The following is a 56281-nucleotide window of genomic DNA, read 5'->3' on the forward strand; positions in this document are numbered from 1 at the left end:
CGACGTTTTGGTTCAGTGCGTTACGCCTTCTTGCCGCCGGCGCGGCGCACGGTCTTGCCATCGTCCATCGTGCCGAACAGCCAGTCGTAGAACAGCGAGATGGTGCCGAAGTTGCCGCCGGTGAACACCGCGTGGTGGTTGTGGTGCATCTTGGCGGCATAGTTGAGATAGCGGAAGGGGAAGCGATCCTCCTCCCACAGATCGTGGTTGTGCAGGTTGATCTGCTGGAAGGCGAAGAAGGTGATCAGCACCGTGACCAGGTGGAACGGCCCCATGAACACCGACAGCAGGGCCAGCGACCCGACATAGAGGCCGATGCCGATCGCGGTTTCCAGCGGGTTGAGGAAGGCCGAATCGTTGCGGCACGGGTTGTGCTGGCGGTGGTGCACGGCGTGGACCGCAAGCAGCGGGCCGCCGAGGAAGCCTTCATCGTGAAACAGGAAGCGATGGCACATATAGTAGAAGAAATCATAGACCATCAGGATGATGACCACGTCGACCAGCATCTTCCACCAGGGGGTGGGGGCCAGGCCGACGCAGAACGGGATCACCACCAGGAAGGTGATGACGTTGTAGATCAGCCCCCACTTGCGGCTGCGCTTGAGATTGGCCGCATAGGACGGCTTCGCCAGCTTCCGGCGATAATCGGCCATGTTGAGCTCGCCGGCGGCGCGGAAGGCGGGCACCAGGTTGGCCACGTGCTTGCCGAAGATGTTGATCGCCATCATCGTGGCGAAGACGATGAGCGACAGTTGCCACTGGTAGTGGACGTGCAGCCATTCGACGACGGGGCTCATGGGGGACCTCTCGAAACGGTGCCTTCGGGGCAGGGGGCCGGGAAGGGCTGCCCGCAGCGGCTTATTGGGAGCGCGCAGGCCAGGCCCGCGTTCGTGGCGGGGCTCATATAGATAGCCGGCTTACCAAGCAAGGACTCGGTGCGGCGGGCGCGCCGCACGAAAAAAGGCCCGGGACTGGCCCGGGCCTTGATTTTCGGCTGGCATTCCTGGCTGGTGGCCGCGCCGGGGGGCCGGCGCGGCGGCCGGTGCTTACCAGCGACCTTCCATCAGGTCCTTGAGGTTGTCGCACATCACCATCTTCTGCTCGGCGGGGGTCAGGTCGGCGATGTCGGCATAGTATTCGAGCGGTTCGCCCATGCCTTCGGGGTGCGGCCAGTCGCTGCCGAAGACGACCTTGTCCATGCCCAGCAGCTCGCCGAGGTGGCGCGCCGAATCTTCATAGAACGGCATGATGTAGACATGGTCGCGGATCGCCTGGACGGGATCCTTTTTGAATTCCTGCGGCAGCTTGTGATAGACGCGGCGCAGGCGATCGAGCATCGGGCCGACCCAGGCGGACCCTGCCTCGACGATCGCCACCTTGAGGCCGGGATGCCGGTCGAACACGCCCGAGCAGACCAGCGTGCAGAGGAAATCGGCGGCCGGACGGCCCATGTTGTCGAACGATTCCTTCATCGCGCCCTTGTTGAAGGGCTGGGCTTCGCGCGCGCCGCTGGCCAGCGTGCCGGCCCAGTCGCGGTAGAGCTTGTCGTAGCCGGCATCGCCGACGTGGCTGCAGACCAGCACCTTGGCTTCCGCGCAGCGCGCCCAGAACGGATCGAACACCGGATCGGCCGGCGAGATCGTGCCGAGCGGCAGGCGGATCGGCGCGGAGCGGACCTGGATGGCGTTGCAGCCGGCGCTGATCAGGAAGTTCAGTTCCTCGAGCGCGCGGACCGGATCGACCATGGCGATCGCGCCGACTGGATACTGGCGGCCGTTGCCGAAGCCGTATTCTTCCGCGACCCACTGGTTGAGCGAGTGGAACAGCGCGATCAGCAGTTCGGGATCGGTGTGGCCGAGGCGTTCTTCCAGGATCACCGCCATGGTCGGGAAGACCAGCGCGGCATGGAGGCCCAGCTCATCCATCAGTTCAAGGTGGGCCTTGCCGTTGTGGAAGGCGGCGACCGAGCGCATCGGCTTGCCGCCCATCTCGCGCAGGGTGAGGCCTTCGGGATTGTTGCCGCGGTAGAAATTCTCGTGGCTGCCGGGGCGGGCGACGACTTCGAACCCGGGATTCGGGATGAATTCCTGGATCAGGTTGTTGAGCGCCAGCTTGGTGCGGCCATCGATCGAGAGGTAGCGGTAGCCGTTCTTGAACTTCTCCGGCAGGTGGCGCAGGAATGCCTCGGCCGGCTCGTAATAGTGGTGATCGACGTCCCAGACCTGGTAATCGGGGCGGGCGGCCTTGTCGAACTTGGCGCGGTCGACGACTTCAGTGGTCATGATGGTTCTCCTTCATCGGGCTGGCCGCACTGTGCCAGCGCGCGGGCCGGGCGAAATTGATATCCGTCAAGATCGGGAGCGCCGGATGATCCGGGTGGGGCCGATGCGCTCCAGAGGCGCTGGCCGGCGCGGCGCGTCGAGGCCAGTTGGCGGATATCGGGCCGGGCCGTGGGGCCGGGAACGGCGGCCGGGGCCGCGATGGTGTTATGGGGGTGTTCGGGGGTGGGGCAGGGGTGGCTTCCCCCCGGGGCGGGCTTGCCGCTGGCCGGGGGGAACGCCGCTTGGGCTTACCAGGCGCCGGTCATCAGGCGCTTGGTGTTGTCGTGCATGATCTTCTTCTGGTCGGCTGCCGAGAAGTCCTTGATGTCGTTGTAGTAATCAAGGGGCACCCGGATGGCTTCGGCGTGCGGCCAGTCAGACCCGAACAGCACGTTGTCGACGCCGATGTGCTCGGCCAGATCGTAGGCCGATTCCTCGTAGAACGGCATGACCGTGAGGTGCTTGCGGACGGCATCGACCGGGTGCTGCCTGAACTCGTTCGGCATCCGGTTGTAGGTCAGGGCGAGGCGTTCGATCATCGGGCCGACCCAGCGCGAGCCGGCTTCGACCGCGGAAATCTGCAGGCCCGGATGCCGGTCGAACACGCCGTGGCAGACCATCATGCAGACGAAGTCGGAAGCGGCGCGGCCCATCATGTCGAGGCAGTCCTGCGCCGGATCCTTCTGGAAGGCCACGAATTCGGCGCTGTCGCCGCCCTTCCACCAGCGGTAGATCTTGTCGTAGCCCGAATCGCCCACATGGTTGGTGATCAGCACCTTGGCCTCGGCCGCGGTGGCCCAGAACCGGTCGAATTCCGCCGCGCCGGGCGAACGGCCGCCGAGCGGGCCGGGGACCGGGGCCGGGCGGACCTGGACGGCGTTGCAGCCGGCCTTGATCAGGAATTCCAGTTCCTTGACCGCGGCATCGGCATCGCCGAGCGTGACCGCGCCGACCGGGAACTGGCGGCCGTTGCCGAAGCCGTATTCCTCGGCCACCCACATATTGAGCGAGTGGTAGAGCGCGCCGACGAGATCAGGGCGGTGGCCCATGCGTTCCTCGATCACGGCGGCCAGCGTGGGGAAGATGATCGCGGCGTGGAGGCCGAGTTCGTCCATCATCTTGAGGTGGGCGGCGCCATTCCGCATGGCCGGGATGATCCGCATCGGCTCACCGGCCAGTTCCTTCTGGCTCTTGCCCTCGGGATTGTGGCCGCGGTGGTATTCCTCGTGGCTGCCCGGCTCGGAGATCACGCTGAACAGCGGATTGGGATACATATACGAAATCTTGCCTTCCAGGGCCAGCTTGGTGCGGCCGTTGGGCAGGGTGACGTACATGAAGTCGCTCTCGAACTTCTTGGGCAGGTGGCGCAGGAAGGCTTCCGGCGGCTCGTAATAGTGATGGTCGCAATCCCAGATCTCGTAGTCGGGCTTGTTGGGGTGCGAAGCGGCGGGCTTTTCCATCGTGTCGGTCGACATGGGTTTCTCCTTCATCCTTTGGTTGCGCCCTGCATACGCAAGCCGGCGGGGCCGCGATTTGATGGTTGTCAAAAAGCGAGAGTCCCTCGCGCCTGGCGAAGGATGCAGGCGGGTGGGGCGGGGGGGGCTTCAATCCTGTGGATGATTGAGGGGCGGCGGCGGCGCGAGGGGGCTGCCCGGCATCCCGCCTCTTGCCAGGACGGCCCGGCAGGACCACCATAAACCGATAGACAATTTGGCCAGGCGCGGGCGCCATGGCGAAGGAGGACGAGATGGCGGGACGGCTGGCGGACAAGGTGGTGATCGTGGCGGGGGCGGGCGGGATCGGCGACGGGCTGGTGCGCCGCTATGCCGCGGAAGGCGCGAAGCTGGTGATCGGCGACCTGCGCGGCGACCATGCCGCGGCGCTGGCGGCCGAGGTGGACCCGAGTGGCGCGCGCGCGGTCGGCACCGAGCTGGACGGGGCCGAGGATGCCTCGATCGCGGCCATGGTGGCCCTGGCCCTGGCCCGGTTCGGCCGGCTCGACGGCATCCACGTGAACTATGCCCATGTCACCGACGCCCATTTCCAGGGCGGGGTGGAGCTGCCGCTCGACCTGCTCGACGAAGGGCTGCGGACCAACCTGCGCGGCTATTTCCTGTGCGCGCGCCATGCCATTCCGGCGATGGTGAAGACCGGTGGCGGAGCGATCGTGTTCACCAGCTCGGTCGAGGCCTACAAGGGCACCGACGTGCGCTTCGCCTATGCCATGGCCAAGGCCGGGATGCTGGGCCTGATGCGGAACATCGCGGTGCGCTATGGCGTGGACGGCATCCGCGCCAATGCCATCTGCCCCGGCTACATCGGCCACGAGCGGATGAGCGGGATGCCGGACGAGGTGATCGACATGGTCAGGAGCCGCACCGCGATCAAGAGCCGGGTGGGCCGGCCCGACGACATCGCGGCGATGGGCGCCTTCCTGCTGTCCGACGATGCCGGCTACATTTCGGGCCAGACCATTGCGGTGGACGGCGGGGGGACGATGCGGCCGTGATGGGGCGGGGCTGCCCCCACCCCAACCCCTCCCCGCTGGGGAGGGGCCATGTCATGCGGTAAACCCGCCGATGCAAGGTGCGCCACCCCAACCCATCCCGCGGGGAGGGGCCATGTTCGCGGGCGCGGCTGTCCGGTTTTGGCGCCGGGGGCTGGAAGATTAGGCTCTTGAGCCGCGCGGGCGCGGGGGACATGACGGGGCACACAACAAGGCGCGGGCCGGCCATGGCGCGGGTCTGGCATGGCAATCGGGAGAGTGCATGACCGCGATCATGAAGGGTGTCCGCGTGCTGGAGGTGTCGGAGCACGGCTTTCTGCCGATGGCCGGCGCGCTGCTGGCCGACTGGGGCGCCGAGGTTATCAAGATCGAGCCGGTGGAGCGGGGCGATGCCGCGCGCGGGATCACCACCACCGGCGACGATGTGAACGTGCTGTTCGAGCACGCCAATCGCGGCAAGCAGAGCCTCGCGCTCGACCTTGCCCAGAGCGAGGCGCGCGAGATCCTCTACCGGCTGGCCGCCAGCGCCGACGTGTTCATGACCAACAAGCTGCCGCGCGTGCGGGCCAAGCTGAAGCTCGATGTCGAGGACCTGCGCGCGCACAATCCGCGCCTGATCTATGCGCGCGGCGGCGGCGCGGGGGAGAAGGGGCCGGAGCGCGATCGCGGCTCCTATGACCTGCTCTCGTTCTGGCACCGCACCGGGGTTTCCTCGATGGTGGCGCGGCCCGACGGCAGCCTGCCGTTCCTGCCCGCGCCCGGCTTTGGCGATTTCACCGGGGCCATGTTCATCGCCGGCGGCGTGATGGGCGCCCTGTTCCACCGCGAGCGCACCGGCGAGGCGACCGTGGTCGACAGTTCGCTGCTGGCGACGGGGATGTGGTCGATGGGCGCGGCGATCGCCTGCGCCGACCGCGATCCCGCCTGGCCCTGGCCGCCGCCGCAGGCCAACCCGCTTTCGGCCACCTATTACACCGCCGACGATCGGCGGATCGCGCTGTGCTGCCTCCAGGCCGCGCATTACTGGCCGATGATGTGCGAGGCGATCGGCCGGCCCGAGCTGGGCCGCGATCCGCGCTTTGCCACGCAGGACCGGCTGCTCGGCAATGCCGAGGCCGCCACGATCCTGCGCGAGGCCTTTGCCGCGCACAGCCTGGCCGAGTGGCGGGTGAAGCTGGAGACCTTTCCCGGCCAGTGGAACGTGGTGCAGACCGCCGCCGAAGTGCCGAGCGATCCGATGGTCGAACCCAACGGCTATTTGCAGCGGGTGGAGACGGCGGCGGGCGTGCCCTTCCGGCTGGTGGCCGCGCCCATCCAGTATGACGGGGTGCCGGCCAGGCCCGGCCGCGCGCCTGAATTCAACGAGCATGGCGACGCAATCCTCGAAGGGCTGGGGCTGGACTGGGATGCCGTGGTGGACCTGAAGGTGCGCGGGATCGTGGGCTGAGGGTGCGCGTGGCGCTGCCCGATATCGCAGCGGCGGTGATCAGGCGGGGCGGCTATGGCGCCGGGTGGGGGATCGGCTAGGAAGGGGCACCCGACCGAGCGGAGATCCCATGCCTGAAGCCGTGCCATCCCCTGTTGCCGATCCCGCCGAACAGGTGGCCGCGCTGGAGCGGCGGGCGGAGCGGTTCGCAATTCCCTGCGGTGAGGGCACGATGGTCTGGCGGCGCTGGGGGCCGGAGGGCGGGGCCGCTGCGCCGGTGCTGCTGCTGGTTCACGGCGCGCAGGGATCGTGGACCCACTGGTTCCGCAACATTCCCGATCTGGCCCGCACCCACACGGTCTGGGCGCCCGACATTCCCGGCTGCGGCGAGAGCGCGGCGGTGGCGGACGACGGCCCGGTGCGCGAGGCCATTGCCGAGGCTTTCGCGCGCGGCTTGCGCGAGCTGGTGGGCGAGGGGCTGCCGATCGACGCGGTGGGCTTTTCGTTCGGGGCGATCACGCTGGCCAGTCTCGACGTGCTGCACCCCGGCTTGCTGCGGCGGCTGGTGATCGTTGACGCCGGCGGGCTGCACACGCCGCATGGCCATTTCGAGCTGAAGCGGATCAAGGGGCTGGAAGGGGCCGAGCGGGTGGCCGTGCTGCGCGAGAACCTGCTGGCCTTCATGCTCCACGATCCGGCCACCGCCGATGCGCTGACCGTGCACATCCATGCCACCAACATCGCCCAGGCCGGGCGGCGGCTCAACGTGGGGCCGCTGGTCCTGCCCGACAAGCTGCTCACCGCCCTGCCGCACGTTTCCGCGCAGGTGGATGCGATCTGGGGCGACAGCGACGCCCCGCACCCCGATCCCGCCGTGCAGGAAGCGGCGCTGCGGACGGCGGTGCCCGACCTGGAGTTCCGGGTCCTGCCCGATGCCGGGCACTGGGCGATGTACGAACGGCCCGAGGCGTTTGACCGGGCCTTGCGCGAATTGCTGGCCCTGCCGCTCCGCAAGGGGTGTGGGGCGCGCAGGGGGTGAGTGGCGGCTCCTAGCCCGCGAAGAGATCGGCGGCGAGTTTGAGGGCTTCGTCGTCCATGTTGGTGAGGCGCAGGATGGTGAAGCCGGCGTCTGCCCAGATCGGGAAGCGTTCCTTGATGCGTTCGCGCGGGCCATAGAGCGCGGCTTCATCGAGGTATTCGTCGGGGACGGCGGCTTCGGCTTCCTGCTTGTGGCCGGCGAGGTACAGCTCCTGGATGCGCTCGGCCGCTTCGCCGTAGCCGCGTTCGATCATCGCGGCCTTGTGGAAGTTCTGCTCCTTGGCGCCCATCCCGCCGACGTAGAGCGCGGTGAAGGCGCGCGAGGCGGCCATGGCGCCGCGCACGTCGTCGGTGATGACAATCCGCAGGTTGCTGACGATCTCGAAGTCGGCCAGGGTCTTGCCGTCGGTCCGCCGGGCGATGCCTTCGCGCAAGGGGGCGAGCTTCCTGGGCAGGGTGCCCGGGGTCACGTGCATGGTGACCAGGCCATCGGCGATCTCGCCGGTGAGGCGCAGGTTCGCGGGCGTGCTGGTGCCAAGGTAGATCGGGATATGCGGGTTGCCGTGGAGGATCGACTTCAGCGGCTTGCCCAGCCCCGTGGCATCGGCGCCGGCATAGGGGACGGACAGCTGCGTGCCGGAATGGGTGAGCGGCGCCTCGCGCGCCCAGACCTTCCGCATGATCGCCACATAGTCGCGCAGGCGTTCGCCCGGCTTGCCCCAGGGCTGGCCATACCAGCCTTCGACGACCTGCGGGTTGGAGACGCCCAGGCCCACGATCATCCGGCCCTCGCCGGCCAGCGCATCGATGGTCTGCGCGGTCATCGCGGCCATGGTGGGGGTGCGCCCGGCCAGCTGGGCGATGCCGGTGCCAAGCCGGATGCGTTTGGTGAGCGCGGCGATATAGGCGAGCGGGCTGAAGGCGTCCGAGCCATAGGCCTCGGCCGACCAGACCGAATCGAAGCCCAGGCGTTCGGCCAGGAGGATCTTCTCCATCGGGATATCGACCCGGGCGCCGCTGTAGCCGATATCGAGCGCAAGTTTCATCTGTGTTCTCCGGAGACGCGCAGGGTCAGAACTGGGTGCCGCCGTCGCAGTTGATTTCGGCGCCGGTGGTATAGCCGGCGCGCGGCGAGAGGAGGAAGGCGAACAGTTCGGCGATTTCCTCGACATAGCCGACCCGGCCGAGGGCGACGTTCATCTTCCAGTCGTCGACCATGGCCTTGCTGATCGCCTCCAAGGGGGGAAGGCCATACTTGTCGGCCGCCATCTTCATCACGGTGTGCGCGGATTCGCTGGCGATGAAGCCGGGGCACACGGTGTTGGCGCGCACCTTCTGGGCGCCATAGGTGAGCGCGATGTTCTTGGTGATGGCGGCGATCGCGCTTTTCATCGTGGCATAGCCGAGCAGCGGCGGCTTCATCGCGCGGATCGAATAGGCCGCGGTGTTGACGATGGTGCCGCCGCCGCGCGCGATCAGGTGGGGCAGGGCCGCGCGGCAGGCGCGCACGGTGACCATCACGTGGGCCTGGAAATATTCTTCCCAGGTATCGTCATCGAGATCGAGCAGGGTCTTGCGGGTCTGCATGGTGCCGGCGGTGACGCACAGGCCATCCAGCCCGCCGAAAGCCTCGGCGGCGGCGTTGATCGCGGTGTCGAGCGAGCCTTTCACCGTGCCGTCGCCGGCGAACATCCGCACGTCGGCGCCGGTTTCCTCCGACATCTGGTGGGCGCGCGGCTCGCCGCGTTCGCGGTTGCGGCCGATCAGGGCGACGCTGGCGCCTTCGCCGGCGAGGAGCCGGGCGGTTTCGAGGCCCATGCCGGCGACCCCGCCGACGATCGCATAGGCCTTGCCCTTGACTCCCAGATCCATCCTGCCCTCCTTGCGGCGCTGCTGCCTGCGCGTCTTTCAGTCAGATATTCCCGGCGCGCGCAAGGGGGCACTTGCCGCCAGCGGCCCGGCGATGCCGGCCCGGGATCAGCCGGTGGTGGGGCGAGGGCGGACGGGTTCGGCCGGGTTGGTCGCCTCGGGATCGGGGGTATCGGCCTTCCACCGCACCGAGCCGAAGGGCCGTTCGAGCTTGCGCCGGATGCGGGCGGGACTGTCGCCCGAGAGGGTGGAGAAGGACTGGGTGAGATCCTGTAGTTCGCGGTCGGCCTCGGTGAAGCGTTCGCGGTGGCGCAGGTAGTCCTGCCAGGTGGGGAACTCGAACTTCTCGGTCCACAGTTCGGGATCGCCGATATCGCGCGAGAGCACCCAGCCAAAGGCGCCGTTGCGCTTGCGGGCGCGCTGGAGATCGAGCATCGCATCGTAGAATGAGCGGGCATTGGCCGGATCGACCCGATAGTCGATCTCGATGGTGATCGGCCCGCTGCGCCCGGTGAGGGCGAGGGCGACGTTGGGTTCGTTGGCGATCCGGGCCGGTTCGAGGTTGCTGGTGCTGTCGGTCGGCAGGGGGGCGAGCTTGCCCAGCAGCGGGATCACCAGCACCGCCGCGCCCGACAGGGCCATGGCCTCGCTGACCCCGAGCGAGGCCGCCGTATTGCCCCAGACCCACGAGCCGAAGGCGATCCCGCCGGTCAGCGTGGAGGTGAACCAGGCGAGCGCGCGGGCGGTGACCCAGCGCGGGACCGAGACCTGCATGGTCACGTTGAGCAGCGAAATGGCGATCATGTTGGCCGCGCCCGAGGCGCACAGCGCCAGGCAGGTGAGGACGATGTGGCGGCTGAAGCCGACCGCGATGATCATCAGCCCGGTCACGGTCATCGCCGCGGCCAGCGCGCGGTCGGAGGTCATCTTCTCGACCACCCGGCTGACGAAGACCGCGCCCATCACCGCGCCGACGCCGCCCGCGCCGAGCAGCACGCCATAGGTGGTGGCCGTGCCGTGGAGCAGGTCCTTGGCGACCAGCGGGGTGAGCGCGGCAAGGCCGGCGGTGGCCACGCCGAAGCTGGCGCAGCGGAACATCACCGCGCGCACCGGGCCGGCATGGAGCGCATAGCGCACGCCGGAAATGATCGCCCGGTCGAGCCGTTCTGGCGAGAGGCGCGGGGGCACGTGGCGGCGGCGCCAGGCGAGGAAGGCGAAAGCCAGCGGCAGGTAGAGCACCGCGGTGATCCCGAAGACCACGGTCGCGCCGAAGCCGACCACCAGCAGGCCGCCCAGCGCCGGGCCGAAGCTGCGGGCGATGTTGTAGCTGACCGAACCCAGCGCGACGGCGGCGGGGAGGTGTTCGGGCGGGACCTGTTCGGGGATCGAGGCCTGCCACGAGGGGCCATAGGTGGCAACGCCCGCGCCGATCAGGAAGCAGAACAGGAGGAGGATCCACGGGCTTTCATGGCCGGTGAGCAGCAGCGCGGTGAGCACGGCGGCGGCCGCCGAGGAGAAGCACAGGCCCGAGATCGCGATCTTGCGGCGATCGAACATATCCGCAAAGGCGCCGGCGGGGACCGCCACGAACATCAGCGGCAGCATCATCGCGCTCTGCACCAGGGCGACCATCTGCGGGGAATTGGTCAGCCGGGTCATTTCCCAGGCCGCCGCGACCCCGAGCACGAGCTGCGCCAGGTTCGACATCAGGCTGGCCGACCAGATCCGGCGGAATACCGGATCGCCCAGCGGCTCGAGAGCGCGCAACTTCACCACTGCCAAATCTACCCCGCATTCATGCTTTTGCCGAGTAGTGGCGGGAGCCGGGGGCATGGTCAAGCCGCTGGCCGGGGAAGGGGCGCGCGCGGGCATCGCCCGAGCGAAGCGACGGGGCTTTCCCGGCGCGGCGCGGCGCACTAGGGAGAGGCGCATGGCGGGGGCCGGCAGGCCGGACGAGGAGACGATTTCCATGGGCAAACTGATCATCACCGGCGCGGCCGGCGGCATGGGCCGGGCCTGCGCGCGGCTGCTGGGCGCGGCCCATTCGCTGATCCTGACCGACGTGGCCGCCGGCCCGCTCGACGCCTTCGCCGCCGAGCTGCGCCGCGAGGGGATCGATGTCGTGGGCACTTTCGCGGGCGACCTGGGCGATGCCGGCGTGCTGGCCGGGCTGACCGGCGCGCTGGATGATGGCGCGCCCTTCGCGCTGGTCCACACCGCCGGGCTTTCGCCCAGCATGGCCGATGCCCGAACGATCATGGACGTGAACCTGGTGGCGACGGCGAAATTGCTGGCCGCGCTGGAGCCGAGGCTGGCGCCGGGCAGTGCGGCGGTGCTGATCGCCTCGATGGCCGGCTATTCCGCGCCCGCGATCGAAGCGGTGGACGCGCTGATGGCCGATCCGCTGGCGCCCGGTTTCCTCGATGCGATCACCGGGGCGATGGAGGCCATGCTGGGCCAGGCCTCGCCCATGGCCAGCGGGATGAGCTATGCCTTCTCCAAGCGCGGCGTGCTGCGGATCGTGGAGCGGCTGGCGCCGGGCTGGGGCGCGCGCGGGGGCCGGATCACCTCGATCTCGCCGGGCACGATCGCAACGCCGATGGGCCAGCTCGAACTCGATTCCAACCCGCAGGTCGGCCAGATCCTTCGCAGCACCCCGGCCGGCCGCGAGGGGCGGGCGATGGACATTGCCTTTGCCGCGCGGTTCCTGCTGGGCGCGGAAGCCTCGTTCATCACCGGCTGCGATCTCAGGGTCGATGGCGGGGCCATGGCCCTGGCGCATAGTGCCTGAGTTTTTTTGCGGAACGGGCGTTTCGGATCACGCGGGCGGAATGCCCTGTCCTGGCCCAACAGCCACCTCGACAGCACCGGCTGCGAGGAGGAAAAGAGAAGCCCGAACTATTGCGACTCGCTTGCATTATTTAGCAAGCTAGCTACCTAGCTCGGTCAAGCCCTTTCCCGCGCGGGAAGGATGCTGTCGCCCGAGTTGTTACAGAAGGAATGCTGCGCCATGAAAATGGACGATCTGATCCTGGTGAGCGTCGATGACCACTTCGTCGAGCCGCCGGAAATGTACAAGAACCACCTGTCGGGCGCGATGCTGGAATCCGCCCCGCGCTTCACCTCCACCAATGGCGTCGATGCCTGGGTCTATGGCGAGCGCACCCTGCCCAACATCGCGATGAACGCGGTGGCCGGCCGTCCGCCCGAGGAATACGGCTTCGAGCCGACCTCGCTCCAGGGGATGCGTAAGGGCTGCTGGGATGTGCATGAGCGCATCAACGACATGGACGCCAACGGCATCCTTGGCTCGGTGAACTATCCCTCGCACGCCGGCCTCGATGGCTCGCTGTTCCTGGGCCACCCCGACAAGAAGCAGGCGCTGGCCCACCTCCAGGCCTACAACGACTGGCACGTGGACGAACTGTGCGGCGCCTATCCGGGCCGCCTGATCCCGCTGGGCCTGCTGCCGGTGTGGGACGTGGAGGAAACCGCCAAGGAAATCCATCGGCTGGCCAAGAAGGGCTGCCACGCGATCACCTTCAGCGACAATCCCGCGCGCAAGGGCCTGCCTTCGATCCACAACGCCCACTGGGAGCCGATGTGGAAGGCGATCGCCGATACCGATATGTTCATCAACCTGCACATCGGCAGCGGCAACGCCCCGGTTCATCCTTCGGATGAATCGCCGATCGAGGTGTGGACCACGGTGTTCCCGATGGCGATCGCCATCTCCGCCTCGGACTGGCTGCACCTGGAAGCCACCCGCAAGTACAATATGCGGATCTCGCTGACCGAAGGCGGGATCGGCTGGGTGCCCTACCTGCTGGAGCGATCCGACTTCACCCACTGGCGCCACAAGGCGTGGACCAACAGCAACTTCGGCGACAAGAAGCCGAGCGAAGTGTTCCGCGAGCACTTCTACGGCTGCTTCGTCGACGACCAGCATGGCCTGGCCAACATTGACGCCATCGGCGTGGACAACGTGTTCTACGAGTGTGACTATCCGCACTCGGACTCGGTCTGGCCGGAATCGCCGGAAATCCTGTGGCCGTCGATCAGCAAGATGCCCGAGGACGTGATCAACAAGATCACCCACCTCAACGCGATCAAGCAGTTCCGCTTCGATCCGTTCCACTATATGCCGCGCGAGGAATGCACGGTCGGCGCGCTGCGCGCCAAGGCCAAGGCCAATGGCGTGAGCACCGATCCGATCCGGGTCGGCGGCGCGGCCAAGCCGATCGAGGACGGCGAGAAGCGCGTCGTGACCTCGGGCGACGTGACCAAGCTGTTCACCCGCGCCGCCTGACGGCCTGGACCGGACACGGCAATTCAGGAAAAGGCCCGGCGGTGATCCGCCGGGCCTTTTTCGTTTCAGGGGCGGGGGAGCGGGCCGGGCATTCATGCCGGCGTTGCACACCCCCACCCGGCCTCCCCCTGGAGGGGGAGGGGATTTGCGCCGCTTGCCTTCGCGGGGTTATGCCTTGCTCGCGACCCTAGCGGCCCTTCCAGACAGGGGCGCGCTTTTCGACGAAGGCGCGCACGCCCTCGATCCGGTCCTCGCTGGCATAGACATCGGGGCCGACGTCGAGGTGGAGCGCGGCGTGGACCGGGAGTTCCCAGCCCTTCTGCGCGGTCTGCTTCATCCGCTGGAGGGTGAGCGGGGCATTGGCGGCGATCGTGGCGACGAAGGCGCGCACGTCCTGGGCGAAGGTGGCGCGGGGGAAGACGCGGTTGACGAGGCCGATGGCCCCGGCGCGCTCGGCGGTGATCGGTTCGGCGGTGAACAGCAGTTCGAGGGCGAGGGCGCGCGGGATCAGGCGCGGGAGGATCACCGAGCCGAAATTGGCGCCCATGCCGCGCCTGGCCTCGGGCATCCCGACCAGGGCGTGATCGGCGGCAAGACGCAGGTCGCAGGCGAAGGCCAGTTCCGCGCCGCCGCCCAGCGCCGCGCCATTGAGCGCGGCGACGGTGGGCTTGGGGCTTTCCAGGATCAGTTCCATGATCGTGCGGCGCAGGCCCGTGACGATCGGGATCCCGGCCTTCGCGCGCTCGTCCAGCTCCTTCAGATCGGCCCCGGCGCAGAAGGCGGCCTCGCCGGCGCCGGTGAGGACGATGACGCGAACCTCGGGATCGGCCCCGGCGCGCTCGAAGGCGGCGGCGAGTTCATCATTGGTGGCCGGCGCGATGGCGTTGCGGCGCTCGGGCCGGTCGATGGTCAGCCAGGCGACGTGATCGGCGGCATCGTAGCGGACATGGTTGGACGACATCGGCGGCCCCCTTCGTTTCGGCTGACCGGGGCTTACCGGCAAGGCGGCCGGGGGGGAAGTGGCGGGAGGGGGCTGGGCGGGGGCTGGGAGGGGGCCGGGGCGGGGATCGCCGGGCCGCTATGGGCGCGGCCCGCGTTGACAGGCCGCCGGCCCGCCATATCGTTTGCCCCCCGAGCGGGCGCGGCCCGCCGGTGAGGTTTGCGGGAGACGGTGAATGGAGATGCACGGCGCCTCGGCGGTGATCACGGGCGGGGCGGGCGGCTTTGGCGGCGCGACCGCGCGGCGGCTGGCCAGGCTGGGGGCGAAAGTGGTGATCGCCGACGTGATGGAGGAGCGCGGCCGGGCGCTGGTCGAGGAGCTGGGCAACGGTTCGGTCTTCGTGCGCTGCGACATCTTTGACGAGGCCACCATCGCCGAGGCGGTGGCGGCGGCGCAGGGGCTGGGGCCATTGCGCGCGGCGGTGGTGGTCCATGGCTCGCCGCCCTCGCCGGTGCCGGGCGGGCGCCTGATCGGGCGCGACGGGCGGCGGCTGCCGGTGGCCAATTTCGAGCACATGATCCGCGCCTACCTGACCGGCGCCTTTGCCGTGACCAGCCATGCCGCCGAGGCCATGGCGAGGACCGAGCCGGTGAAGGACGGGCAGCGCGGGGTGATCATCAACACCGCCTCGATCGCCGGGTTCGAGGGCGCGCCGGGGCTGGTGCCCTATTCGGCGGCCAAGGGCGGGGTGATCGCCATGACCCTGACCCTGGCGCGCGACCTGGCGCCGCTGGGCATCCGCGCCATGGCCATCGCGCCGGGCACGTTCCTCACCCACGGCTATGCCCACATGACGGCCGAGGAAGCCCAGGCGAAATATGGCCCGACGATCCCCAATCCGCAGCGGATGGGCGATCCGGAGGAATATGCGATGCTGGCCCAGCAGATCGTCGAGAACGACTTCCTCAACGGCACGGTGATCCGGCTGGACGGGGCACAGCGGTTTGGCGCCAAGCCGTTCTGAGCGGGGTGTTCTGGGCGGGATGGGGGCTGGGGGCGGCTGGACCTGGGTTGGCCCGAGGCTGGCGTTGCACACCCCCACCCGGCCTCCCCCTTGAGGGGGAGGAGATTGGGTTCCCCTCGACCGCGAGGGGACTGGCCTGGTTCAGGCGGCTTCGAACTTCAGCGGGATGTATTCCGGGCCGCTGATGAAGTTGACCGGGGCGAGGCGGGGCGTGTCCGTCAGGCTGACCGACTTGAGGTGCGGGAGCATCTCTTCCATCAGGATGCGGATTTCCATGCGCGCCAGGAACTGGCCGAGGCAGACATGGGCGCCGTGGCCGAAGCCGAGGTGCGGGTTGGGCTGGCGATCGGCCTTGAAGGTATAGGGATCCTCGAACACGGCCTCGTCGCGGTTGGCCGAGAGGAAGCTGAGCATCAGCAGATCGCCGGCGGCGATGTTGCGGCCGGCCAGCACCGTATCCTCGACCGCCGAGCGCATGAAGTGCTTGACCGGCGTGGTCCAGCGGATCGCCTCTTCGGCGAGGTGATGGAGCAGCGCGGGATCGGCCTTCACCTTGGCGAATTCTTCCGGGAACTGGGTGAGCGCCAGCATACAGCCGGCCGTGGCATTGGCCGTGGTATCGTGCCCGGCGGTGGAGACCAGGATATAGTAGCCGATGCGTTCGGCCAGCGGGATCGGTTCGCCGCCGATCTGGGCATTGGCGATCACCGTGGCGAGATCGTCGGTCGGGTTCTTCTGGCGATCGGCCGAGAGCTTGCCGAAATAGTCATGGAACTCGGCGACGGCGGCCTGGAGCTTGTCGCGCTTCTGTTCGGGGGTGAGCTGGCTGTTCTCGTCGCCGGCGTGGTTGGGCGAGAAGATCTCCTGGGTGAGCTTGAGCATCAGCGGCTCATCCTCCTGGGGGACGCCCAGGATGGTCATGATCACGTGCAGCGGATAGCCGTGGGCGATCTGGGTGACATATTCGCATTCGCCGCCGGTGGCGAGGAGCTTGGCCACGGTCTTGCGCGCGATCTCGCGGATCTGCGGCTCCAGCTTGCGGAGGTTGGAGGGCATGAACCATGACTGGGTCATCATCCGGTACTTGCCGTGCTGGGGCGGGTCCATCTGGATCAGGTTGCGCGAGGCATTGCCGCTTTCGCGCTGCGCGTACATCCGTTCGGCATCCTCGCGGGTGGTGAGGATGATCTGCTTGTCGCCATTGTGGAAGAGCTTGTTCTGGCCGCCGACCTCCGCGATGTCGGCGTGGCGGGTGACCACCCAGAACGGCTCGTAGCCATCGGGCCGGGCGAGGCCGAGCGGGTTGTTGGCGCGCAGCCAGCGCAGGGCTTCATCGGCCCGGCCATCGGCATAGGCGCGCGGGTCGACCAGGGTGTTGGCGATGTCCTGCGGGATCGTGGCGTCTTGGGTCTGCGTGGCCATGGTGGCGGCTCCTTGATCTATACCCCGCAAGCCATAGCGCACCGGCCCCGAAAAGGACAGAAACCCGCCGTTTTTCCCGCTTCCGCGATAAGATGGACCGGCGTTTGACAAACAATGTTTGGTAGCGCGTTATCCCGGCGGGAGATTGTGGATATAGACTTCGTTGTGGGCGATCAGCCCGTCTTCGAGCAGGACGAAATCGAACCCGCGCAGACGGCGCGGACCGGCTGGGGTTTCGATCGTCGCATACCAGCGGGCGCAATAGCCGCCCGGCACCGGCCAGCTTTCATCCTCGGCATAGGTGATCGGCGGCTGGCCGGCGAAGGACGTTTCCAGATAGCGGCGCAGGGCATCAAGCCCGGTCACCCCGGCGGGTTCGGCGGGGCCGAAGAACCGGGTGGAAGGCGTGTAGAAGGCCAGCAGGCCGTCGACGTCCTTGGCGGTCCATCCCGCCAGCCAGCGGCGGTTGAATTCGCCGATGTCGAATGTGTCGGGCAAGGGTTGTCTCCTCGGGCGCGCAAGCGGGCGCGGTGGGTTCAGGGCTGGGTATAGTCGTAGACGTGCAGGGTGTCCTGGTACTCCTTGAAGAGCACCAGCTGGCCGTCGCGGACCTTGAACAGGAAGTGGTAGAAATTGCCGTAGGCGCGGCCGGTGACCGGATTGGCGATGCCGGCCGACTTGGCCTCGATCGCCACCCGGTCGCCCTCGGCGGTAATGCCGAGGACGGTGATGGTCATGTGGCCCTGCGAGGTCGGCTCGGTGGTGGTCTTCATCACGTCCTTGAGCGCGCCGCCCGAATTCTCGCTGACCAGGCCGGTGAAGGCCTTGAGCGCCTCGGCGCGGTTGAGGCGCGGCTTGGGGTGGGGCAGGTTGGTGCCCTTGAGCCGTTCGGAATGGAGCGGGCGCAGCTCGTTCGGGCCATCATCGTCGGCGACGGCGGTGTTCCAGACGAATTCGGGGTGCAGCACCGCATCGATCGCGGCGGGATCGCGGCGGTTGATCGCGTCCAGGAAGCGGAGCGCGACCTGCTTGTTGGCTTCGAGCTGGGGGTCTGCGGACATGGAAAGCCTCGGTTCGGGGAAAGGGCAGGGGATCAGAGGGTGACGACGATCTTGCCGAAGTGCCGGCCGGACAACTGGTGGCGGAAGGCCTCGGCCAGATCGGCGAGCGGGAAGGCGCGATCGATCACCGGGCGGATGGCGGTGGTTTCCAGCGCGCGGACGAATTCGGCCTGGTGCGCGGGCGTGCCCACGAGCAGCCCCTGGACGCGCAGCTGGCGGGCAAGGATCAGCACGGTCGGCACTTCGCCGCCATAGCCCGACAGCCCGCCGATCACCGCGACATGGCCGCCGAAACCGCAGGCCATCAGCGAATGGGGGAGCGTGGCCGCGCCGCCGATCTCGACCACGTGATCGACCCCGTTGCCGGCCAGCGCGAAGGCGGTTTTCCCCCATTCGGGATCGGAGCGGTAATTGATCACGTGATCGGCGCCGAGCGCTTTCAGCCGTTCGGCCTTGGCATCGGACGAGGTGGTGGCGATGACCCGGGCGCCGGCGGCCCTGGCGATCTGGAGCGCGTAGATCGAAACCCCGCCGGTGCCCAGGACCAGCACGGTATCGCCCGGCTTGAGCGCGCCATCGACCACCAGCGCGCGCCAGGCGGTCAGCCCGGCGCAGGGGATCGTGGCGGCTTCCTCGGCCGACCAGCCGGCGGGCGCGCGGGTGAAGGTTTCGGCCGGGGCGTTGATCCGTTCGCGGGCATAGCCATCGGCGCCGTCGCCCGGCGTGAGGGCGAAGACCGAGCCGGGCACATGGCGGCCGATCGGGCGGGGAAAGAAGGTGCCGATGACCAGGTCGCCCAGGGCAAGGCCGCTGACGCCTTCGCCCAGCGCGACCACTTCGCCGGCGGCGTCCGAGAGGGGAATGCGCCCGTCGGCGGTGGGGATCAGCCCGGCGCAGACGCTGTAATCGTGATAGTTGAGCGAGGAGGCGCGCACGCGGACCTGGATCTCGCCCGGGCCGGGCGGCGGCGGGGGCGCCATGTCGACCAGTTCGAGGCTGTCGAGCGTGGCGGGGTGGCGGATGCGGATGGCTTTCATGGCGCCAAGGCTAGGCCAGCCCCATGTCCTCGGTCAATTGCGGTGCGGGCAAATCGCCCGGCCGTTCAAGGCGTCCGGGCGGGAGAGCGGGCTGGTGCCGCTCCATCCGAAGCGCGGTTCGGATCGGCAACTCAGGTTTTCTGGACCAGCACCCGGCGCAGGATCGGCTCGAAGTGGGCCAGCGGCAGGTTGTCATAGTCGGGATCGAAGCAGTTCTGGTCGTAGAGTTCGCAGAATTCGACCGTCTGCGCGAACCACGGGCTGTCGGCCAGCTTGTCGCGCGCGTTGCGGTCGCGGCCGAAGTGGTGGGCGTAGTAGTAGGTCTGGAACAGGCCGTGATGCTGCACCATCCAGTGGTTGCCTGGCGAGACATAGGGCTTGAGCACGGCGGCGGCGACTTCGGCGTGGTTGAAGGGGGCCAGCATATCGCCGATATCGTGGAGCAGGGCGCAGACGACATATTCCTCGTCGCGGCCATCGCGCAAGGCGCGGGTGGCCGATTGCAGCGAATGGTCGAGCCGGTCGATCCGGAAGCCGCCGGTGTCCTTCAGCCCGGCCAGCAGGTCCATCAGGCGGTCGGTGAGGCCGGCCGCTTCGGCCTGGGCGACATCGCGGACGATCACATAGTCGGCGGCGGTGCCTTCGCTCATGGCGGTGAAGGCGGCGCGACGGGCGGGGGGCTGGTCCACGGTGATTCTCTCTCGCATTTTCGTTGTTTTTCGGCGGTGATGATATCCTGCGGCGGCGGGGATGCAACCTGAAGTCCGGGCGCGATCCCTTACAATCGTCTAGACAATCGCGCGGGCGATGGCGTAGGCCGCGCGGCGACCTTGCCGTGCCGATGCGGTCCCGACTCCTGCTGCCCGAGCGAATCGCGTCGGCCGGGCGGGGCGGTCCCGCTGTCGCGCGGCTTCATCGAACACAAGACAAACGAGGGACAGGATGAACCTTTCGCATTGGGCGAGCGTGCAGCCGGACCAGCCGGCGGTGATCATGGCCGCCAGCGGCGAGACGGTGACCTTCGGGCAGGTGGAAGAAGCCGCCAACCAGGGCGCCCAGCTGCTGCGCCGACTGGGGCTGAAGCGCGGCGATACCTTCGCGCTGTGGTCGGGCAACAACCCGCGGTTCATCGAGATCGCCGCCGCCATGGCCCGCGCGGGCGTCTACATGGTGCCGATCGCCTCCAAGCTCCATGCCGAGGAAGCCGCCTACATCATCAACGACTGCGGGGCGAAGCTGCTGATCGTCGATGCCGGCCTCAAGCACGCGTCCGAGCTGGTTTCCCGGTTCGCCGAGCTGTGCCCCAAGGTGGCCGACCTGTTCACCATTCGCGGCGACCTGCCCGGGGTGGAGCGCTGGGAAGTGGCGAGCGCGGCCATGCCCGCGACCCTGATCGCCGATCCTTCGGCGGGTACGCAGATGATCTATTCCTCGGGCACCACCGGCAAGCCCAAGGGCGTGAAGCGGCCCCTGCCCGAGCAGGCCTGGGACGCGCCGGCCGCTCTTGGCCAGATGTTCGCGCAGTGGTTCAATTCGCGCGCGAAGACGACCTTCATCGTTTCGGCGCCGCTCTACCATTCCGGCTCGTTCGGCCTCGCCACGGCCGAGCTGAGCGTGGGCGCCACCGTGCTCCTGTTCGAGAAGTTCGATCCCGAGGCCATGCTCGCCGCGATCGAGCGCTGGCGGCCGGAACGCGGCCAGTTCGTGCCGACCATGTTCGTGCGGATGCTCAAGCTGCCGGAAGAGGTGCGCGCACGCTACGACGTTTCCTCGCTGGAATCGGTGATCCATTCGGCCGGGCCGTGTTCGGCCGAGGTCAAGCGCGCCATGATCGAGTGGTGGGGGCCGGTGCTCCAGGAGATCTACGGCGGGACCGAGAATGTCGGCTCGACCATGATCAGCTCCGAGGAATGGCTCCGCAAGCCCGGCTCGGTCGGCCGCGCCCAGGGCACCACGATCCGCATCTGCGACGAGGCCGGCGATGAAGTGCCGGTGGGCCAGACCGGCACGATCTTCTTCGAGGGCGCCAACACCTTCGAATACCACGGCGATCCCAAGAAGACCGCCGGGGTGCGCCACCCGGTCCACCCCAACTGGGCGACCTTCGGCGACATCGGCCGGATCGACGAGGAGGGCTATCTCTACCTCTCCGACCGCAAGGCCTTCATGATCATCTGCGGCGGGGTGAACATCTATCCGCAGGAGGCCGAGGACGTGCTGACCCTGCATCCCGAAGTGGCCGACGTGGCCGTGTTCGGCGTGCCCGACGCCGACCTTGGCGAGCAGGTCAAGGCGGTGATCCAGCCGGCCCACTGGGCCAAGGCCGGGCCGGAGCTGGAGCGCGAGCTGATCGCCTTCTGCCGCGGCCGCCTTTCGACGCTCAAGTGCCCGGTGACGATCGACTTCGAGCAGCAGATGCCGCGCGACGAGGCCGGCAAGCTGGCCAAGCGGGTGCTGCGCGACCGCTACTGGCAGGGCCAGCCGGCGGCGATCTGAACCGGCAAGCGGGGAGACTGGCCATGGCGAACGACGCGATTCCGGGCGGGGGCCGCTGATGGACCTGCGCCATATGCGCCATTTCGTCGCCGTGGCCGAGGAGCTGCACTTCGGCCGGGCCGCCCAGCGGCTGAACATGGCCCAGCCGCCCTTGAGCCAGTCGATCCGGCGGCTCGAGGCCTATCTCGGGGTGGAACTGCTCAACCGCGCCAAGGGCGGGGTGAGCGTTTCGATCACGCCGGCCGGGCTTTCGTTCCTCGCCCAGGCGCGGCGCACCCTGATGCAGGCCGAATTCGCCACGACCATGGCGCGGCGCGCGGCGGCCGGGGCGGCCGACGTGCGGGTGAGCTTCGTCGGGCCGGCGCTCTACCGGGTGCTGCCCGAGCTGGTGGTCAACTTCCGCGAGGTGGCCCCATCGACCCAGGTCCACCTGTTCGAGCGGTCCTCGGCCGAGCAGACGGCGGGGCTGCTGGCGGGCGAGCTGGACGTGGGCATCGTGATCGCCGGCACGACCTCGCTCGAAGGGCTGGAGCAGCGGGTCATCCAGCGCAAGCCGATGGTCGCCGCGATCCCCGCCGGCTGGCCGCTGGCCGCCCAGCCCTCGGTGACCCTGGCGCAACTGGCCGCCCAGCCCTTCATCCAGCCGCCGCAGAAATACCTGGAGCAGGCCGCGGCGGTGAACCCCTTGCAGGCGCGCGGCTATACCCCGGTGATCACCCAGGAAGCGGCCCAGGTCGATACCGTGCTCAGCCTGGTCGGCGCGGGGCTGGGGTGCAGCATCGTGATGGGCACGGCCTGCGACACCCGGCTGGGCGGGATCGTGTTCCTGCCGATCAGCGACCTGGTGCCGGTGCGCCGTTCGGAACTGGTGATGATCTGGCAGGCCGAGCAGATGAGCGAGGCCAAGGCGATGTTCATCGAGGCGGCCGGTGCCTACGTGGCCGCGACGCCTTCGCTGCTGGACGATTCGTTCCTGCGCGGTTGAGAGGCTGAGGAGTTGATCCGGGGCCACCGCCGGCCCGCTCCCCCACCCTTCCAAAACATCCAGCATATGGGATTGACGTTCGAAGGTATTGGACGCTCGCGCCCGCCCGGCCCATCTTCCGTGATCACCGGGCCTGGTCCCGACAGACATTTGCAGGAGTGGATGGACATGGCTCTCCAAGACCTGGAGCCGACGGCGCTGCAGCGCGCCGCCGTCAAGTACGACATCGTTGACGCCGACGCCCACATCGATCCGCCGCACGAGATGTGGGTCGATTACCTGCCCGCGCGGTTCAAGGACATGGCGCCGCGCATCGAGGAGGGCGAGGAGAACGACTGGGTGGTCTTCGAGGGCAAGCGCCGCCCGCTGATGATGATCAACAACCAGGCGGGCCGCACCGGCAAGAACTTCAAGATGCTGGGCAAGCTTTCGGACCTGCGCGAATCGCGCACGCCGGCCTCGCGCCTCGCCGAGATGGACATCGACGGGATGAACGCGGCCGTGCTGTTCGGCGGCGGCCCGCTCGGCACGATGAACACCGAGCTCTATATCGAGAGCTTCCGCGCCTATAACCGCTGGCTGGCCGATTTCTGCAGCGCCGATCCCCGGCGCCTGTCGGGCGTGGCCTATATGCCGATGCGCGACCTTGACGAGACCATCGGCCTGATCCGCGAAGCCGCCGCGCTGGGCTTCCGCACGATCAACATTCCCGCCTTCCCGCAATCGGCGGACGCGGTGCGGATCTCCACCGCGACCAGCGGCGCACCGGACGTTGGCGTCAACACCGCCCAGGCCGCGGCGCTGACCGGCGACGTCAACAGCACCAGGCTCTACTGGCAGCCCGAGTTCGACCGCCTGTGGGCCGAGATCTGCGCGCATGACCTTTCGGTGACCATGCACCTGGGCGGCCGGGTGCCGCGTTTCGGCAACAAGGAATTCTTCCTCGCCGACCTGGTCATGAGCAAGGTGGCGATGGCCGAGCCGGTGGCCATGGCGATCTACGGCGGCGTGTTCGACCGCTTCCCGAAGATGCGCTGGGCGATCATCGAGAGCGGCGTGGGCTGGATGTCGTGGATGGCCGAATACATGGACCGGACCTGGGAGAAGCAGCGCTTCTGGACCGACAGCCAGCTCAAGGACTATCCCAGCACCTATATGGACCGCAACATCTGGGGTTCGTTCATCAATGACCGGCTGGGCGTGGTGAACCGCAACCAGCCGGGTGGCCGCAACATCATGTGGTCATCCGACTATCCGCATTCGGAAACGACCTTCCCCAATTCCTACGACGTGATCGCGCGCGACTTCGCGGGCGTTCCCACGGCCGAGGTGCAGGCGATCGTGGGCGATATCGCGCGCGCGTTCTTCCAGGTTCCGCGCTGAGCCTGGGCTGACTGGCGCCAGACGGGCCAGGGCCGCCGCCCCCGTGAACGGCGCGTGACCGCAAGGGCGGCGCGCGCCGGGGGGCTGGCGGCTTTTGGCCCGTGCCCATGGCCGGTGATTGCCTTGCTGACGGTGGGGACCGGACCTTACAGGAGAAGTCGGGATGTCAGGACAGGCCGCAGGCTTCGTGACGGCGGATGAAGCCGCCTACGACGAGCTTTATGACGTTCGCACCGAGGCGATGCATTCGGGCAATTACATCGACGTCGACCCCTATCCGCTGATGAACGCCGCGCGTGAGCGGGGGGCGGTGCACAAGGGTTTCCTGCGCGAGGTGCTGGGCCTGCCGCCGTTCCACCGCAGCCGCCAGGTGACCGAGGGCCGGCAGGGCTATTCCGTCCTGACCTTCGCCGCGGCCGAGCAGGCGTTCCGCGACAATGTGCGTCTGTCCAACCGGATCTACCACATGACGCCGGGCGACGCGAAGTTCCTCGGCATTCTCGAGATGGACGAGCCGGAGCACTTCGCCCAGCGCAAGGCGCTGCAATCGCTGTTCATCAAGCCGCGCGCCGTGGGCAAGTGGCGCGACCGCTGGATCAACGACATCGTCAAGGCCATCATCGCCAACCTTGAAGGGAGCGATCGGGCCGAGCTCAACATGGCGCTGTGCGCGCGGGTGCCGGTGCACACGATCTCGGCGGCGGTGGGCCTGCGCGGCGAGGAAGCCCTGACCTATCGCCGGGCGCTGGTGGCCAGCATGGGCGGCAAGTTCGGCCCGGAGCGCCAACGCGAAGGCATGATCACCGCCGAGCGGATCACCCGCGAGCAGATCGCCCTGCGCCGCAAGCAGCCGGGCGACGACATCATCTCGTGGCTGCTCGAGGCCGAGGTGGAGATGGTCGACGAGCCCAGGCGCCACCTCACCGAGGACGAGATCGCGACCTTCTGCCGCCTGCTGCTGCTGGCCGGCGGCGGCACCACCTGGCGCCAGATGGGGATCGTCCTGTTCGCCCTGCTGGACGAGCGCGAGCGCTGGGAAGCGGTAAAGGCCGATCGCGGCCTGGTGGAGCCGGCGATCCAGGAATCGATGCGCTGGAACCCCAACAACCCGATGTTCAGCCGCCTGGTCGTGGCCGATGCCGAGATCGGCGGCGTGGCCATTCCGGCCGGCAGCGTGGTCGACATCTGCCTCTCGGCCGCCAACCGCGATCCCTCGCGCTGGGACAACCCCGACGTCTATGATCTCCACCGCCCGTTCAAGCAGCACATCGGCTTTGGCATGGGCGTGCATATGTGCCTCGGGCGCAACGTGGCCGAGAGCGAGATGTTCGTGGCGATCAATGCGCTGATGGACCACTTCCCGGCCATGCGGCTCGATCCCGACCAGCCGCGCCCGTTCCTGACCGGCGGGCTGGAGCAGCGCGGGATTTCGAGCCTGCCGGTGCTGCTGCGCTGAAGCCCCCTCCCAACCCTCCCCCGCCGGGGGAGGGCTTGTTGTGCGGGTGGCGGGCGCGGATCGGGCCTTTCAGACCGAGGGCGGGGTCTGGAAGGTCATGGTCTTGGTTTCGAGATAGGCTTCCAGCCCTTCGACGCCGCCTTCGCGGCCGATGCCCGATTGCTTGAACCCGCCGCCGGGCAGCGACCAGTCCACCGCGAAGCCGTTGTGGCCGACGAGGCCGGCGCGCAATTGCCGGCCGACCGACCAGACCCGGTCGGGATCGTTGGTGAAGACGCAGGAGTTGAGGCCGAAATCGGTATCGTTGGCCAGGGCGATCGCCTCGGCCTCGCTTGCCGCCGGGATCAGGCAGACCACCGGGCCGAACACTTCCTGGCGGGCGATGGTGGCCGCGTTGCTCACGTTCGCATAGACCGTGGGCTCGATATAGTAGCCGCGATCGAGGTGGGCCGGGCGACCGCCGCCGCAGACCAGCTGGACGCCTTCGGCCCTGGCGCCTTGCAGGAAGCCCTCGATCCGATCGCGCTGGCGGGCCGAGGCGACCGGTCCCATTTGGCTCTCGGGATCGCGCGGATCGCCCACGCGGATCGCGGTGAAGGCGGCGGCGAGGGCTTCGGCCATTTCGTCGTGCCGGTCCTTCGAGACGATGATCCGGGTGAGCGCGGCGCAGACCTGGCCGCTGAGCACCGAGGTGGTGCCGGCGAGAATTTTCGCGGCCATGCCGAGATCGAAATCGTCGAGGATCAGCGCGGGCGACTTGCCGCCCAGTTCCAGCGTGGTGCGGGCGATGCGTTCGCCGCACAGCGAGGCGATGCGCTTGCCCGCCGCGGTTGATCCGGTGAAGGCGACCTTGTCCACCCGGGGATCGCGGACCAGCAGTTCGGACACCTCGCGGTCGGCGGTGACGACATTGACCACGCCGGGCGGAAGGCCCGCTTCCTCGCAGATTTCGGCGAAGAGATAGGCCGAGGCCGGGGCTTCGGGCGAAGCCTTCACCACCACGGTGCAGCCGGCCAGCAGGGCCGGGGCGCACTTGATCGCGATCAGCGAGGCCGGGCCGTTCCACGGCACGATCGCGGCGACCACGCCGACCGCCTCGCCCACGATCAGCGCGGTGGTGCCGGAGGGCAGGGTGGAGCGGCGGACCCATTCGTAGCTTTCGGCAAGGCCGGCATAATAGGTGAAGATGCCGGCGACGCTGCCCGCTCCGCCGGCGGTGAAGCGGCGCAGCATCCCGGATTCGGCGGTCCAGGCATCGCCCAGGGCTTCGGCGCGGGCCTTCCACCCTTCGGCGATGCGGGCGAGGTAGGGCGCGCGTTCCTGCGGGGTCATCCGCGGCCACGGCCCGGTATCGAAGGCGGCGCGGGCGCTGGCCACCGCGCGGTCGATGTCGGCGGCCTGGGCCTCGGCCACGGTGAGGAAGACCTCCTCGGTCGCGCTGTCGAACACGTCGAGCGTGGTGGCAGCCGACGGGGCGGCCCATTGCCCGTCGATGTAGAAGCGATCGGGATGGCGAACGAGGCCGGCGGCGGGCGCCGTGGTGGTGGTCATGCGGGGTGGTCCTTGCGGGCTGGGCGGATCAGAACACGACCACGTTGCGGGCAACTTCGCCGCTGGCCATGGCATCGTAGCCTTCGTTGATCTGGTTGAGCGCGATCCGCCGCGAGACCAGTTCATCGAGCTTGAGCTGGCCATCGAGGTAGAACCGGGCGAGCTGCGGGATGGCGAGCTGGAACGGCGCATCGCCCATGCCCGAGGCGATGATCCGGGCATCCTTGTAGAGGATATCAAGCGCGGGGACCGAGAATTCCGAACCGGTCGGCGCCATGCCGACGATGGTCAGCGTGCCGTGCATCCGCAGCATCAGGAAAGCATCGCGCATGGCCGCCGGGACGCCGATGACCTCGAAGGCATAGTCCACCCCGCCACGGGTCAGCTCCTTCACTTCGGCGACGGCGGTGGGGCCGGCGAGCACGCCGTCAGTCGCCCCGAAGGTGCGGGCGGTCTGGAGCTTGGCCGGGTGCAGATCGACCGCGATGATCTGCGAGGCGCCGGCGATCCGCGCGCCCTGGATGACATTGAGGCCGACCCCGCCGCAGCCGACCACCACGACCGAGGAGCCGGGGCGGACCCTGGCGCCGTTGAGCGCGGCGCCAGCGCCAGTCAGCACGCCGCAGCCGAGCAGGGCGGCGGCGGCGGGGGGCACGCGGTCGGAAATCTTCACCACCGAACTGTGATGGGCGACCACTTCCTCGGCGAAACCGCCGATGCCGGCGAGCTGGTAGACCGGCTTGCCGCGCCACGAGATGCGCGAGCCCATTTCGCGCGGCGGCCCCTTGGGCTTGTCGGTGCAGCGGCTGTTGTGCCCGGTCTGGCATTCGCCGCAGTGGCCGCAGTAGGAGGAGAAGCAGGTCACCACCATGTCGCCCACCTTGAGGCCGGGGACATGGTCGCCCACGGCCTCCACGTAGCCGGCGACTTCGTGGCCGAGCACGGCGGGGACCGGGATCGGCAGGTCGCCGGTCATCAGGTGATAGTCGCTGTGGCACAGGCCGCTGGCGGCGACGCGGATGCGGACTTCGCCTTCGCGCGGGCCATCAAGCTCGACATCTTCCACCGAGAGGGGGCTTCTGGCCTCGCACAGCAGGGCAGCCTTCATTGTCTTCTCCACGTGTTTCTTGCTGGTATCGCGCCAGTTTGCCCATTGGCGCGGGTCAGCGCAACCGGTCAATCCCGGCCTTGAAGGCGAATTCGGGCGCGCGGGCCGGGCGGCCGGGGTTGAAGATATGGGTGATGCTCTCGCTATCGAGGGCGAGGAAATCCTGGCTCATGTAAAGGGCGACGAGATCGCGGCCGGGATCCGCCGTCCACCAGGTGCCGAAGGCGCCCGACCAGCCGAAACTGCCCAGCCCGCCCGCGCCGGGCTGGGCGGCGGCCGGATCGAGGACCGTGGCGAGGCCGAGGCCGAAGCCGGTGCCGCGCCAGTAATCGGCCAGGCCAAAGGCGGGCAGGGCGCGCTGGGCCTCGGTCAGCCGGTTGGCGGCCATCAGCGCGACCGTTTCGGGGCGGGCGATCCGCACGCCATCGAGAGCGCCGCCGCCCAGCATCATCCGGGCAAACACCAGATAGTCGGCCATGGTGGAGAACAGCCCGCCGCTGCCGCTTTCGAACAGGGGCGGGGCGAGGGGCACCGGCAGGGTGAGATCGGCCAGCTCGCCCCGGGGGCCGGTCTCGCGGTACATCCGGGCGACGCGGGGCTGATCGGCCTCGGGCACGAAGAAGCCGGTATCGGCCATGCCGAGCGGGCCGGTGATCCGTTCGCGCAGGACTTCGCCAAGGCCGCGCCCGGCCACGCGGGCGACGAGCAGGCCGAGCACGTCGGTCGACAGGCCATAGTGGAAGCGGGTGCCCGGCTGCCACAGCAGCGGCAGCGCGGCGAGGGCGGCGAGCCAGCGCTCCTCGGTCAGCGGATCGGCCAGCGCGGTGCGGAAGGCGGCGACATAGGCCTGCGCGATCGGGCCGCGCGCGGTGTAGAAGGCGGCCAGGCCCGAGCGGTGGGTGAGCAGGTCTTCCACGGTGATCGGGCGGGCCAGCGGCTGGACCGCATCGAGCGGGCCCTGCGGATCGGCCAGGACCGCCAGATCGGCCAGTTCGGGGAGCCAGCGCGCGATCGGATCGCTGAGCGCAAGCCGGCCTTCCTCGGCCAGCAGCAGGGCGGCCAGCGAGGTCAGCGGCTTGGTCATCGAGGCGATCCGCATGATCGTCGTGCCGGTCATCGGCAGGCCGGCGGCGATGTTGGCGAGGCCCGCCGTGCTTTCGTGCACAATCTCGCCGCCTTGCCAGACCAGCGCGGCGGCGCCGGCCAGGTGGCCCGCGCCGATCGCCTGATCCAGCGTGGCGGCGAACAGAGACAGGTCAGCGGCCACTCAGCCCCCCGTCGATCACCAGCTCCGAGCCGGTGACGTAGCGGCTTTCGTCGGAGGCCAGCCACAGCACGCCGTTGGCGATATCCTCGGGCAGGCCTTTCACCCCCAGCGGGACCAGCGAGGCCGCCATCTTGCCGACATCGGGCATGACCCCGCGCGGGGCGGAAGGGGAATCGATGGTCATCCAGATCGGGGTTTCGATGAGGCCGGGGTGGACCGAGTTGACGCGGATATTGTCCCTGGCGTGTTCGTTGGCGACTGCCTTGGTGAACAGGCGGACCGCGCCCTTGCTGGCCGAATAGCCGGCCATGCCGGTGGAGCCGCGCAGGCCGGCGGTGGACGACATATTGATGATCGAGCCGCCGCCGCGCGCCTGCATCACCGGGATCGCGTGCTTGCAGCCCAGGAACGGGCCGGTGACGTTGATCATCAACTGGAGGTTGAATTCCTCCACGCTCTGTTTGGTGGTCGGCGCGCCGAGCGCGACGCCGGCATTGTTGACCAGCACGTCGAGCCCGCCGTGGCGTTCCACGATGCCGGCGATCAGCGCCTGCCAGTTGGCCTCATTGGTGACATCGAGGCGCTGCCATTCGGCCGTGCCGCCATCCGCGCGGATCGCCTCGACCACGGCGAGGCCGGCCTCGTCCTGCACGTCGCTGACGATCACGACCGCGCCCTCGGCGGCCAGGCGCCGGGCGCAGGCCCGCCCGATCCCGCTGGCCGCGCCCGTTACCAGCGCGATCTTGCCTGCCACTGCTCCGCTCATGTCATCCTCTCCGGTTCGCCCACGCGATAAAGCGGCCAGTGTTGCGGTCGGACGGGGCGGGTGCAACGGGAATCAGGTGCGGCGGGGCGATATCACGTGCATCTGGATTTGGGTCCACTTACGTGGAAGCGGGCCGGTGCCGCACCTGTTTCAGTGAAACTGGAACAGAGTCCAACACCCCCGACAGACCTGGAGAGAATGATGCGTTTTGATGGCAAGGTGGTGGTGATTACGGGCGGGGCGGCGGGCATTGGGCTGGCCACGGCGCGGCTGTTTCACGAATTGGGCGCGTCGGTGGTGATCGGCGATATCCGCGACGCGCTGGACCCCGAGGCCGAAGCCGCCTTCGGCGGCGAGCGCATGGCCTACCGCCGGGTCGACGTGGCCGACTGGGACCAGATGCAGGCGCTGATGGACGCGGCGGTCGAACAGTTCGGCGGGCTGGACGTCCTGTTCAACAATGCCGGGATCGGCGCTCTGGCGCAGCTTGACGATCTTGCGGTCGAGCAGATGCACCGGGTGATGGACATCACCTTCTTCGGCGCGTTCCAGGGGTGCAAGGCGGCGATCCCGATCATGCGCGCGCGCGGCGGCGGGGCGGTGATCAACATGGCCTCGATTTCGGGCATGGCCGGCGACTTTGGCTTTGCCGCCTACAATGCGGCCAAGGGCGCGGTGCTGAACTTCACCCGCTCGATCGCGCTGGAAAACGCCCGGGCCGGCGTGCGGGTGAATGCGGTGTGCCCGGGGCCGATCGACACCGCCCCCAAGCAGAACCTGGCGCGGATTCCCGGCGCGATCGATACCTGGGAGGGCAGCGTGCCGATGGGCCGGTTCGGCACGGCCGAGGAAGTGGCCGGCGCCGTGGCCTTCCTTGCCAGCGACTATGCCTCCTATGTCACGGGCACCACGCTGGTGGTGGACGGGGGCATGATGGCCCACACCGGGCAGCCCGATTTCACCCGGCTGGGGAAGGGCTGAACGCAGGGGGCTGAGCGGGGGGAGGCTGAGCGGGGCGCGCCACCGCTCAGGGATCGGCGCGGGAGGGCAGGCCGAGTTCGGCTTCGGCCACGGCCTGCCAGGCGGCGGCGAGGCGGTTGGCGCTATCGCGCGGGGTGGCGAGGCCGATCTCGAATTCGACCGGGTCGGACAGGCGCACCAGCCGCAGGCCTTCGGTATCGCTCCAGGCGTCGGCCGGGACCAGCGCGAGGCCCAGCCCCATCTGCGCCAGCTTGAGCATGGTGGCCGAGGTGGCCACTCCTTGCGCGATGCGCGGGGCGAAGCCGGCCCGGGCGCAGGCTGCTTCGAGCAGGGCGCGGAGCGGATCGCCGCTCTCGGTGCAGACCAGCGGCTCGTCGCGCAGGGCGGAAAGCGGGATCGCCTGGTGGCGGGCCAGCGGGTGGACTTCGGGCACGGCGACGACAAGCTGGTCGGTGGCGATCGCGGTGGTTTCGATATGCACCGGATTATCAAGCGGCAGGCGCAGCAGGCTGATGTCGAGCTGGCGCAGGCGCAGGCGGCGCACCAGATCGGACGGCGAATGTTCGGACAGGACCAGCTCGACGCGCGGATGGCGGCGGCGGAAGGCGGGCAGCAGCCGGCGCAGCACCGGGGCGGTGGCATCGGAGAAGCCGATGGTCAGCCGGCCGCGTTCGGCATCGGTGCGCGCGCGCACGGCCTGGCGCATCTGTTCGACCTGGAACAGCACCATGCGGGCCAGCGGCAGGGCATCCTCGCCCGCCGGGGTGAGCGACAGCCCCCGGCTGGAGCGCGCGAACAGCGCCGCGCCCAGTTCCTCCTCCAGCTTGCGGATGGTGACGGTGAGCGGGGGCTGCGAGATGTGCAGCCGTTCGGCCGCCCGGTGGAAATTGAGGGCTTCCGACAGCACGACGAAATAGCGAAGCTGGCGCAGGTTCATGATAGCCAACTCTATATCGCCGCGTTCGGAATTGATATTTGTTTTGACGCGAGGCGTGGGCTACCCCACCCGGCCATACACAGTGCAGGAGGAAGAGGATGACGGCGCCCCAGCGGCCATTGCCCAAGCCCACGCCCGAGACCCAGCATTTCTGGGACGGGTGCAAGGAAGGCGTGCTGCGCCTGCAGCGCTGCACCACCTGCAAGGATCCCTATTTCCCGCCGCGCCCGTTCTGCCCGCATTGCGCCAGCCGCGACGTGGAGGTGTTCGACGCCAGCGGCAGGGCCACGCTCTATTCCTACATCATCAACCACCGGCCGCGCCCGGGCTTCGGGCCGGAACCCTATGCGATCGCGGTGGTCACGCTGGAAGAAGGGCCGCGGCTGATGACCAACATCGTCGATTGCCCGCAGACCCCCGAGGCGCTCGTGCTCGATATGCCGCTGGTCGTCACCTTCGAGCCGCAGAACGACGAGATCGCCATTCCCCTGTTCAAGCCGGCGGAGGCCTGATCATGCTGAAACCGGGTTCCATCGCCGTTGTCGGCGCCGCCGAAACCACCGAGCTGGGGGTGATCCCCGGCCTGTCGCAGCTTGGCCTGCACCTTGATGCCGCGCTCAACGCCATGGCCGATGCCGGCCTCAAGCCGTCGGACATCGACGGCGTGGCCACGGCCGGCGAGGACGTGTGGACCGTTGCCAATATGCTGGGCATCGCCCCCAAATGGGTGGATGGCACCAATGTGGGCGGCTGTTCCTATATGCTCCACGTGCGCCATGCCGCCGCCGCGATCGATGCGGGGCTGTGCACCACGGTGCTGATCACCCACGGCGAGAGCGGCCGTTCGCAGGTGGGCCGCGCGGGCTATGCCGGTTCGCCGGCCAGCCTGTTCGGCCAGTTCGAGGGGCCATACGGGGTGACCGCGGCGCCCAGTATGTTCACCATTCCGGTGCTGCGCTATCTCAAGGAAACCGGCAGCGAGGTCGAGGACCTGGCCCGCGTGGCGGTGATCCAGCGCGAATGGGCGCAGATGAACCCGCGCGCCTTCGCCAAGAAGCCGCTGACGGTGGACGACGTGATGGCCGAGGCGCCGATCTGCTGGCCGTTCTCCAAATCGCTGATCTGCCTGGTCACCGATGGCGGCGGCGCGCTGATCCTGACCAGCGCCGAGCGGGCGAAGGACTTCCCGACCAGGCCGGTCTATATCCTGGGCACGGGCGAGAGCACCGAGAATCCGAACATCAGCCAGATGGAGGACTTCACCTCCAGCCGCGCCTTCCGGATGTCGGGCAAGGCGGCGTTCGAAAGCTCGGGCATCACCCATGGCGAGGTTGATCACCTGATGATCTACGACGCGATGGCCCACCTGCCGCTCTATGGCCTGGGCGATCTCGGCTTCTGCAAGCCCGACGAGGCCAAGGACTTCTTCCGCGAGCGGCGCACCGCGCCGGGCGGCGCCCTGCCGATGAACACCAACGGCGGCGGGCTCTCCTATATGCATTCGGGGATGTACGGGATGTATGCCCTGCAGGAGAGCGTGCGCCAGATGCGCGGGATCGCCCCGGCGCAGGTCGAGGGCGCCAAGATTTCGGTCTGCCACGGGGTTGGCCGTATGTTCACCGCTGCCGGCACGATCGTGTTCGGCAACGACGTCTGACAGGAAGGAACGCCAAGCCGTGTATCCGGGCAACTACGCCAGGACGCAGCCCGACAAGCCGGCTGCAATCCGCCCCTCCACCGGGGAAACCCTGAGCTACCGCGCGCTGGACGAGCGGTCGAACCGGCTGGCCCAGTTGCTGTTCGCCGCCGGCCTGCGCCCGGGCGACCATGTTGCGCTCTACAGCGACAACAACCTCGCCTTCTTCGACGTGACCTGGGCCTGTATGCGGTCGGGTCTCTACCTCACCGCGGTCAACCGCTACCTGACCGCGCCCGAGGCGCATTACATCGTCGACAATTGTGACGCCAAGGCTCTGATCGTCGCGGGAAACCTGGCCGCGACCGAGGAGCTGGGCCGGCTGGCCACGCGCTGCGTGGTCAAGCTGGCGGTGGGCCAGCCGGTTGCCGGGTTTGACGACTACGAGGCGGCCATCGCCGCCCATCCGGCCGAGCCGCTGGCCAATGAGCGGGTGGGCAGCTTCATGCTCTATTCCTCGGGCACCACCGGCAAGCCCAAGGGCATCCGCCGCGACCTGCCCGACGTTTCGCCCGTGGGCGGCAACCCGATGCTGCAGAACCGGGTGGAGCTGGCCGGGTTCGACACCGAAACCATCTACCTGTGCCCGGCGCCGATGTATCACGGCGCGCCGCTGGGCTATACCGCGGCGGTGATCCAGGCCGGCGGCACGGTGGTGCTGATGGACAAGTTCGACGCCGAGAAGGCGCTCGAATATATCGACCGCTACCAGATCACCCACAGCCAGTGGGTGCCGACCATGTTCATCCGCCTGCTCAAGCTGCCGGACGAGGTGAAGGCCCGCTACGACATTTCCAGCCTGCGCTATGCGCTCCACGCCGCGGCGCCCTGTCCGATCGCGGTCAAGCGCGCGATGATCGACTGGTGGGGGCCGATCATCGAGGAATACTATTCCTCGACCGAGAGCGCGGGCCTGGCCATGATCAGCAGCGCCGAATGGCTGGCGCACCCCGGATCGGTCGGCCGGGCCAAGGGCTTGCCGTTCCACATCTGCGACGAGGAGGGCAACGAGCTGCCCCCGGGCGAGCCGGGCCTGATCTACGGCGAGGTCACTCCGGGCAAGAAGTTCGCCTATTACAAGGACGACGAGAAGACCGCGAGCGTGGCCCATCCCAGCCATGCGGACTGGATCGCCGTGGGCGACATCGGCTACCTTGACGAGGAGGGCTATCTCTACCTCACCGACCGCAAGGCGTTCATGATCGTTTCGGGCGGGGTCAACATCTACCCGCAGCAGATCGAGGACGTGCTGGCGCTGCACCCCAAGGTTTCGGACGTGGCGGTGATCGGCGTGCCGAACCCGGATCTGGGCGAGGAGGTCAAGGCCGTGGTCGAGGCGGCGGCGGGCGTGGTGCCCAGCGCCGAACTGGCCGAGGAGATCAAGGAATTCGTGCGCGAGCGGCTGGGTCGGCAACTGACCCCGCGCACGGTCGATTTCGTCGACGAACTGCCGCGCCTGCCCACCGGCAAGCTCTACAAGGCGGCGCTGCGCGAGAAGTACTGGGGTTCGGCCGACACGCCCAAGAGCCTGGCCGAACGGATGTAGACCGGGCGCCGCCAAGGCGCTCGCGCAACTGGGGAGAAGGACCATGGCGCAAGGCCAGGGCGGGACCGGCGTGCTTGCCGGACTGCGGATCATCGAGCTGGCCGGGATCGGTCCCGGCCCGTTCGCGGGCATGATGCTGGCCGATCACGGCGCCGAGGTGATCCGGATCGAGCGGCCGGAGAGTCCGCGCCGGTACAAGGACGTGATGCAGCGTTCGCGCCGCTCGATCGCGGTCGATCTCAAGCAGGAGGCCGGGCGCGAGGTGGTCCGCCGGCTGGTCGCCGGGGCCGACGGGTTCATCGAAGGCCTGCGCCCCGGGGTGACCGAGCGGCTCGGGCTTGGCCCGGACGACCTCCTCGCGCGCAATCCGCGCCTCGTTTACGGGCGGATCACCGGCTGGGGCCAGGACGGGCCGATGGCCCGGGCCGCCGGCCACGATCTCAACTACATTTCGCTGACCGGCGCGCTGGGGCTGATGGGCGAGCCGGGGGGCAAGCCGCCGATCCCGCTCAATCTCGTCGGCGATTTCGGCGGGGGCGGGATGCTGCTGGCCTTCGGCATGGTCTGCGCGATCCTGGCGGCGCAGCGCACCGGCGCGGGCCAGGTGGTTGACGCGGCCATGGTCGATGGCGCGGCGCTGCTGATGGCGATGTTCTACAGCCAGGGCGTTTCGGGCGAATGGCCCGGCACGCGCGGCACCAACCTGCTGTCGGGCGCGGCCCCGTTCTACGATACCTACGAGACGGCCGACGGCGAATTCGTTGCGCTCGCCGCGATCGAGCCGCAGTTCTTCGCGCTGATGCTGGAGCTGACCGGGCTGGCCGGCGATCCCGATTTCGCCGACCAGATGGACCGCGCCTGCTGGCCGCGCGCCAAGGCCAAGCTCGCCGCGCGCATCCGCACCCGCACCCGGGCTGAGTGGTGCGAGACGATGGAAGGCAGCGATGCCTGTTTCGCGCCGGTGCTGGGCGTGGCCGAGGCGCCGGCCCATCCCCACAACCGCGCGCGCGGCACCTTCATCGAGGCCTTCGGCCAGGTCCAGCCAGCCCCGGCGCCGCGCTTCTCGCACAATCCCGCGCGCCAGCCCGAGCTGAAGCCCTGGGCCGGCGATGCCGATGCGGTGCTGGCCGAGGCGGGCTTCGCGGCCGACGACATCGCGGCGCTGCGCGCGGCCGGGGTGATCGCCGGCGGCTGAACCGGGTTCCGTCCGTCAGCCGGGCAGCGCGGTCGTCGCCAGTCCGCGCAGGGTGCCTTCCGCGCGCCATTCGGCCAGGATATCGAAGAAGGCCACCGGCCCGCCGCCATAGGGCATATTGCGCGGGTTGAAGGCGGCGATGTCCCCCTCGAAATTGGAATAGCTCGGCGTGCATTCGCGCATGAACTCTTCCTGCGCGGGCGCGCGGCGATCGATCTCGGCCACCCACGCGTCCTCGGCCTCCTGTGTGGCTTCGACCGTCGCCAGGCCGCGCCGCGCGCATTCGCCCACGACATGGCCGATGTGCCGGGCGATCTCGTCGAGCAGGTGGACGTTGTTGAAGGTGCGGCCCGACTGGGTGAGGGTCATGATGAAGCAGTTGGGAAAACCGTGGCTGAACATCCCGTGGAAGGTGGCGGCAGACGGCGTCCACTTCGCGGTCAGCTCCGCCCCGCCGCGCCCGGTGATCGGATAGCCGATGCGCCGCTGGAAACTGCCCAGCACCTCGAAGCCGGAGGCATAGACCAGCACATCAAGCGGATATTCCCGGCCATTGGCGATGACGCCGGTGGCGGTGATCCGCTCCACCCCCTTGCCGTCGGTATCGACGAGGCTGACGTTGGGGCGGTTGAAGGTGGCCAGATAGGCGTCATGGAAGCAGGGGCGCTTGCAGAACTGGTCGTACCAGGGCTTGAGCTGCTCGGCCCAGACGGGGTTGGCCACTTCGGCTTCCACGCGGGCGCGGATCGCCTCCATCTTGCGGAAATCGGCCATCTGGCGGAAGGTCTTGCGATCGCCCACATCCTCGCCGGCCAGCCGCATCCGCCGAAACGTGGCGTTGACCGTGGCGACCGAGCGGGTGAGCGAATCCTGCACCAGATCCTCCTCGGCATAGCCGCCCGAGGTGAGCACGGTGAAATTCTCGATCCGCCGCCGCTGCCAGCCCGGGGTGAGCGAGGCCGCCCAGGCCGGATCGGTCGGCCGATCATCGCGGAAATCGATCGAGGCCGGGGTGCGCTGGAACACGTGGAGGTGTTTTGCCCCTGCGGCGAGGTGGGGGATGACCTGGACCGCGCTGGCGCCGGTGCCGATCACGCCGACCACCTTGTCGGCCAGCTTGTCGAGCCCGCCTTCCGGGCCGCCGCCGGTCACCGCATAGTCCCACCGGCTGGTGTGGAAGGCGGGGCCGGCGAAATCGGCAATGCCCGGAACGCCCGGCAGCTTGGGCCGGTTGAGCGAGGCGAAATTGGCCACGGCCACGAACCGCGCGCGGATGGCATCGCCGCGATCGGTGGTCACGGTCCAGCGCTGCGCGGCCTCGTCCCAGGTCATGCCGGTGACGCTGGTGCGGAAGCAGGCATCGCGGTCGAGATCGAAGGTGCGCGCGATGGCCCGGCAATGCTCGCGGATTTCGGCGCCGCTGGCATAGCGGTGCGAGGGCATGAAGCCGGTTTCCTCGAGCAGCGGCATATAGGTGTAGGCCTCGACGTCGCAGGCGATGCCGGGGTAGCGGTTCCAGTACCAGCAGCCGCCGAATTCGCCGCCGCGATCGATGATGCGGATGCTTTCGATGCCCTGCTGGCGCAGGCGCGCGCCGACCAGCAGGCCGCTGTAGCCCCCGCCGACGATCAGCACTTCCACCTCGTCGGTCAGCGGATCGCGGTGGAAGGCGGGATCGGCCAGCGGATCCTGGGTGAAATGGGCATGGTCGCCCTCGATCCAGGTATATTGCGCGCTGCCATCGGCGCGCAGGCGCTTGTCGCGCTCGGCGCGGTAGCGTTCGCGCAGGGCTTCGGGATCGAACCCGTCCTGTCCGTCAGTGATCATGGTTTCCGTTCGTTGTGCGGCTTGCGGCGAGGCTCAGCGCAAGGTGGCGTAGTCGACCATCACCTGGCCGGGCTGGGCGCCCATGTCCATGTAGTGGACCTGGAAGAAGCGTTCGCGGAACTTCCATTCGCCGCCGACCTTGGCCAGTTGGTCATGATAGGTGCCCAGCACGAAGATCGAATCCTCGACGGCGAATTCGTGGAGGATGCTCGTGGTCTCGGCGCTGTCGGCGTCGAGCCGGTCGATGGTCATCCCGTGGGTCATCTGCATCAGGAACTTGCGCGGGGCGACCGCGGCCATGATGCCCTCGCGGATCGCGGCGACTCCGGCGAGATCGTGGCCGACCGAGGTGATCCAGCGGCCATCTTCGAGGAAACAGGAGATCATCCCGTCCCAATCGCGGCGGGTGACGCAGACGGTGTACTTCTCGATCAGCTCGCGGATGGCCAGCCGGTCCATCAATTCCTGGATATCGCGCATTGTTCGCTCTCCCGCCGCGGCGTCGTTTGCGCCCGGCGAGCGGGCGATACATGGCGCGGGCGCGCGGGTGAAGGGCCGGGGTGGGGCATGGCGGGGCTGGGGGCGCGGGGCCGGGTGCAGCCATCGCCGGGGCGATCACGCATCGGCCCGCTTCGGTGCACGGTGGCGCGCGGCGGAATATTTTCGCGGCGAATCGCGGATTGTGCCGCCAGGCGGTTGACACCGGCGCCCCCGGCAAGGGATCACTGCGCCAAGGCCGGAACGGCACCTGCGCGCATGACGCGAAAAAACAAGCCAATGGGAGAGCCGCGAATGTCACTGTTGACCGCCAGGCAGGAATGGCGCGCGGCCTGGCCGATCCCGTTCATCGCCATGCTGGGCCTCGCCGGGACGATGATCCTGCCCTATTCCAGCGGGGTGCTGATCGGCCCGGTCACCAAGGACCTGGGCTGGACCCGGGCCGAGTTTTCCTCGGGCTTTACCTTCCAGGTCGCCGTGCTGCTGTTCATGGCCCCGATCGTGGGCCGCGCGATCGACCGCTTCGGCCCGCGCCGCGTGCTGCTGACCGGGATCGTGCCCTATGCCATCGCCCTTTCGGCGATCGGCTTCGCGGCCGACGGGCGAGTCTGGCAGTGGCAGCTGTTGTGCGGCATCCAGGGCGTGGTTGGCTCGTTCATCGCCGCGCCGCCGTGGATGACCGGCGTGGTCAGCCGGTTCGACACCTCGCGCGGTCTGGCCGTGGCGATCGCGCTCGCCGGGGTTTCGCTGGCCTCGCTGATGTGGCCGATCGCGGCGGCCTTTGCCCTGGGCTGGCTGGGCTGGCGGCTGACCTTCGCCGCGCTGGTCGGCGGTTGGGCCTTGCTGCTGCTGCCGCTGACGGCGCTGCTGTTCTTCGCCGCGCGCGACCTGCGCGGCGACGCCGGCGCCGCCGCCCGCGAGACCGCGCGCCACGAGCCGCGCATCGGCCTCAAGGCGACGCTCAAGGTGCTGCGGACCCGCGCGGTGGTCCTCGTGGTGACGGCGGGCTGCCTCTATCTGACCGTGTCGGTCGGGCTGATGGTCCACCTCGTCCCGATCCTCGAAGGCAATGGCATCGGGCTCAAGGCGGCGGCGGGCCTGGCGGGTCTGGCCGGGCTGGGCAGTCTGGTGGGCCGGATCACGACCGGCTTCCTGCTGGACCGGTTCTCGACCCGGGTGATCGGCCTCGTGGCCTTTTCGCTGCCGGTGGTGGCCAGCGTGCTGTTGATGCAGGGGCTGGCGAGCGTGGCGGTTTCTGCCCTGGCGGCGGTGCTCTATGGCCTGGCCGCCGGCGCCGAGACCGACCTTGTCACCTATCTCCTCTCGCGCCGGGTGCCGACCGCGATGTTCGGATCGGCCTATGCGATCGTGACCGCGCTGTTCTCGCTGTGTGCAGGCGTTGGCCCGCTGGTGGCCGGCGCGCTCTATGACATCGGCGGCAATTACCAGACCTTCCTGATGGCGGTGATCCCGGTGGTGCTGACCGGCGGCGTGCTGATCTGGCTGATCCCGCCGCCGCCGATCGGCCATGGCACCCCGGAACAGGAAGCCGAATGGGCCGGGGCCACGGCCGAGGCGGTCGCCGCGCCGAACTGAGGGGCGCGCGGCCCCCGGGGGTCGATCAGTCGGCCGATCAGCCAGCGGATCAGCCGGCCGGCCAGGGATCGAGGTGTGAGAGGCTGCCGTCGAGCGGGGGGAAGGCCGGCGGGCGCTTGGCGCCAAAGGCGGCCACGCTTTCGGCGAAATCGCCCGAGGCCATGGCCTCTGCCAACTGGTCCTCCGAGCGGTCGTAGGCGGCGGGCAAGTGGCTCATCAGATCGAGCCAGAGCTGCTGCTTCATGGTCCGCATCGACCAGGGCGAGCAGTTCTGCGCCAGGTCGCGGCAATAGGCGAAGGCCACTTGCGCCAGGTCATCAGGCGCGACCACCCGCGAGACGAGGCGCAGGGCGAGGGCTTCGGTCGCATCGATGGTGCGGCCCGAGAGCATCAGCTCCATCGCCGGGCCGGCGCCGACCAGGCGCGGCAGCAGCCAGGTGATTCCCAGCTCGCCGTTCATCCCCCGGCGCACGTAGGAGGTGGACATCTTGAGGTCGCTGGCGGCGATCCGGATGTCGCAGGAGATCGCCTGCTGGAAGCCGACGCCGAGGCAATAGCCGCGCAGCGCGGCGACCACCGGCTTGCCGATCCGCATCGGGTGCCAGTAGCGCCGGGGATCGCGGCCATCGGTGATCGCGCCGTCCGAGGCGACCGCGCCCATGCCCGCCATGTCGGCCCCGGCGCTGAAGGCACGCTCGCCCGCGCCGGTGACGAGGATGACGCGCACCTCGGGATCGGCGGCCAGGCGGTCAAGGATGTCGAAATAGAGCGTGCCCAGTTCCGGCGTCCAGGCGTTGAGCCGCCCGGGCCGGTTGAGCGTGACCAGCCCCACGCCCTGGCGAACTTCCGCCAGGACGCTGGGAGCCACGCCCTCGCCGGGCCACTGCTGGGTCACGGGCGATCGATCGCCGGCAGTTTCAGCAGCTTGCGGGCATTGTCGGAGAGGAACTTGGGCCACACGTGATCCTTGAACGGCACCTGGTCCATCTCGGAGAAGATGCGATCCAGGGTCAGGCCATAGGGGAAGTAGCCGGCGTAGATGATCTTGTCGGCGCCGCGCGTGTTGGCGTAGTCGACGATTTCCTTCGGGTAATACTTGGGCGCGAAGGCCGAGGTCGAATAGTAGAGGTTGGGCCACTTGAGCATCAGCTTGACCGCGAGATCGACCCACGGCTCGGCGCCGTGGCGCATGACGATCTTGAGCTCGGGGAAATCGTAGCAGACCTCATCCAGCAGGCCGGTGTACTGCGCCATCATCTTGACGCGCGGGCCGGGGACGCCGGCCGTGGTGAACACCGGGATATCCAGCTCGATGCACTTGGCGTAGATCGGATACCACAGCTTGTCGTTGATCGGGATCTGCGGGACCGTGCCGACCGGGAAGATGTTGACCGCGCGGATATCGTTCTCCTCCTTGGCGCGCACGATCGCGCGCACCGCGTCCATGCCCTGGTTGCCATCGACCTGGAGGGTGGTGAGAATGCGGTTCGGGTGGCGGCGGGCGGCCTCGGCCACGCGCTCGTCCGACAGGCTGACGAGGCCGTATTCGATGCCGTGCTGGTCCATCAGGTCGAGCGTCTCGGTGATCGCGGCCTGGGGATCCTCGTCCGGGGTCAGTTCGGGCGGAATGTCGCGGAACATATAGCCGTGGGGATGGTGCGTGTTCTTGTCGCTGTCGCGCAGGGCGGCGATTTCCTTGAAGTGGCGCTCGGCGCGGAACCCGATCAGCGTGTCGACGATCCCCGAGTGTACTGTCCGCATTCCCATTCCAATCCTGTTTCCGGCACGCGTGCCTAATCGTCTAAACGTTTCGCCTTTGCCGCGCCGATCCGGCGCAGTTCAACGTGCCGGCGCGGATATCGCGGGAGCGATCCCTCTGCTACCCCCCTGCCCGGGCTTGTCTCCCGGCAGGATAGGGCAGACCGGCCACGGTTAGCAATCCGTGCGAGCATCAAGGAGGAACTATGCGTTTTGAGGGCAAGGTGGCGATCGTGACCGGCGCCGCCCAGGGGATCGGGGCAACCTATGCCCGCAGGCTGGCCGCTGAAGGCGCGCGCGTGGTCGTGTCCGACATCAAGGAAGAGGGCGCCCGCGCGGTCGTCGAGGAGATCATCGCGGCCGGCGGCGAGGCGATCTTCCTGCCGGTCGACGTTTCGGACGAGGCTTCGTGCCTGGCCCTGGCCCAGGCGGCCAAGGCCCATTTCGGGCGGATCGACTGCCTGATCAACAACGCCGGGATCTTCGCCGGGATGCGGTATGAGCCGATGATGACGGTCGACATGGCCTATTTCGACCGGATCATCGCGGTGAACTTTCGCGGCACCCTGCTGGTGATCCGCGCCGTGGCGCCGATCATGGCCGAGACCGGCGGCGGGTCGATCGTCAACCAGTCGTCGATCACCTCCCACGCGATCGGGCCGCGCGCCGGCTACTACGCGATTTCCAAGCTGGCGGTGAACGGGCTGACCGCGGGCCTCGCGCTGGAACTGGGCGCCAGCAACATCCGCGTCAACGGCGTGGCCCCCGGGCAGACCGAAACCCCCGCGCTGGAGGATATGCGCGCCACGGTGAGCGAGGAGGTGCTCAAGAAGGTCTACGCCGATATGCCGATCAAGCGGCCGGGGACGACCGACGAACAGGCCAATGCGGCGCTGTTCCTGCTGTCGGACGAGGCCAGCTACATCACCGGCGAGACGCTGTTCGTCGACGGCGGGCGCATCCGGCGGATTTGATGGGGGGAACCGGCGCGCCGGACAGGCGCGCCGGAACCTGCCGCGTTCCTCAGACCTCGATCAGGAGCGCGCCGCCCATGCCGCCGCCGGCGCACATGGTGGCGATGCCCAGGCCGCCGCCGCGACGGCGCAGGTCATGGGCCAGGGTCTGGATCATGCGCCCGCCCGAGGCGCCGACCGGGTGGCCGATCGAGCAGCCGCTGCCCGAGATGTTCACCGTGTCCTCATCCAGGCCCATGATCTTGCAGGCCGCGACCGGGACCGAGGCGAAGGCCTCGTTGATTTCCCAGAGCGCGATGTCGGACTGCTTGCGCCCGGTGCGTTCGAGCAGCTTGGCCACGACCTTGGGAACCGACAGGCCGGTGAGCGCCGGATCGATGCCGATCGAGGTCCACCCCAGCACGCGCGCCAGCGGCGTGGCGCCTTCGGCGCGGGCGATTTCCTCGGTGGTCAGGACCATGGCGACGGCGGCATCGTTGGAGCCGCTGGCATTGCCGGCGGTGATCGAGAAGCCTTCGATCTCCGGGTGCAGCACCTTGAGCGAGGCCAGCTTTTCCATGGTGGTATCGCGGCGCGGGTGTTCGTCCACCTTGAATTCGAACGACTGGCCATCCGGGCCGGTGACCGTGATCGGCACGATCTGATCGACGAAGTGGCCGGCATCGATCGCGGCGACCGCGCGCTGGTGCGACCGGTAGGCCCAGGCGTCCTGCTGCTCGCGGGTGAGGCCGGCGGCCTTGGCGGTGTTCCAGCCGACCGTGATCGACATATCGCGGGCGGGCGCATCGGGGGTTTCGGGGTGGGTGGCGGGCATCCACCAGTCGATCATCTCGCCCGTGGCGGGATCGCGCTGCTGCATCCGCGGCATCATCGAGGCGGCGTTGACGCCGCCGGCCACGACCACGCGCTCCATCCCCGAAAGGATCGCGCCGGCCGCGATTCCGGTGGAGGTGAGGCTGCCGGCGCAGTGGCGGTTGACCGCCATGCCCGCGACATCGGTCCAGCCGATGCTGACCGCCGCGCTGCGCGCGATGGCGCCGCCGCCCATCAGCGATTCGGCCATCACCACATCGTCGATCATCTCGACCGGCAGGCCCGAGCGTTCGGCTGCGGCGCGCAGCACGGTGGCGGCGAGCTGTTCGGGCGGGGTGTTGGCCAGCGAACCCTTGCGCGCGGTTCCGACAGCGGTGCGCGCGGCGCCGATGATGACGACTGAAGACATGGAGCTACTCCGAAAGAAGGCTCTGCAAGGAGAGGCCTGCGAATGGAAACGTGCCGGTGCCATGCCATGCCTCGCGGGGCTTGGCAAAGCCCATGATCCAGCCATCGCCGTCACGGCGATGACGGCCGCCGAGGCCCGCCGGGCGCGCCGGGCGGGCTTGCGCGGGGAGGGCGGGCTATCTAGCATCGGCGCGACAAGGAACAGAGATCAGGACGAGGGGCGCAGCGCGCGATGAACTTTGAATTTTCACCCGAACAGGTCCAGCTGCGCGAGGAAGTGCGCCGCTTCCTCGCCGCCGAATGTCCGCCGGCCAAGGCCCGCCAGGCGATCGAGGCCGGCGGCACCCACGACCCCCAATTGTGGGACAAGCTGGCGCAGATGGGCCTGATCGGCGCCGCCATTCCCGAGGACATGGGCGGGGTGGGGCTGGGCTACCTGGAACTGTGCGTGATCGCCGAGGAACTGGGCCGCACGGTGGCCCCGGTGCCCTTTGCCCCCTCGGTCTATCTCGGCGCCGAGATGATCCGCGAGCTGGGCACGGCCGGGCAGCAGGCGCGCTGGCTGCCGGCGCTGGCCACGGGCGAGGCGATCGCCGCCTTCGCCCTGGCCGAGCGGCCCGGCCCGAACCGCCCGGAAGCAGTGGCCGCGACGCTGGCCGGCGGGCGGCTCAATGGCACCAAGATCGCGGTGCGCGGCGGTGACTGCGCCGATGTGGCGGTGGTTGCCGCGCGGCTCGATGGCCAGGTGGTGCCCTGCCTGGTCGACCTGGCGCAGGACGGGGTGACCCGGACCCCGGTGACCACGCTCGATCCGGGGCTGGGCCATGCCACGCTGTCTTTCCGCGATGTCGCCGCCGAGCCGCTGGCGACGGGCGCGGCCGGCTGGGCGGCGATCCGCCGCGCGCTGGACAAGGCGGCGGTGCTCATGGCCTTCGAGCAGCTGGGCGCGGCCGAGCGCACGCTGGACATGGCCCGCGACCATGCGCTCGATCGCATCGCCTTCGGGCGGCCGGTGGGTTCGTTCCAGGCGGTCAAGCACGCCCTTGCGGACCTCTACACCGCGGTGGTTCTGGCCCGCTCCAACTGCTGGTTCGGCGCCTGGGCGCTTTCGGCCGATGCGCCGGAACTGGCCGAGGCGGCGGCGGCGGCATGGCTTTCGGCCTGCGAGGCGGCGCGGGTCTGCGCCAAGGAATCGCTCCAGCTCCACGGCGGCATGGGCTTCACCTGGGAGGCCGACAGCCACCTCTATTACCGCCGCGCCAACCTGCTGGCGACGGCGCTGGGCACCATGGCCGAATGGGAGGACCAACTGGTCGACGCGGTGGTGGCCAAACAGGAATCGGCCGGACGGGAGAAGGCGGCATGAATTTCGACGATACCCCGGCGGAAGCCGCGTTCCGCGCCGAGGCCCGCGCCTGGCTTGACGCCAATGCCCCGGCCAATGCCGCCGAGCTGCTCAGGAATTCCGATCTTTCCGACCTGGTGGCCGAATCCAAGGTCTGGCAGGGCAAGAAGGCGGCGGCCGGCTATGCCTGCCTGCGCTGGCCCACCGAATATGGCGGCGGCGGCCGCGCCCCGATCGACGAGGCGATCTGGCGCCAGGAGGAAGGCCCGCTGACCAAGCTGGGCGCGGTGTTCGGGATCGGCCAGGGAATGTGCGGGCCGACCGTGATGCACTGGGCCAGCGAGGAGGTGCGCCGCGAACGCCTGCCCAAGCTGGCCAGCGGCGAGGAGATCTGGTGCCAGCTGTTCTCCGAGCCTTCGGCCGGATCGGACGTGGCCGCGCTGCGGACCCGCGCCGAGCAGGCGAAGGACGGTTCGGGCGACTGGATCATCAACGGCCAGAAGATCTGGACCAGCGGCGCGCACTATTGCGACTGGGGCCTGCTCCTGGCGCGCACCGATCCGACCGCGCCCAAGCACAAGGGGCTGACCATGTTCTACGTGGACATGAAGAGCGCCGGGATCGAGGCGCGGCCGATCCGCCAGGCCAATGGCCAGTCGGAATTCAACGAGGTCTATTTCACCGACGTGCGCCTGCCCGACAGCCAGCGGCTGGGGCCGGTGGGTTCGGGCTGGAAGGTTTCGGTCACCACCTTGATGAACGAGCGCATGGCGATCGGCGCGCGGATCGTCACCGGCTTTCCCGAGATGGTCGAATTCCTGCGCCACTTCGAAACGGTGGACGGGCCGGCGCTGGCTGATCGGGCGGTGCGTTCGCGGCTGGCGGCCATGGCCGCGCGCGACAGCGGCATCCGCTTCACCAGCCTGCGCGCGCAATCCTCGATCTCGCGCGGGGAGGAGCCGGGGCCGGAGAACTCGGTGGGCAAGCTCGCCGCCGGCGCCTTCAAGCAGGAAATGCTGATGTTCGCGCTTGATCTCCAGGGCCAGGCCGGGGCGCTGGTCGATCCGGCCGAGGCGCCGGGCGCCGGTTCGATCCAGGCGCAACTGATGACCGTTCCGGCCATGCGGATCGCCGGGGGGACCGACGAGATCCTGCGGAACATCATCGCCGAACGCGTACTCGGCCTGCCGCTGGAGCCGCGGGTGGACAAGGATATGCCGTTCAACCAGATCCCGGTCAGCGGCCGGGGCGGCTGAGCCTTGCCCGGCGGCGGCATCCCGGTGAAGGGTGCCGCCGCCCGGCCAGCCGGCTGATCAGCCGGCGTCGGTCGCGGTCTTGAAGCCGGCCTGCTTGTTGGGGCCGGAGCAGATGTGCTCGAACACGCCGATCCCGGTGCGCTGGCCGTCGCTCACGCGGACGACCTGCTGGACGTGCATATTCTCGCGGGCGAGCGGATCGACCCCATTGGGATCGAAGGATTCGTGTTCGATCGCCAGCTCGCCGTGCCACATTCCCTGGCCCCAGGCGGGATGGCCATAGCCCAGCCCCTTCATCTGGAACTTGAGGATCGGATCGCAGTGGATGGTGCGGGTGTTGCCCGCGCCATCGACCATGTCGACCTCGGCATGGGCGGCAAGGCGCGTGCCGGGCAGGTAGCGAACGCGCGAGCGGACATCGGCCATGTGGTCCTCGCCGCCCTCGGTGGGCTGGAGAAGATCGGCCGGATCGGCGAAGCGCGGCGCGACGAATCCGGCGCGCTGGAGCGGGCGGCCCTCGCCATCGTCGTAGATCAGCGCGTGGGTCACGTGATCGTCCCAGATCAGCGGCGCCCAGACGAAGAACATCCCCTTCGAGGCCGCGATCGGCGGGGCGCCGCCCTCGGCCTCGCCCAGCGCGCGGATGCCCCACGAGCGGTCCTTGGTGGCGTGGCACACCGTGTGGTCGACCCGGATCTCGCCATCGGGATGGCGGATCGTGCCCTGCCAGCGGCCGAACTGGGTGAACCGGCTGGAATCGCGGGTCTTGCGGGTGCCCGACCAGAAGATGAGCTTGGGTTCGAGGATCGCGGCGGTCTGCGCGGTATAGGTGAGATCGCAGGAGATGCCGCTGGCGTTGTCGTCGATCACCAGCCGGGCCTGGCGCATCGGTTCGACGATCTCGTAGCGCACCGGGCCGATGGCGAGATCGGTCCGTTCGATCGGGGCGCGGCGCGAGGCGTAGAAGCAGTGCTGCCGGCCACCCTGTTCGACCACGCTGAAGTGGCATTCGAGGATGTTGCGGTGCGGGTAGAAGGTGAAGCCCAGCCCGAAGTAATAGGAGCCATCGGCGGCATAGCCGTTGTACCAGGCGCGGTCGTAGACGTTGCGGTCGGTCGAGGCGGGGATCGCGATCGGGTCCGAGGTCTGGTGGATGGGATAGTCGTCGAGCGTGTTGAGCATGGTGTTTCCTTCCCCCTCACGAGGTCGGGCTGGCACCTGCCTGCGGCGCCGAGCCGGTGAACTTCGGAAACGGCCCTAGCGTGAACAGGCACCCGGATGCCACCGCGAATAACGGCAGGAAGGCCCAGATCGCCGGGGCATAGGAGCCGGTGCGGTCATAGAGGTGATTGGCGAGCGTGGGGCCGACCGCGACGGCCAGCGACCAGACCGAGGACACCATGCCGAAGATCGTGCCGAACCTGGCCGTGCCGAAGTGGCGGGTGGTGAGATAGGCGACGATGTCCAGCTCGGCGCCGAGCGCCAGGCCCAGCACGATCACCGCCACCATCATCAGCGGGACATTGCCCGGCCAGGCGAGGAACATGGCGCAGCCGATCATCGGGATCAGCACGCAGATCCCGCCGACGTAATTGCCGTTGAAGCGATCGATCAGGAAGCCGGTGCCCAGCCGGCCGATCACCGAGGTCAGCCCGGCGAGGCCGGCCACGCCCGCCGCTTCGGTGCGGCTCAGCCCCATCGAGCCGAGGATCGGCACGAGGTTGGCGGTGATCCCGATCGCGGCGGTGGTGAAGACGAAGCCGGCCAGGGTCAGCTTGGCGAAGCGCGCCGAGCGCAGCGCCTCGCGCACCGTGGCGCCGACCGCCTCTGGCGGGGGAGTGCTGGCCGCGACGGGCCGGCGGCGGCGCTGGTCGGCGGCGCCGTGGAAGAACAGGAAGAACAGCGGCAGGACGACCAGCGCCATGATCCCGGCGGTGAGCGGATAGGCCGCGCGCCAGCCGTGGGTGTCGATCAGCCAGGTGACCAGGATCGGCAGGACCGACGAGGCCAGCCCCGTCCCGCACAGGGTGACGGCGAGGGCGAGGCCGCGGCTCCGGTCGAACAGGCCGGCGACGGCCATGGTCCAGGTGGTCGGCTTGATCATCACCGCGCCGACCCCGACCATGGTCCACATCACCCACCACACCCGGACATTGGCGGGGGCGAGGCCCATCAGGGCGAGGGTGGCGCAGAACACCACCGCGCCCGGCAGGGCCACCCGGCGCGGCCCGACCCGGTCGAGCAGAATGCCCACGAAGGGCGCGCTGACCGCGCCGAGGAAGGTGACCACGCCGACCCCGGCGCTGATCTGGGCGCGGGTCCAGCCATAGTCGCGTTCGATCGGCGCGATGAACGGTCCCATCAGGTAGACGTGGCTCGAGGTCAGCCCGATCCCGAACAGGGCGGCGAGGACCACGGTCCAGCCGTTGCGCCATTCGGCGCGGGCGGACGGGGCATCGGCAGCGATCATGTCCGGTCAGCGGCCGCCGGTGACCCGGATCAGCTCGCCGGTGACTTGCCGGGCATCGTCCGAGGCGAGGAAATGGACCATGGCCGCGATGTCTTCGGGCAGGCACACGCGCTTCAGCATGAACCGGTCCGACATGACCTTGAGCTGGTCGTCGCCGAACATGGCCTGCATCCCCTCGGTCAGCACCACGCCCGGCAGCACGGCATTGCAGCGGATGTTGTGCGGCCCGCCCTGGGCGGCGATGTAGCGGGTGAGGATCTGGAGCGCGCCCTTCGAGGGGGCATAGGCGGTGAAGGCCTCGGTCGAGGTGATGTCGGTCACGCCCGAGGAGGTGTTGACGATCGCCCCGCCGCCGCGCGCGATCATCTGCGGCAGGACGGCCTTGGCCAGCAGCATCGGCGCGCGCACATTGACCGCGAAGGTCAGGTCCCAGACCTCGGCGGTCATCTCCAGCAGGGTCTTGTCGGCGGCAAACGGCTTGCCGCCGAGCGCGGCGTTGTTGTGGAGGATGTCGATCTGGCCGAAGCGGGCCATGACCGCCTCGACCATGGCGAGAATTTCGGCCTCGTGGGCGAGGTTGACGACGAAGGCCTCGGCGTCGAACCCTTCCCCGCGCAGCGTGGCGACGACCTGTTCGGCCGGTTCCCGGCGGATATCGGCAATGGCCAGGCGCGCGCCGGCCCGAGCCAGCCGGATCGCCGTGGCCGCGCCGATCGCCCCGCCGCCGCCGGTGATCAGGGCCACCCGGCCATCGAGCCGCTGCCCATCCTGACGCTGCCCATCCAGCCGTTGTCCGCTCACGTGCAATCTCCCATGCGTTCTTGTGTTTGGGGCAAGCTTAGTGGCGAGCCGGGTGATTGCAAGCGAGCCGCCCGGCGGGGGCCGCGAACGGGCGCGCGTCAGGTGCTATGCTTGGCGATCCAGTCGCGCAGGGCGGCGATCTGGCCCGAGCGGTGGCGCAGCACGCGCTCGCGCGGGCCGGCGATGCCCAGCGAGAAGCGTTCCTCGCCCTCGCGCGCGGGCATCAGCATGGCGATGGCATGGCTGTCGCGCTCGCCATCGAGCAGGACGTTGGTTTCCGAGATGCCGGTGGCGCGGATGGTGCGGATCACATCGAGCAGGACCTGTTCGCTCATCTGTTCGGCGCTGGTGGCGGCGGCCTGGTTGAACCGCCGCACGATTCGCAGCACCTGCGAATCCGGCATCAGGCTGAGCAAGGCCCGGCCCGAGGCGCTGGAGCACAGCGGCCGGCGGGTGCCTTCGTGGACGAAGTATTGGAGTTCCTGGCCCGAGCGCGAAATCTGCACGTAGTGGACCGAGGAGCCGAGCCGCCGGCCGACCAGCGCGGTTTCGCCGGTGGCATCGCGCAGGGCGTCGATATGTTCGGCGTGGAGCTTTTCCGAAACGGACGAGCGCATCCAGTCGCCCAGCATGGCCACGCGCAGGGTGGGAAAATAGCGCCGGGTCACCGGGTCCTGATCGAGATAGCCCAGTTCGATCAGGCTTCGCAGCAGGACCGAGGTGCTCGACTGCGGCATATCCAGCGCGGCCTCGATTTCCGAGGCGGTCGCCGGGCGGCGCCAGATCGCGAACAGTTCGAGCACCAGGATCGTGCGCCCGGCGGATTTGACGATCTTGGAAGACAAGCTGCTGATCCCCGGCCCGTCTCCGGCCGCATCGATCGCCACGGCCGCGGGACGGGGCAACTCTAGGAGAGAGCCGGCCCGCCCGCAACCATGGCGCTCAATCCATGAACGGCACCGTGATCGGCGCGCCGTGATTGATGAACACGGTCTTGGGCTTCATGAAGTTGAGCAGGTTGATCTGGCCGTTCTCGCTGCCAAGCCCGCTCGCCTTGTAGCCGGTGAAAGGCAGGGCATGGCTGGAGACGCGGTAGGTGTTGATCCAGGTGGTTCCCGCCTCGATCGCCTCGGCCATGCGGAAGGCGCGGCCCATGTCCGCGGTCCACACGGCGGAGGCCAGGCCATAGTCGGCGTCGTTGGCGATGGCCAAGGCCTCGGCCTCGTCCCTGAATTTCAGCACGGACAGGACCGGTCCGAAGATCTCTTCGCGGGCGATCCGCATGGCGGGTGTGACATCGGTGAAAATGGTGGGCTGGACCATCTGCCCGCCGCCCGGCAGCGCCTGGCCGCCGATCGCGCAGGTTGCCCCATCCTCGATCCCCGCCTTGAGATAGTGCAGCACCCGCTCGAACTGCGGGCGGGTGGTGATCGGCCCCATGTTGACCGCCGGATCGGTGGGATCGCCGACCTTGAGCGTGGCGACCTTGGCGACCAGCTTCTCCACGAAGCGATCGTGGATGCCTTCCTGGAGCAGGAGGCGCGAGCCGGCGATGCAGGTCTGCCCCGATGAGGCGAAGATGCCGAGGATCGCGCCCTTCACTGCATTGTCCAGGTTCGCATCGTCGAACACGATGTTGGGCGACTTGCCGCCCAGTTCCAGCACCACCTTCTTGAGGCTGGGCGCGGCCAGGGCATTGATCCGCGCGCCCGTGGGCGAGCCGCCGGTGAAGGTGATCTTGGCCACCTTCGGGTGGGTGACCAGGGCATCGCCGATTTCCGAGCCATAGCCCGTCACCACGTTGACCGCGCCGGCCGGAAAGCCCGCCTGCTCGAACAGGCGGGCGAGTTCGAGCGTGGAGGCCGAGGTGAACTCGCTCGGCTTGACCACCACCGGGCAGCCGGCGGCCAGCGCGTTGACCATCTTCATCGTGGCGATCTGGAGCGGCGAGTTCCACGGCGTGATCACCGCGACCACGCCGATCGGCTGGTATTGGGTATAGCCGAGCAGGCCGGGCCGCTCGGGCGGCATGACAATGCCCTCGATCTTGTCGGCCAGGCCCGCGAAATAGTCGACCGAGCGGGCCACGTAGATCGCCTGGTGGCGGGTTTCGCTGACCAGCTTGCCGTTGTCGCGGGTTTCGATCTCGGCCAGCAGCTGGGCGTTCTCCACCAGCAGCGCCGAGACTTTCCGCAGCAGGTCGCCGCGCGCGCTGGGGGTAAGGGCGCGCCATTCGGGCGATTTCAGCGTGGCGTGGGCGGCTTCCACCGCCGCATCGACATCGGCCGGGGTGGCGCGCGGAATGCGCGCCCAGGCCTTGCCGCGATAGGGATCGACCGATTCGATCCATTCGCCCCCGCTCGCCTCGACCCAGCGGCCGGCGATGAACATCTGGTAGGTCTGCATCGGGCAGGATCTCCGGGAATGAAATGCTGGGGGGGTGGCCTAGCCTGCGGGCGGGAACAGTTCGGCGAGGAAATTGCCGGTGGCCTGCCACGAGCGCCGGGCGACAAGCTCGATGTAGCGGTGGAACTCGCCCTTGGGGGTCTTGTAGGGATCGGTGAAGCCGTGGCCGGCGGCGCCATAGGCGTGGATCTGCCAGTCCGCCCCGGCCTCGGTCAGCTCCTCGCCCACGGCCATGATATGGGCGGGCGGATCGTAGACATCGTGCCAGCCGTGGCAGATCAGCACCCGGGCCGGCATCGGCGCCACCGCCTTCTTCTCCGGGTGGGGCATCAGCCCGCCGTGGAACGAGATCACCCCGGCCACCGGATCATCGAGCCGTGCGAGGTTGAGCACGGCCCGCCCGCCCAGGCAGAAGCCCAGCGCCGCGGTGCGCGCGGGATCAACCGCCGGGTGGGCGCGCAGGGCCGCCATCGAGGCGGCCATCCGCCCGTCGAACGCCCCGGCGAGGCGGACCAGGCTGCGGGCGAAGACGATCGCTTCCTCGTCATTTTCGTAATGGGCATCGCGCCCGTAGAGATCGGCGACGAAGCCGACATAGCCCATTTCGGCCAGGGCCACGGCCCGCTCGGCCTCGAACCGGCCCGGCCCGAGCGCGGTGTGGACCACGAGCACCCCGGGGCGGGGCGGGGCGCTGTCGTCGTAGGCGCACAGGCCTTCGAGGACGAGATCGCCAAAGGCATATTCGACCGGCTCGGTTCTGATCGGCATGGCATCCTTCCCGCGGGGATTGTCCGGTCCCTGCCATGGGGCCGGGCCAAATCACGGCTGTGATGTATCCGCCGTTTCCGGTAGGATAGCCTCAAGCTTCGCGGCCAGGCAAGCGCGCGGCAATGATGTGGAGAGGCCAATGTTCGATACCGTGATTGCGGGCGGGACCATCGTCGATGGCACCGGCGCGCCGCCGTTCACCGCCGACATCGGCATCATCGATGGCCGCATCGCCGAGATCGGCACGATCACCGCGCCGGCCCGCCGCACGGTCGATGCCAGGGGCGCGGTGGTGACCCCGGGCTTCATCGACATCCACAGCCACTATGACGGCCAGTTCCTGTGGGACGACCGCATGGACCCCAGCTTCTCGCACGGGGTGACCACGGCGCTGGCCGGCTATTGCGGAGTGGGCTTCGCCCCGGTGGGCCAGCACCGCCAGCAACTGATGGAGCTGATGGAAGGGGTGGAGGACATCCCCGAGATCGTGCTGGAAGAAGGCCTCGCCTGGGACTGGGAGAGCTATCCCGAATATCTCGATCGCCTGGCCGAGCGCCGCTACACCATGGATATCGGCTCCAACATCGCCCACGCGCCCTTGCGCGTCTATGTGATGGGCGAAAGGGCGCTGCGCCACGAAGCGGCCACGCCCGAGGACATCGAAAAGATGGCCGCGCTGGTCCGCGAAGCCATGGCGGCGGGCGCGGTGGGCTTTTCCAACGGGCGGATCACCACCCACTATTCGAGCAAGGGCGCCCAGGTGCCCGGCACCTTCGCCGACGATGACGAACTCCACGCGCTGGCCCGGGCCATGGGCGAAAGCGGGCGCGGCGTGTTCCAGATGATCCCCAAGGGCGCCAACGGCGCGGCGGTCACCGAGCCGCTGGGCCGCGAGGGGCGCCTGGCCGAGCATCGCCGGCTCGAAGCCATCGCCCGCGCCGCCGGCCGGCCGGTGACCTATACCCTGTTCGAATTCGCCGCCGATCCGGGCGATTGCGCGGTTCTGGCCGAGGAAAGCCGCCGCGCCCGCGCCGAGGGGCTGGACCTGCGCCCGCAGACCTCGCCGCGCGGGCTGGGCGCGGTCCAGATGCTCGACACCTACCACGTGTTCGTGCGCCGGCCGTCCTACCGCGCGATAGCCCACCTGCCGCTGGCCGAGCGCGCAGCCGCCATGCGCGATCCGGCCCGCCGCGCCGCGATCCTGGGCGAGGCCGATGTCGATGGCGAATTCGCCGGCAATCCGGCGGTGCTCAAGATGCTCAATGGCGCGATGGCGCGCCTGCCGGGCACCTATGTGCTGACCGATCCGCTCGATTGCGAGCCCACGGAAGATCGCAAGGTCGGCGCGCTCGCCGCCGCCGCCGGGCAGACCCCGGATGCCTTCATCTACGATCACTATGCCAGGGGCGATGGCAGCAATTACAACATCAGCTTCGCGCTCAATTACCCCGAAGGCTCGCTCGATCACGTCCACGCGATGTTGCAGGATCCCGGCATCATGATCGGCCTGTCCGATGGCGGCGCCCATATGCGGATCATCTGCGACGCCTCGATGCCTACCTTCCAGCTCGCCTTCTGGGCGCGTGACCGCAAGCGCGGCCCCACGGTCCCGCTGGAGCTGGCGGTGCACAAGCTGACCGGGGCGCCCGCCGAGCTCTACGGCTTCGCCGACCGGGGAACCCTGGCCGTGGGCAAGCGGGCCGATATCAACGTGATCGACTTCGACCGGCTCGGCCTCCTGCCGCCGCGCTTCGTGCGCGACCTGCCAAGCGGGGGTGGGCGGTTGCAGCAGGATTCGGTTGGCTATCTCGCCACTTTCGTCGCCGGCGAGATGACCCGCTGCAACGATGTGGAAACCGGCGCGCGCCCCGGCCGCCTGCTGCGCCACCTCGACGCCTGAGGCGGGCCGGTGCCGCACCTGTTTCCGTGAAACGGAAACAGGGTCTGGAACCTCATGACATGAGATGGCAGCGCTGGTCTCCCCTCCCCATTGGGGAGGGGCTGGGGGTGGGGGTAACGCGGGTGGGGGGCACCGCGCTGGCGTGACCCCCCATCCCAACCCTTCCCCACCGGGGAAGGGCTTTGCGCTTCAAGGCAATGTCATCCCGCCCTGGTCGCCCGCCGCCACCTGCTCCAGCGCGTCGGCCAGCCGGTCGGGCATGGCGAAGAACGGCGAATGGCCCGAGGGCAGTTCGCTCCAGCGGGTGCCGGGCTGGGCCTCGGCCTGGGCGCGCTGGCCGGCGATGGGGAACACCCGGTCCAGCGTGCAGCCGATGTAGTGGCGCGGCACCGAACCCCAGCGCTGCGGCGTGTGGCGGATCGTGTCGACCAGCGGCTGGCGGGGCTGCGCGGTCAGGCACAGCCGGGCGAGAACCACATCCTCTGCCGGGCAATCGTGATAGAGCAGCGGCTCGGCCTTGGGATCGTGGGCGATCAGTCCGCCGGGCGCGGGCAGGGCCGACAGCCCGCCGGCCATCGATCCGCCGTCGGGCGCGAGGAAGGCGGTGAGATAGACGATCGCGGCAAAGGCTTGCGGCGCCAGTTCGGCGGCGGCGGTGATCACCGCCCCGCCCATCGAATGGCCCACCAGGATCACCGGATCCGGCTCGGCCCGGGCCAGGGTGGCGACATGATCGGCATAGCGCGCGAGCGACGCCTCGGCCGCCGGGGCGGCGTGGCGGCCGTGGCCCGGCAGGTCGGGCGCCAGGGCGCGGTGGCCGCGCCGTTCCAGTTCGGCCACCAGCCTGTACCAGCACCAGCCGCCGTGGAAGGCTCCGTGCACCAGAAGGAATCTCGCCATGGCCGCCTGTTCTCCCTCGACGCGCTTCATCACAACCGTGTTGGCGATGTGATGGCGCTCTTGTAGTCTGTGCCGCAACGACAAGGGTTTACGCAAGGAGATGGCACGATGGAAGACCAGACCATGGTTCGCAGCGGGCCGGCGCCCACGGTCGCCCCGCCCTCGGTCGAGGAACTGGCCATCCGCCGCGACCTGGCCGCCGCCTATCGCCTCGCCGCCCTGTTCAAGTGGGACGACGGGA

General features: G+C 68.8%; 50 protein-coding genes (1 of these 50 running past the window's edge). 21 read left to right on the plus strand and 29 right to left on the minus strand.

Going from position 1 to position 56281, the window contains the following annotated elements:
- Positions 1 to 20: 20 nt before the first annotated feature.
- The 3 genes from ACFOD9_RS00630 to ACFOD9_RS00640 all read right to left on the minus strand — a co-directional run bounded on the left by ACFOD9_RS00630 (position 21) and on the right by ACFOD9_RS00640 (position 3796).
- The gene (locus tag ACFOD9_RS00630) at positions 21 to 797 is read right to left on the minus strand and encodes a sterol desaturase family protein (protein WP_379508144.1); all 777 of its coding nucleotides are present in this window, start codon (positions 795 to 797) and stop codon (positions 21 to 23) included.
- Positions 798 to 1046: 249 nt separating this feature from the next.
- Positions 1047 to 2282 carry an amidohydrolase family protein gene (locus ACFOD9_RS00635; RefSeq protein WP_379508145.1) on the minus strand — a complete coding sequence of 412 codons (1236 nt, stop codon included), beginning with the start codon at positions 2280 to 2282 and terminating at the stop codon, positions 1047 to 1049.
- 287 nt (positions 2283 to 2569) lie between these two features.
- On the minus strand, positions 2570 to 3796 hold the full coding sequence (locus tag ACFOD9_RS00640) for an amidohydrolase family protein (protein WP_379508146.1): 1227 nt from the start codon (positions 3794 to 3796) through the stop codon (positions 2570 to 2572).
- 272 nt (positions 3797 to 4068) lie between these two features.
- Here ACFOD9_RS00640 and ACFOD9_RS00645 point away from each other — a divergent pair, with 272 nt between their 5' ends.
- The 3 genes from ACFOD9_RS00645 (at position 4069) to ACFOD9_RS00655 (ending at position 7292) form a co-directional block, all read left to right on the plus strand.
- Positions 4069 to 4830, plus strand: a complete 762-nt coding sequence (locus ACFOD9_RS00645) for an SDR family NAD(P)-dependent oxidoreductase (protein ID WP_379508147.1) — start codon at positions 4069 to 4071, stop codon at positions 4828 to 4830.
- Between the two features lie 259 nt (positions 4831 to 5089).
- Positions 5090 to 6274, plus strand: coding sequence for a CaiB/BaiF CoA transferase family protein (locus ACFOD9_RS00650; protein ID WP_379508148.1), 1185 nt, complete (start codon positions 5090 to 5092; stop codon positions 6272 to 6274).
- 109 nt (positions 6275 to 6383) lie between these two features.
- Positions 6384 to 7292 carry an alpha/beta fold hydrolase gene (locus ACFOD9_RS00655; RefSeq protein WP_379508149.1) on the plus strand — a complete coding sequence of 303 codons (909 nt, stop codon included), beginning with the start codon at positions 6384 to 6386 and terminating at the stop codon, positions 7290 to 7292.
- A 10-nt stretch (positions 7293 to 7302) separates the two neighbouring features.
- Here ACFOD9_RS00655 and ACFOD9_RS00660 read toward each other — a convergent pair whose 3' ends face one another.
- The 3 genes from ACFOD9_RS00660 to ACFOD9_RS00670 form a co-directional block, all read right to left on the minus strand.
- On the minus strand, positions 7303 to 8337 hold the full coding sequence (locus ACFOD9_RS00660; RefSeq protein ID WP_379508150.1) for an LLM class F420-dependent oxidoreductase: 1035 nt from the start codon (positions 8335 to 8337) through the stop codon (positions 7303 to 7305).
- A 25-nt stretch (positions 8338 to 8362) separates the two neighbouring features.
- Entirely contained in the window at positions 8363 to 9163 is an 801-nt protein-coding gene (locus ACFOD9_RS00665) for an SDR family NAD(P)-dependent oxidoreductase (protein WP_379508151.1), read from the minus strand.
- A 105-nt stretch (positions 9164 to 9268) separates the two neighbouring features.
- Positions 9269 to 10933, minus strand: coding sequence for an MFS transporter (locus tag ACFOD9_RS00670; RefSeq protein WP_379508152.1), 1665 nt, complete (start codon positions 10931 to 10933; stop codon positions 9269 to 9271).
- Positions 10934 to 11090: 157 nt separating this feature from the next.
- Between ACFOD9_RS00670 and ACFOD9_RS00675 the strand changes: the two genes are divergently transcribed.
- On the plus strand, positions 11091 to 11951 hold the full coding sequence (locus tag ACFOD9_RS00675; RefSeq protein WP_379508153.1) for an SDR family oxidoreductase: 861 nt from the start codon (positions 11091 to 11093) through the stop codon (positions 11949 to 11951).
- 219 nt (positions 11952 to 12170) lie between these two features.
- Positions 12171 to 13469: an amidohydrolase family protein gene (locus ACFOD9_RS00680; RefSeq protein WP_379508154.1), complete on the plus strand. Its 1299-nt coding sequence runs from the start codon at positions 12171 to 12173 to the stop codon at positions 13467 to 13469.
- Positions 13470 to 13656: 187 nt separating this feature from the next.
- Here the strand turns inward: ACFOD9_RS00680 and ACFOD9_RS00685 are convergent, their stop codons facing one another.
- Positions 13657 to 14430, minus strand: coding sequence for an enoyl-CoA hydratase/isomerase family protein (locus tag ACFOD9_RS00685; protein ID WP_379508155.1), 774 nt, complete (start codon positions 14428 to 14430; stop codon positions 13657 to 13659).
- A gap of 214 nt (positions 14431 to 14644) precedes the next feature.
- On the opposite strand from ACFOD9_RS00685, the gene ACFOD9_RS00690 reads away from it, so the two are divergent.
- On the plus strand, positions 14645 to 15433 hold the full coding sequence (locus tag ACFOD9_RS00690) for an SDR family NAD(P)-dependent oxidoreductase (RefSeq protein WP_379508156.1): 789 nt from the start codon (positions 14645 to 14647) through the stop codon (positions 15431 to 15433).
- A gap of 141 nt (positions 15434 to 15574) precedes the next feature.
- Here the strand turns inward: ACFOD9_RS00690 and ACFOD9_RS00695 are convergent, their stop codons facing one another.
- The 5 genes from ACFOD9_RS00695 to ACFOD9_RS00715 all read right to left on the minus strand — a co-directional run bounded on the left by ACFOD9_RS00695 (position 15575) and on the right by ACFOD9_RS00715 (position 19642).
- Complete coding sequence (locus ACFOD9_RS00695) at positions 15575 to 16855, minus strand: cytochrome P450 (protein WP_379508157.1); 1281 nt, start codon at positions 16853 to 16855, stop codon at positions 15575 to 15577.
- 129 nt (positions 16856 to 16984) lie between these two features.
- Positions 16985 to 17353, minus strand: coding sequence for a nuclear transport factor 2 family protein (locus ACFOD9_RS00700; RefSeq protein ID WP_379508158.1), 369 nt, complete (start codon positions 17351 to 17353; stop codon positions 16985 to 16987).
- Between the two features lie 38 nt (positions 17354 to 17391).
- Complete coding sequence (locus ACFOD9_RS00705) at positions 17392 to 17916, minus strand: nuclear transport factor 2 family protein (RefSeq protein ID WP_379508159.1); 525 nt, start codon at positions 17914 to 17916, stop codon at positions 17392 to 17394.
- Positions 17917 to 17948: 32 nt separating this feature from the next.
- Positions 17949 to 18953 (minus strand): zinc-dependent alcohol dehydrogenase family protein, encoded by a 1005-nt coding sequence (locus tag ACFOD9_RS00710; RefSeq protein ID WP_379508160.1) that lies wholly within the window; start codon positions 18951 to 18953, stop codon positions 17949 to 17951.
- A 131-nt stretch (positions 18954 to 19084) separates the two neighbouring features.
- The gene (locus ACFOD9_RS00715) at positions 19085 to 19642 is read right to left on the minus strand and encodes an HD domain-containing protein (protein WP_379508161.1); all 558 of its coding nucleotides are present in this window, start codon (positions 19640 to 19642) and stop codon (positions 19085 to 19087) included.
- A gap of 253 nt (positions 19643 to 19895) precedes the next feature.
- On the opposite strand from ACFOD9_RS00715, the gene ACFOD9_RS00720 reads away from it, so the two are divergent.
- From ACFOD9_RS00720 to ACFOD9_RS00735, 4 genes are all read left to right on the plus strand, one after another.
- On the plus strand, positions 19896 to 21449 hold the full coding sequence (locus tag ACFOD9_RS00720; RefSeq protein ID WP_379508162.1) for an acyl-CoA synthetase: 1554 nt from the start codon (positions 19896 to 19898) through the stop codon (positions 21447 to 21449).
- Between the two features lie 58 nt (positions 21450 to 21507).
- The gene (locus ACFOD9_RS00725; protein WP_379508163.1) at positions 21508 to 22434 is read left to right on the plus strand and encodes a LysR substrate-binding domain-containing protein; all 927 of its coding nucleotides are present in this window, start codon (positions 21508 to 21510) and stop codon (positions 22432 to 22434) included.
- Positions 22435 to 22602: 168 nt separating this feature from the next.
- The gene (locus tag ACFOD9_RS00730) at positions 22603 to 23817 is read left to right on the plus strand and encodes an amidohydrolase family protein (protein ID WP_379508164.1); all 1215 of its coding nucleotides are present in this window, start codon (positions 22603 to 22605) and stop codon (positions 23815 to 23817) included.
- Between the two features lie 163 nt (positions 23818 to 23980).
- Positions 23981 to 25273 carry a cytochrome P450 gene (locus ACFOD9_RS00735; protein ID WP_379508165.1) on the plus strand — a complete coding sequence of 431 codons (1293 nt, stop codon included), beginning with the start codon at positions 23981 to 23983 and terminating at the stop codon, positions 25271 to 25273.
- A gap of 69 nt (positions 25274 to 25342) precedes the next feature.
- Here ACFOD9_RS00735 and ACFOD9_RS00740 read toward each other — a convergent pair whose 3' ends face one another.
- The 4 genes from ACFOD9_RS00740 to ACFOD9_RS00755 are packed head-to-tail and all read right to left on the minus strand — an operon-like array spanning position 25343 to position 29965.
- Positions 25343 to 26824, minus strand: a complete 1482-nt coding sequence (locus tag ACFOD9_RS00740; protein ID WP_379508166.1) for an aldehyde dehydrogenase — start codon at positions 26822 to 26824, stop codon at positions 25343 to 25345.
- 28 nt (positions 26825 to 26852) lie between these two features.
- The gene (locus ACFOD9_RS00745) at positions 26853 to 27932 is read right to left on the minus strand and encodes a Zn-dependent alcohol dehydrogenase (RefSeq protein WP_379508167.1); all 1080 of its coding nucleotides are present in this window, start codon (positions 27930 to 27932) and stop codon (positions 26853 to 26855) included.
- A gap of 55 nt (positions 27933 to 27987) precedes the next feature.
- Entirely contained in the window at positions 27988 to 29199 is a 1212-nt protein-coding gene (locus tag ACFOD9_RS00750; protein WP_379508168.1) for a serine hydrolase domain-containing protein, read from the minus strand.
- Positions 29189 to 29965, minus strand: coding sequence for an SDR family NAD(P)-dependent oxidoreductase (locus ACFOD9_RS00755; RefSeq protein ID WP_379508169.1), 777 nt, complete (start codon positions 29963 to 29965; stop codon positions 29189 to 29191). Before ACFOD9_RS00755 ends, ACFOD9_RS00750 begins: the two co-directional genes overlap by 11 nt.
- A 198-nt stretch (positions 29966 to 30163) precedes the next feature.
- Here ACFOD9_RS00755 and ACFOD9_RS00760 point away from each other — a divergent pair, with 198 nt between their 5' ends.
- Entirely contained in the window at positions 30164 to 30946 is a 783-nt protein-coding gene (locus ACFOD9_RS00760) for an SDR family NAD(P)-dependent oxidoreductase (RefSeq protein WP_379508170.1), read from the plus strand.
- 46 nt (positions 30947 to 30992) lie between these two features.
- Here ACFOD9_RS00760 and ACFOD9_RS00765 read toward each other — a convergent pair whose 3' ends face one another.
- On the minus strand, positions 30993 to 31883 hold the full coding sequence (locus ACFOD9_RS00765; RefSeq protein WP_379508171.1) for a LysR substrate-binding domain-containing protein: 891 nt from the start codon (positions 31881 to 31883) through the stop codon (positions 30993 to 30995).
- Positions 31884 to 31981: 98 nt separating this feature from the next.
- Here ACFOD9_RS00765 and ACFOD9_RS00770 point away from each other — a divergent pair, with 98 nt between their 5' ends.
- The 4 genes from ACFOD9_RS00770 to ACFOD9_RS00785 are packed head-to-tail and all read left to right on the plus strand — an operon-like array spanning position 31982 to position 36320.
- Positions 31982 to 32395: a Zn-ribbon domain-containing OB-fold protein gene (locus tag ACFOD9_RS00770; protein WP_379508172.1), complete on the plus strand. Its 414-nt coding sequence runs from the start codon at positions 31982 to 31984 to the stop codon at positions 32393 to 32395.
- A gap of 2 nt (positions 32396 to 32397) precedes the next feature.
- Positions 32398 to 33540 (plus strand): thiolase C-terminal domain-containing protein, encoded by a 1143-nt coding sequence (locus tag ACFOD9_RS00775; protein WP_379508173.1) that lies wholly within the window; start codon positions 32398 to 32400, stop codon positions 33538 to 33540.
- A gap of 19 nt (positions 33541 to 33559) precedes the next feature.
- Positions 33560 to 35125, plus strand: coding sequence for an acyl-CoA synthetase (locus ACFOD9_RS00780; RefSeq protein ID WP_379508174.1), 1566 nt, complete (start codon positions 33560 to 33562; stop codon positions 35123 to 35125).
- 43 nt (positions 35126 to 35168) lie between these two features.
- Positions 35169 to 36320 carry a CaiB/BaiF CoA transferase family protein gene (locus ACFOD9_RS00785; protein ID WP_379508175.1) on the plus strand — a complete coding sequence of 384 codons (1152 nt, stop codon included), beginning with the start codon at positions 35169 to 35171 and terminating at the stop codon, positions 36318 to 36320.
- A 15-nt stretch (positions 36321 to 36335) separates the two neighbouring features.
- Here the strand turns inward: ACFOD9_RS00785 and ACFOD9_RS00790 are convergent, their stop codons facing one another.
- Positions 36336 to 38147: a flavin-containing monooxygenase gene (locus ACFOD9_RS00790; protein WP_379508176.1), complete on the minus strand. Its 1812-nt coding sequence runs from the start codon at positions 38145 to 38147 to the stop codon at positions 36336 to 36338.
- Positions 38148 to 38180: 33 nt separating this feature from the next.
- Complete coding sequence (locus ACFOD9_RS00795) at positions 38181 to 38627, minus strand: nuclear transport factor 2 family protein (protein WP_379508177.1); 447 nt, start codon at positions 38625 to 38627, stop codon at positions 38181 to 38183.
- Between the two features lie 312 nt (positions 38628 to 38939).
- Here ACFOD9_RS00795 and ACFOD9_RS00800 point away from each other — a divergent pair, with 312 nt between their 5' ends.
- Positions 38940 to 40241 carry an MFS transporter gene (locus ACFOD9_RS00800; protein WP_379508178.1) on the plus strand — a complete coding sequence of 434 codons (1302 nt, stop codon included), beginning with the start codon at positions 38940 to 38942 and terminating at the stop codon, positions 40239 to 40241.
- Between the two features lie 49 nt (positions 40242 to 40290).
- Here the strand turns inward: ACFOD9_RS00800 and ACFOD9_RS00805 are convergent, their stop codons facing one another.
- Entirely contained in the window at positions 40291 to 41136 is an 846-nt protein-coding gene (locus tag ACFOD9_RS00805; RefSeq protein ID WP_379508179.1) for an enoyl-CoA hydratase-related protein, read from the minus strand.
- Complete coding sequence (locus ACFOD9_RS00810) at positions 41133 to 42002, minus strand: amidohydrolase family protein (RefSeq protein WP_379508180.1); 870 nt, start codon at positions 42000 to 42002, stop codon at positions 41133 to 41135. The genes ACFOD9_RS00805 and ACFOD9_RS00810 overlap by 4 nt, the downstream gene beginning before the upstream one ends.
- 203 nt (positions 42003 to 42205) lie before the next feature.
- On the opposite strand from ACFOD9_RS00810, the gene ACFOD9_RS00815 reads away from it, so the two are divergent.
- Positions 42206 to 42973, plus strand: a complete 768-nt coding sequence (locus ACFOD9_RS00815) for an SDR family NAD(P)-dependent oxidoreductase (RefSeq protein WP_379508181.1) — start codon at positions 42206 to 42208, stop codon at positions 42971 to 42973.
- Between the two features lie 49 nt (positions 42974 to 43022).
- Here ACFOD9_RS00815 and ACFOD9_RS00820 read toward each other — a convergent pair whose 3' ends face one another.
- Entirely contained in the window at positions 43023 to 44195 is a 1173-nt protein-coding gene (locus ACFOD9_RS00820) for a thiolase family protein (RefSeq protein WP_379508182.1), read from the minus strand.
- 231 nt (positions 44196 to 44426) lie between these two features.
- Between ACFOD9_RS00820 and ACFOD9_RS00825 the strand changes: the two genes are divergently transcribed.
- On the plus strand, positions 44427 to 45560 hold the full coding sequence (locus ACFOD9_RS00825) for an acyl-CoA dehydrogenase family protein (protein ID WP_379508183.1): 1134 nt from the start codon (positions 44427 to 44429) through the stop codon (positions 45558 to 45560).
- Positions 45557 to 46795, plus strand: coding sequence for an acyl-CoA dehydrogenase family protein (locus tag ACFOD9_RS00830; RefSeq protein ID WP_379508184.1), 1239 nt, complete (start codon positions 45557 to 45559; stop codon positions 46793 to 46795). The genes ACFOD9_RS00825 and ACFOD9_RS00830 overlap by 4 nt, the downstream gene beginning before the upstream one ends.
- A gap of 57 nt (positions 46796 to 46852) precedes the next feature.
- Here ACFOD9_RS00830 and ACFOD9_RS00835 read toward each other — a convergent pair whose 3' ends face one another.
- The 6 genes from ACFOD9_RS00835 to ACFOD9_RS00860 all read right to left on the minus strand — a co-directional run bounded on the left by ACFOD9_RS00835 (position 46853) and on the right by ACFOD9_RS00860 (position 53240).
- Positions 46853 to 47977, minus strand: coding sequence for a hypothetical protein (locus ACFOD9_RS00835; protein ID WP_379508185.1), 1125 nt, complete (start codon positions 47975 to 47977; stop codon positions 46853 to 46855).
- Between the two features lie 16 nt (positions 47978 to 47993).
- Entirely contained in the window at positions 47994 to 49265 is a 1272-nt protein-coding gene (locus ACFOD9_RS00840) for an MFS transporter (RefSeq protein ID WP_379508186.1), read from the minus strand.
- A gap of 6 nt (positions 49266 to 49271) precedes the next feature.
- Positions 49272 to 50066: an SDR family NAD(P)-dependent oxidoreductase gene (locus ACFOD9_RS00845; RefSeq protein WP_379508187.1), complete on the minus strand. Its 795-nt coding sequence runs from the start codon at positions 50064 to 50066 to the stop codon at positions 49272 to 49274.
- Between the two features lie 98 nt (positions 50067 to 50164).
- Positions 50165 to 50911 (minus strand): IclR family transcriptional regulator, encoded by a 747-nt coding sequence (locus ACFOD9_RS00850; protein ID WP_379508188.1) that lies wholly within the window; start codon positions 50909 to 50911, stop codon positions 50165 to 50167.
- A gap of 97 nt (positions 50912 to 51008) precedes the next feature.
- Positions 51009 to 52472 (minus strand): aldehyde dehydrogenase, encoded by a 1464-nt coding sequence (locus ACFOD9_RS00855; RefSeq protein WP_379508189.1) that lies wholly within the window; start codon positions 52470 to 52472, stop codon positions 51009 to 51011.
- A 39-nt stretch (positions 52473 to 52511) separates the two neighbouring features.
- A complete protein-coding gene (locus tag ACFOD9_RS00860; RefSeq protein ID WP_379508190.1) occupies positions 52512 to 53240 on the minus strand; it encodes a dienelactone hydrolase family protein in 729 nt (242 codons plus the stop codon).
- A gap of 139 nt (positions 53241 to 53379) precedes the next feature.
- Here ACFOD9_RS00860 and ACFOD9_RS00865 point away from each other — a divergent pair, with 139 nt between their 5' ends.
- Positions 53380 to 55140 (plus strand): N-acyl-D-amino-acid deacylase family protein, encoded by a 1761-nt coding sequence (locus ACFOD9_RS00865; RefSeq protein WP_379508191.1) that lies wholly within the window; start codon positions 53380 to 53382, stop codon positions 55138 to 55140.
- Between the two features lie 189 nt (positions 55141 to 55329).
- Here ACFOD9_RS00865 and ACFOD9_RS00870 read toward each other — a convergent pair whose 3' ends face one another.
- The gene (locus tag ACFOD9_RS00870; protein WP_379508192.1) at positions 55330 to 56040 is read right to left on the minus strand and encodes an alpha/beta fold hydrolase; all 711 of its coding nucleotides are present in this window, start codon (positions 56038 to 56040) and stop codon (positions 55330 to 55332) included.
- A 108-nt stretch (positions 56041 to 56148) separates the two neighbouring features.
- On the opposite strand from ACFOD9_RS00870, the gene ACFOD9_RS00875 reads away from it, so the two are divergent.
- On the plus strand, positions 56149 to 56281 hold the 5' end (the start) of the coding sequence (locus tag ACFOD9_RS00875; RefSeq protein ID WP_379508193.1) for a class II aldolase/adducin family protein. The gene runs 668 nt beyond the window's last position; the window shows 133 of its 801 coding nt (coding positions 1–133); it begins with the start codon at positions 56149 to 56151; the stop codon falls past the right edge of the window.

It is taken from the genome of Novosphingobium bradum, assembly GCF_042646485.1.
In the GTDB taxonomy this organism is placed as follows: domain Bacteria; phylum Pseudomonadota; class Alphaproteobacteria; order Sphingomonadales; family Sphingomonadaceae; genus Novosphingobium; species Novosphingobium bradum.

Bases quoted from the DNA above. Each gene is read 5' to 3' on its own strand.
- ACFOD9_RS00630 (WP_379508144.1), bottom strand. From the start codon at position 797: ATGAGCCCCGTCGTCGAATGGCTGCACGTCCACTACCAGTGGCAACTG.
- ACFOD9_RS00635 (WP_379508145.1), bottom strand. From the start codon at position 2,282: ATGACCACTGAAGTCGTCGACCGCGCCAAGTTCGACAAGGCCGCCCGC.
- ACFOD9_RS00640 (WP_379508146.1), bottom strand. From the start codon at position 3,796: ATGTCGACCGACACGATGGAAAAGCCCGCCGCTTCGCACCCCAACAAG.
- ACFOD9_RS00645 (WP_379508147.1), top strand. From the start codon at position 4,069: ATGGCGGGACGGCTGGCGGACAAGGTGGTGATCGTGGCGGGGGCGGGC.
- ACFOD9_RS00650 (WP_379508148.1), top strand. From the start codon at position 5,090: ATGACCGCGATCATGAAGGGTGTCCGCGTGCTGGAGGTGTCGGAGCAC.
- ACFOD9_RS00655 (WP_379508149.1), top strand. From the start codon at position 6,384: ATGCCTGAAGCCGTGCCATCCCCTGTTGCCGATCCCGCCGAACAGGTG.
- ACFOD9_RS00660 (WP_379508150.1), bottom strand. From the start codon at position 8,337: ATGAAACTTGCGCTCGATATCGGCTACAGCGGCGCCCGGGTCGATATC.
- ACFOD9_RS00665 (WP_379508151.1), bottom strand. From the start codon at position 9,163: ATGGATCTGGGAGTCAAGGGCAAGGCCTATGCGATCGTCGGCGGGGTC.
- ACFOD9_RS00675 (WP_379508153.1), top strand. From the start codon at position 11,091: ATGGCGGGGGCCGGCAGGCCGGACGAGGAGACGATTTCCATGGGCAAA.
- ACFOD9_RS00680 (WP_379508154.1), top strand. From the start codon at position 12,171: ATGAAAATGGACGATCTGATCCTGGTGAGCGTCGATGACCACTTCGTC.
- ACFOD9_RS00685 (WP_379508155.1), bottom strand. From the start codon at position 14,430: ATGTCGTCCAACCATGTCCGCTACGATGCCGCCGATCACGTCGCCTGG.
- ACFOD9_RS00690 (WP_379508156.1), top strand. From the start codon at position 14,645: ATGGAGATGCACGGCGCCTCGGCGGTGATCACGGGCGGGGCGGGCGGC.
- ACFOD9_RS00695 (WP_379508157.1), bottom strand. From the start codon at position 16,855: ATGGCCACGCAGACCCAAGACGCCACGATCCCGCAGGACATCGCCAAC.
- ACFOD9_RS00705 (WP_379508159.1), bottom strand. From the start codon at position 17,916: ATGTCCGCAGACCCCCAGCTCGAAGCCAACAAGCAGGTCGCGCTCCGC.
- ACFOD9_RS00710 (WP_379508160.1), bottom strand. From the start codon at position 18,953: ATGAAAGCCATCCGCATCCGCCACCCCGCCACGCTCGACAGCCTCGAA.
- ACFOD9_RS00720 (WP_379508162.1), top strand. From the start codon at position 19,896: ATGAACCTTTCGCATTGGGCGAGCGTGCAGCCGGACCAGCCGGCGGTG.
- ACFOD9_RS00725 (WP_379508163.1), top strand. From the start codon at position 21,508: ATGGACCTGCGCCATATGCGCCATTTCGTCGCCGTGGCCGAGGAGCTG.
- ACFOD9_RS00730 (WP_379508164.1), top strand. From the start codon at position 22,603: ATGGCTCTCCAAGACCTGGAGCCGACGGCGCTGCAGCGCGCCGCCGTC.
- ACFOD9_RS00735 (WP_379508165.1), top strand. From the start codon at position 23,981: ATGTCAGGACAGGCCGCAGGCTTCGTGACGGCGGATGAAGCCGCCTAC.
- ACFOD9_RS00740 (WP_379508166.1), bottom strand. From the start codon at position 26,824: ATGACCACCACCACGGCGCCCGCCGCCGGCCTCGTTCGCCATCCCGAT.
- ACFOD9_RS00745 (WP_379508167.1), bottom strand. From the start codon at position 27,932: ATGAAGGCTGCCCTGCTGTGCGAGGCCAGAAGCCCCCTCTCGGTGGAA.
- ACFOD9_RS00755 (WP_379508169.1), bottom strand. From the start codon at position 29,965: ATGAGCGGAGCAGTGGCAGGCAAGATCGCGCTGGTAACGGGCGCGGCC.
- ACFOD9_RS00760 (WP_379508170.1), top strand. From the start codon at position 30,164: ATGATGCGTTTTGATGGCAAGGTGGTGGTGATTACGGGCGGGGCGGCG.
- ACFOD9_RS00765 (WP_379508171.1), bottom strand. From the start codon at position 31,883: ATGAACCTGCGCCAGCTTCGCTATTTCGTCGTGCTGTCGGAAGCCCTC.
- ACFOD9_RS00770 (WP_379508172.1), top strand. From the start codon at position 31,982: ATGACGGCGCCCCAGCGGCCATTGCCCAAGCCCACGCCCGAGACCCAG.
- ACFOD9_RS00775 (WP_379508173.1), top strand. From the start codon at position 32,398: ATGCTGAAACCGGGTTCCATCGCCGTTGTCGGCGCCGCCGAAACCACC.
- ACFOD9_RS00785 (WP_379508175.1), top strand. From the start codon at position 35,169: ATGGCGCAAGGCCAGGGCGGGACCGGCGTGCTTGCCGGACTGCGGATC.
- ACFOD9_RS00790 (WP_379508176.1), bottom strand. From the start codon at position 38,147: ATGATCACTGACGGACAGGACGGGTTCGATCCCGAAGCCCTGCGCGAA.
- ACFOD9_RS00795 (WP_379508177.1), bottom strand. From the start codon at position 38,627: ATGCGCGATATCCAGGAATTGATGGACCGGCTGGCCATCCGCGAGCTG.
- ACFOD9_RS00800 (WP_379508178.1), top strand. From the start codon at position 38,940: ATGTCACTGTTGACCGCCAGGCAGGAATGGCGCGCGGCCTGGCCGATC.
- ACFOD9_RS00810 (WP_379508180.1), bottom strand. From the start codon at position 42,002: ATGCGGACAGTACACTCGGGGATCGTCGACACGCTGATCGGGTTCCGC.
- ACFOD9_RS00815 (WP_379508181.1), top strand. From the start codon at position 42,206: ATGCGTTTTGAGGGCAAGGTGGCGATCGTGACCGGCGCCGCCCAGGGG.
- ACFOD9_RS00820 (WP_379508182.1), bottom strand. From the start codon at position 44,195: ATGTCTTCAGTCGTCATCATCGGCGCCGCGCGCACCGCTGTCGGAACC.
- ACFOD9_RS00825 (WP_379508183.1), top strand. From the start codon at position 44,427: ATGAACTTTGAATTTTCACCCGAACAGGTCCAGCTGCGCGAGGAAGTG.
- ACFOD9_RS00830 (WP_379508184.1), top strand. From the start codon at position 45,557: ATGAATTTCGACGATACCCCGGCGGAAGCCGCGTTCCGCGCCGAGGCC.
- ACFOD9_RS00835 (WP_379508185.1), bottom strand. From the start codon at position 47,977: ATGCTCAACACGCTCGACGACTATCCCATCCACCAGACCTCGGACCCG.
- ACFOD9_RS00840 (WP_379508186.1), bottom strand. From the start codon at position 49,265: ATGATCGCTGCCGATGCCCCGTCCGCCCGCGCCGAATGGCGCAACGGC.
- ACFOD9_RS00855 (WP_379508189.1), bottom strand. From the start codon at position 52,472: ATGCAGACCTACCAGATGTTCATCGCCGGCCGCTGGGTCGAGGCGAGC.
- ACFOD9_RS00860 (WP_379508190.1), bottom strand. From the start codon at position 53,240: ATGCCGATCAGAACCGAGCCGGTCGAATATGCCTTTGGCGATCTCGTC.
- ACFOD9_RS00865 (WP_379508191.1), top strand. From the start codon at position 53,380: ATGTTCGATACCGTGATTGCGGGCGGGACCATCGTCGATGGCACCGGC.
- ACFOD9_RS00870 (WP_379508192.1), bottom strand. From the start codon at position 56,040: ATGGCGAGATTCCTTCTGGTGCACGGAGCCTTCCACGGCGGCTGGTGC.